Source organism: Alteromonas sp. KUL106, assembly GCF_009811415.1.
Classification (GTDB): Bacteria; Pseudomonadota; Gammaproteobacteria; order Enterobacterales; family Alteromonadaceae; genus Alteromonas.
In genome coordinates, this window is the sequence record NZ_BLIG01000008.1 from 57,672 (window position 1) to 115,342 (window position 57,671).

At 45.7% G+C, this 57,671-nt stretch carries 46 protein-coding genes and 1 pseudogene (2 of these 47 cut by a window edge); 20 read left to right on the top strand and 27 right to left on the bottom strand.

Annotation, left to right across the window (positions count from 1 at the left end; genetic code table 11):
- From GVO63_RS03545 to GVO63_RS03570, 6 genes are all read left to right on the top strand, one after another.
- Positions 1–498, top strand: the 3' portion of a protein-coding gene (locus GVO63_RS03545) for a thermostable hemolysin (protein WP_159578141.1). The gene continues 246 nt to the left of window position 1, outside the view; 498 of the gene's 744 nt are visible here — the last part of the coding sequence; its start codon lies beyond the left edge, outside the window; the stop codon is at positions 496–498.
- The gene (locus GVO63_RS03550; protein WP_159578142.1) at positions 488–2,002 is read left to right on the top strand and encodes an AMP-binding protein; all 1,515 of its coding nucleotides are present in this window, start codon (positions 488–490) and stop codon (positions 2,000–2,002) included. The genes GVO63_RS03545 and GVO63_RS03550 overlap by 11 nt, the downstream gene beginning before the upstream one ends.
- 3 nt (positions 2,003–2,005) lie before the next feature.
- Positions 2,006–2,677: a TenA family transcriptional regulator gene (locus GVO63_RS03555; protein ID WP_159578143.1), complete on the top strand. Its 672-nt coding sequence runs from the start codon at positions 2,006–2,008 to the stop codon at positions 2,675–2,677.
- Between the two features lie 65 nt (positions 2,678–2,742).
- Complete coding sequence (locus tag GVO63_RS03560) at positions 2,743–3,588, top strand: SDR family oxidoreductase (protein ID WP_159578144.1); 846 nt, start codon at positions 2,743–2,745, stop codon at positions 3,586–3,588.
- 15 nt (positions 3,589–3,603) lie between these two features.
- Positions 3,604–4,305, top strand: coding sequence for a tetratricopeptide repeat protein (locus tag GVO63_RS03565; RefSeq protein WP_159578145.1), 702 nt, complete (start codon positions 3,604–3,606; stop codon positions 4,303–4,305).
- Between the two features lie 179 nt (positions 4,306–4,484).
- Complete coding sequence (locus GVO63_RS03570) at positions 4,485–5,651, top strand: hydroxymethylglutaryl-CoA reductase (protein ID WP_159490436.1); 1,167 nt, start codon at positions 4,485–4,487, stop codon at positions 5,649–5,651.
- A gap of 95 nt (positions 5,652–5,746) precedes the next feature.
- On the opposite strand, the gene GVO63_RS03575 is transcribed toward GVO63_RS03570, so the two are convergent.
- The 12 genes from GVO63_RS03575 to djlA all read right to left on the bottom strand — a co-directional run bounded on the left by GVO63_RS03575 (position 5,747) and on the right by djlA (position 18,539).
- The gene (locus tag GVO63_RS03575; RefSeq protein ID WP_159490507.1) at positions 5,747–6,115 is read right to left on the bottom strand and encodes a YbaN family protein; all 369 of its coding nucleotides are present in this window, start codon (positions 6,113–6,115) and stop codon (positions 5,747–5,749) included.
- 288 nt (positions 6,116–6,403) lie between these two features.
- Positions 6,404–7,354, bottom strand: a complete 951-nt coding sequence (gene mazG, locus GVO63_RS03580; protein ID WP_159578146.1) for a nucleoside triphosphate pyrophosphohydrolase — start codon at positions 7,352–7,354, stop codon at positions 6,404–6,406.
- Positions 7,332–9,515 carry a GTP diphosphokinase gene (gene relA, locus GVO63_RS03585; RefSeq protein WP_159578147.1) on the bottom strand — a complete coding sequence of 728 codons (2,184 nt, stop codon included), beginning with the start codon at positions 9,513–9,515 and terminating at the stop codon, positions 7,332–7,334. Before relA ends, mazG begins: the two co-directional genes overlap by 23 nt.
- 12 nt (positions 9,516–9,527) lie before the next feature.
- The gene (gene rlmD, locus GVO63_RS03590) at positions 9,528–10,970 is read right to left on the bottom strand and encodes a 23S rRNA (uracil(1939)-C(5))-methyltransferase RlmD (protein ID WP_159578148.1); all 1,443 of its coding nucleotides are present in this window, start codon (positions 10,968–10,970) and stop codon (positions 9,528–9,530) included.
- Between the two features lie 158 nt (positions 10,971–11,128).
- Positions 11,129–11,509 (bottom strand): holo-ACP synthase, encoded by a 381-nt coding sequence (gene acpS, locus GVO63_RS03595; protein WP_159578149.1) that lies wholly within the window; start codon positions 11,507–11,509, stop codon positions 11,129–11,131.
- 27 nt (positions 11,510–11,536) lie between these two features.
- Positions 11,537–12,274 carry a pyridoxine 5'-phosphate synthase gene (pdxJ, locus tag GVO63_RS03600; protein ID WP_159578150.1) on the bottom strand — a complete coding sequence of 246 codons (738 nt, stop codon included), beginning with the start codon at positions 12,272–12,274 and terminating at the stop codon, positions 11,537–11,539.
- Between the two features lie 239 nt (positions 12,275–12,513).
- Entirely contained in the window at positions 12,514–13,227 is a 714-nt protein-coding gene (gene recO / locus GVO63_RS03605) for a DNA repair protein RecO (RefSeq protein WP_159490424.1), read from the bottom strand.
- A 64-nt stretch (positions 13,228–13,291) separates the two neighbouring features.
- Positions 13,292–13,573, bottom strand: a complete 282-nt coding sequence (locus GVO63_RS03610; protein ID WP_159578151.1) for a hypothetical protein — start codon at positions 13,571–13,573, stop codon at positions 13,292–13,294.
- Positions 13,574–13,638: 65 nt separating this feature from the next.
- Positions 13,639–15,360: a single-stranded-DNA-specific exonuclease RecJ gene (gene recJ, locus GVO63_RS03615; protein ID WP_159578152.1), complete on the bottom strand. Its 1,722-nt coding sequence runs from the start codon at positions 15,358–15,360 to the stop codon at positions 13,639–13,641.
- Between the two features lie 278 nt (positions 15,361–15,638).
- Positions 15,639–16,361 (bottom strand): bifunctional protein-disulfide isomerase/oxidoreductase DsbC, encoded by a 723-nt coding sequence (dsbC, locus tag GVO63_RS03620; RefSeq protein ID WP_159578153.1) that lies wholly within the window; start codon positions 16,359–16,361, stop codon positions 15,639–15,641.
- A 381-nt stretch (positions 16,362–16,742) separates the two neighbouring features.
- A complete protein-coding gene (gene xerD, locus GVO63_RS03625) occupies positions 16,743–17,669 on the bottom strand; it encodes a site-specific tyrosine recombinase XerD (RefSeq protein ID WP_159490418.1) in 927 nt (308 codons plus the stop codon).
- Positions 17,670–18,539, bottom strand: coding sequence for a co-chaperone DjlA (djlA, locus tag GVO63_RS03630; protein WP_159578154.1), 870 nt, complete (start codon positions 18,537–18,539; stop codon positions 17,670–17,672).
- A 534-nt stretch (positions 18,540–19,073) separates the two neighbouring features.
- Between djlA and GVO63_RS03635 the strand changes: the two genes are divergently transcribed.
- The 8 genes from GVO63_RS03635 (at position 19,074) to GVO63_RS03670 (ending at position 29,738) form a co-directional block, all read left to right on the top strand.
- The gene (locus tag GVO63_RS03635) at positions 19,074–21,326 is read left to right on the top strand and encodes an LPS-assembly protein LptD (RefSeq protein ID WP_159578155.1); all 2,253 of its coding nucleotides are present in this window, start codon (positions 19,074–19,076) and stop codon (positions 21,324–21,326) included.
- Between the two features lie 59 nt (positions 21,327–21,385).
- A complete protein-coding gene (surA, locus tag GVO63_RS03640; RefSeq protein WP_159490412.1) occupies positions 21,386–22,669 on the top strand; it encodes a peptidylprolyl isomerase SurA in 1,284 nt (427 codons plus the stop codon).
- 13 nt (positions 22,670–22,682) lie between these two features.
- Positions 22,683–23,669 carry a 4-hydroxythreonine-4-phosphate dehydrogenase PdxA gene (gene pdxA / locus GVO63_RS03645; RefSeq protein WP_159490410.1) on the top strand — a complete coding sequence of 329 codons (987 nt, stop codon included), beginning with the start codon at positions 22,683–22,685 and terminating at the stop codon, positions 23,667–23,669.
- Positions 23,666–24,493 (top strand): 16S rRNA (adenine(1518)-N(6)/adenine(1519)-N(6))-dimethyltransferase RsmA, encoded by an 828-nt coding sequence (gene rsmA / locus GVO63_RS03650; RefSeq protein WP_159578156.1) that lies wholly within the window; start codon positions 23,666–23,668, stop codon positions 24,491–24,493. The genes pdxA and rsmA overlap by 4 nt, the downstream gene beginning before the upstream one ends.
- Before the next feature lie 8 nt (positions 24,494–24,501).
- A complete protein-coding gene (gene apaG / locus GVO63_RS03655) occupies positions 24,502–24,876 on the top strand; it encodes a Co2+/Mg2+ efflux protein ApaG (protein WP_159490406.1) in 375 nt (124 codons plus the stop codon).
- A gap of 7 nt (positions 24,877–24,883) precedes the next feature.
- Positions 24,884–25,711 carry a symmetrical bis(5'-nucleosyl)-tetraphosphatase gene (locus GVO63_RS03660; protein WP_159578157.1) on the top strand — a complete coding sequence of 276 codons (828 nt, stop codon included), beginning with the start codon at positions 24,884–24,886 and terminating at the stop codon, positions 25,709–25,711.
- Between the two features lie 278 nt (positions 25,712–25,989).
- Positions 25,990–28,014 (top strand): methyl-accepting chemotaxis protein, encoded by a 2,025-nt coding sequence (locus GVO63_RS03665; protein ID WP_159578158.1) that lies wholly within the window; start codon positions 25,990–25,992, stop codon positions 28,012–28,014.
- A gap of 125 nt (positions 28,015–28,139) precedes the next feature.
- Entirely contained in the window at positions 28,140–29,738 is a 1,599-nt protein-coding gene (locus tag GVO63_RS03670) for a diguanylate cyclase (RefSeq protein WP_159578159.1), read from the top strand.
- A 71-nt stretch (positions 29,739–29,809) separates the two neighbouring features.
- On the opposite strand, the gene lysC is transcribed toward GVO63_RS03670, so the two are convergent.
- The 7 genes from lysC to GVO63_RS03705 all read right to left on the bottom strand — a co-directional run bounded on the left by lysC (position 29,810) and on the right by GVO63_RS03705 (position 39,149).
- The gene (gene lysC / locus GVO63_RS03675) at positions 29,810–31,159 is read right to left on the bottom strand and encodes a lysine-sensitive aspartokinase 3 (protein WP_159490398.1); all 1,350 of its coding nucleotides are present in this window, start codon (positions 31,157–31,159) and stop codon (positions 29,810–29,812) included.
- 59 nt (positions 31,160–31,218) lie between these two features.
- Complete coding sequence (locus tag GVO63_RS03680; protein WP_159578160.1) at positions 31,219–31,668, bottom strand: DUF192 domain-containing protein; 450 nt, start codon at positions 31,666–31,668, stop codon at positions 31,219–31,221.
- 71 nt (positions 31,669–31,739) lie between these two features.
- Complete coding sequence (gene acnB / locus GVO63_RS03685; protein WP_159578161.1) at positions 31,740–34,352, bottom strand: bifunctional aconitate hydratase 2/2-methylisocitrate dehydratase; 2,613 nt, start codon at positions 34,350–34,352, stop codon at positions 31,740–31,742.
- Between the two features lie 361 nt (positions 34,353–34,713).
- Positions 34,714–35,667 carry a DNA ligase gene (locus GVO63_RS03690; protein WP_159578162.1) on the bottom strand — a complete coding sequence of 318 codons (954 nt, stop codon included), beginning with the start codon at positions 35,665–35,667 and terminating at the stop codon, positions 34,714–34,716.
- Positions 35,668–35,803: 136 nt separating this feature from the next.
- A complete protein-coding gene (locus GVO63_RS03695; RefSeq protein ID WP_159578163.1) occupies positions 35,804–36,088 on the bottom strand; it encodes a DNA ligase in 285 nt (94 codons plus the stop codon).
- A 6-nt stretch (positions 36,089–36,094) separates the two neighbouring features.
- Entirely contained in the window at positions 36,095–37,276 is a 1,182-nt protein-coding gene (locus tag GVO63_RS03700) for an alpha/beta hydrolase-fold protein (protein ID WP_159578164.1), read from the bottom strand.
- A gap of 142 nt (positions 37,277–37,418) precedes the next feature.
- On the bottom strand, positions 37,419–39,149 hold the full coding sequence (locus tag GVO63_RS03705; RefSeq protein ID WP_236552047.1) for an ATP-binding protein: 1,731 nt from the start codon (positions 39,147–39,149) through the stop codon (positions 37,419–37,421).
- Between the two features lie 294 nt (positions 39,150–39,443).
- Between GVO63_RS03705 and GVO63_RS03710 the strand changes: the two genes are divergently transcribed.
- Positions 39,444–40,448, top strand: coding sequence for a 5'-methylthioadenosine/S-adenosylhomocysteine nucleosidase (locus GVO63_RS03710; protein WP_159578165.1), 1,005 nt, complete (start codon positions 39,444–39,446; stop codon positions 40,446–40,448).
- 113 nt (positions 40,449–40,561) lie between these two features.
- On the opposite strand, the gene GVO63_RS03715 is transcribed toward GVO63_RS03710, so the two are convergent.
- The 3 genes and pseudogenes from GVO63_RS03715 to GVO63_RS03725 form a co-directional block, all read right to left on the bottom strand.
- The gene (locus tag GVO63_RS03715; RefSeq protein WP_159578166.1) at positions 40,562–43,372 is read right to left on the bottom strand and encodes a bifunctional aconitate hydratase 2/2-methylisocitrate dehydratase; all 2,811 of its coding nucleotides are present in this window, start codon (positions 43,370–43,372) and stop codon (positions 40,562–40,564) included.
- Between the two features lie 462 nt (positions 43,373–43,834).
- Positions 43,835–44,947: a PQQ-dependent sugar dehydrogenase gene (locus GVO63_RS03720; RefSeq protein ID WP_159578167.1), complete on the bottom strand. Its 1,113-nt coding sequence runs from the start codon at positions 44,945–44,947 to the stop codon at positions 43,835–43,837.
- Positions 44,948–45,095: 148 nt separating this feature from the next.
- Positions 45,096–45,938, bottom strand: a pseudogene (locus GVO63_RS03725) (Na+/H+ antiporter NhaC family protein); the annotation flags it as partial.
- A gap of 315 nt (positions 45,939–46,253) precedes the next feature.
- On the opposite strand from GVO63_RS03725, the gene GVO63_RS03730 reads away from it, so the two are divergent.
- The 5 genes from GVO63_RS03730 to GVO63_RS03750 all read left to right on the top strand — a co-directional run bounded on the left by GVO63_RS03730 (position 46,254) and on the right by GVO63_RS03750 (position 54,099).
- Positions 46,254–46,733, top strand: coding sequence for a hypothetical protein (locus GVO63_RS03730; RefSeq protein WP_201281873.1), 480 nt, complete (start codon positions 46,254–46,256; stop codon positions 46,731–46,733).
- A 106-nt stretch (positions 46,734–46,839) separates the two neighbouring features.
- Positions 46,840–48,408 carry an AMP-binding protein gene (locus tag GVO63_RS03735; protein ID WP_159578168.1) on the top strand — a complete coding sequence of 523 codons (1,569 nt, stop codon included), beginning with the start codon at positions 46,840–46,842 and terminating at the stop codon, positions 48,406–48,408.
- Positions 48,409–48,621: 213 nt separating this feature from the next.
- On the top strand, positions 48,622–49,701 hold the full coding sequence (locus GVO63_RS03740) for an FIST signal transduction protein (RefSeq protein ID WP_236552048.1): 1,080 nt from the start codon (positions 48,622–48,624) through the stop codon (positions 49,699–49,701).
- A complete protein-coding gene (locus GVO63_RS03745; RefSeq protein ID WP_159578170.1) occupies positions 49,698–53,003 on the top strand; it encodes an ATP-binding protein in 3,306 nt (1,101 codons plus the stop codon). Before GVO63_RS03740 ends, GVO63_RS03745 begins: the two co-directional genes overlap by 4 nt.
- Positions 52,990–54,099 carry a two-component system response regulator gene (locus GVO63_RS03750; protein ID WP_159578171.1) on the top strand — a complete coding sequence of 370 codons (1,110 nt, stop codon included), beginning with the start codon at positions 52,990–52,992 and terminating at the stop codon, positions 54,097–54,099. Before GVO63_RS03745 ends, GVO63_RS03750 begins: the two co-directional genes overlap by 14 nt.
- Before the next feature lie 83 nt (positions 54,100–54,182).
- Here the strand turns inward: GVO63_RS03750 and GVO63_RS03755 are convergent, their stop codons facing one another.
- The 5 genes in view from GVO63_RS03755 to GVO63_RS03775 are tightly spaced (at most 31 nt apart) and all read right to left on the bottom strand, a layout consistent with a single transcriptional unit that may run on beyond the window.
- Entirely contained in the window at positions 54,183–55,532 is a 1,350-nt protein-coding gene (locus GVO63_RS03755; protein WP_159578172.1) for a lipopolysaccharide assembly protein LapB, read from the bottom strand.
- A 6-nt stretch (positions 55,533–55,538) separates the two neighbouring features.
- Positions 55,539–56,147, bottom strand: a complete 609-nt coding sequence (locus GVO63_RS03760; RefSeq protein ID WP_159490370.1) for an energy transducer TonB — start codon at positions 56,145–56,147, stop codon at positions 55,539–55,541.
- Between the two features lie 3 nt (positions 56,148–56,150).
- Entirely contained in the window at positions 56,151–56,558 is a 408-nt protein-coding gene (locus tag GVO63_RS03765) for a biopolymer transporter ExbD (protein WP_014948289.1), read from the bottom strand.
- A 31-nt stretch (positions 56,559–56,589) separates the two neighbouring features.
- Positions 56,590–57,108 (bottom strand): MotA/TolQ/ExbB proton channel family protein, encoded by a 519-nt coding sequence (locus GVO63_RS03770; protein ID WP_039219806.1) that lies wholly within the window; start codon positions 57,106–57,108, stop codon positions 56,590–56,592.
- Positions 57,109–57,110: 2 nt separating this feature from the next.
- Positions 57,111–57,671, bottom strand: the 3' portion of a protein-coding gene (locus GVO63_RS03775) for a MotA/TolQ/ExbB proton channel family protein (protein ID WP_159490368.1). Its footprint extends 804 nt past the window's final position; only the last 561 of its 1,365 coding nucleotides appear in the window; its start codon lies beyond the right edge, outside the window; it ends in the stop codon at positions 57,111–57,113.

Sequence of the window (57,671 nt, forward strand, 5' to 3'; positions counted from 1 at the left end):
GCATATGATGGTCAGTATAATTCTCTTTTCATAGAGCAATACCTTAACACTTCGGTAGAAACTGCCCTCACCCTACAAGGGATAACCGTAAACAGAGCGCATATTGCTGAAGTTGGTAACCTTTTTAGCAGTGCATCGCGCTATACCCTCCCCTTGTTATTTGCCCTGTTCTTCGTTTTAAAACGATGTGGCAGCAAATATCTGGTTTTCAGTGCGACCTCACAGCTCACCTCTTTACTCATGGGCGCGGGTATTCAACTCCTCCCCCTTGTTAAAGCCGATGTGTCAAAACTTAAAGGGAATAGCGATGATTGGGGCACCTATTATGACACCGCTCCTCAGGTTACTGCCCTGTCGCTAAATCACGTAACCCAACACATTATTGGCTGCCCTGAACTTAATGCTCATTACCAACGTGCAATTGAGCTTATTTCCGCAAATGTGGATGCGTTAACGCAAAATATCTGCACAAAAAAGGAAACAGCGTATGTTGCTTAATCAGTATATAAATGGGCACGATGATGACGTTGCGCTGAAATGCAAAGACGGTTCAATGACTTACCGCGCCCTTTTGAGCGCCGTCGAGAACCTCGCAAGCTGGATAACAAACCACAATGCCGAGAGGGTGGGCATTGCCTTTGACAATAGTTTTGCATGGGTGATTGCTGATTTAGCCTGCCAACAGGCTGACGTCTGCTGTGTCCCCGTTCCGTTATTTTTTAGCACTTCCCAACAAGAACATGTATTAAATGAGAGCCAGTGTCACTTTTTATTGACCAATCGCGGTGGTGAACTAAGTGAATGGAGTGAGTCACCGACTGTTATTGATAGCGAAAACGACATTGTCGCTCATCCGCTCAAACATGACGCTCGTGTATACACACCTGTAGGTACTAACAAAATAACCTTTACTTCAGGCTCTACGGGCTCACCGAAAGGCGTGTGCCTGTCAACTGAATCGCAATGGAAAGTTGCCCATTCTATTGAGCGCGCTGTTCAACCAGAAATAGTTAACCACCTGTGTTTACTGCCATTGTCTACCCTACTTGAAAATATTGCAGGTGTTTACGCCCCTCTGTACCACGGCGGCACGGTTTATTTAGCCACGGCATCTGAGCGCGGATTTCAAGGAAGCAAACTCGTCAATCCAAACGCTCTGCTGTCACTGATAGACCGCGTTCAACCAACGTCTGTGATCTTGGTGCCCGACTTACTTATGGTGCTAGTACAGGCATGTAATCAGGGCTGGACACCACCTTCATCACTAATGTTCATTGCTGTTGGCGGTGCACATGTAGCGCCCACTTTGCTGGCGCAAGCTCAAGCGAAGGGACTACCAGTATTTGAAGGTTATGGCTTATCTGAAGCGGTATCAGTATCAACATTGAACACGCCCAATTGCAATACGATGGGCAGTGCTGGAAAAACGCTTGGTCATAATCAACTGCACATTGAAGAGGGTGAAATTGTAGTTACAGGCAACCACTTTCTGGGCTATCTGAATCAACCTTCCTCATTTTATCCGACCCAGGTCAGAACCGGCGATTTAGGCTTTTTTTCTGACAACACACTTACGCTGAATGGGCGTATAAAAAACATAATGGTGAACAGCTTTGGCAGAAATGTATCGCCAGAGTGGATTGAATCTTTATTGCTGGGAACAGGACTGTTTAGGCAGGCTTTGGTGTATTGCGAAGCTAAACCCTACTGTGTCGCGCTCCTCGTCCCCGTTTCCAATACTATTTCTAATACACAGGTTCAAAGCACCGTGGCGCTTATCAATAAGCAGTTACCTGACTATGCGCAAGTTGTTAATTTCGCCACCATCGGTCTTTGTACGCCAGAAAACCAACTGCTTACCCCAACGGGAAAACTGAAGCGTGACGCAATAATTGCCCGCTACGCGACTGACTTAGACATGCTCTACCAGGGCCAAGACCAACACCAGTACAGCGTTCAAAGTACAACAGCATTTTCTTCTCAATTTGTTATCAAGGAATAATTTATGAATTTCTATCAGCAACTTCAAAGCAACACCGAACATGCCAGACAGTCATTCTTACAGGCGCCGATTATACAACGCTGCTTTAACGGTGATTTTAGCCTAAACGACTATATTGCCTTTCTTCAACAGGCTTATCATCACGTTAAGTTTACTGTTCCCCTGCTTATGGCTACAGGTGCCAAACTCAACGAAGATAAGGAATGGCTAAGAGAAGCAATTGGTGAATACATTGAAGAAGAAATGGGTCACCAAGAGTGGATCCTTAACGACCTTGCAGCCTGTGGCGTTGATAAAGAACAGGCAAGGAAAAGTCAGCCTGCACCCGCCACCGAATTAATGGTTGCCTATGCTTTTGATGCAATAGCGCGCAAAAGCCCACTCTATTTTTTTGGCATGGTATTCGTTTTAGAGGGCACAAGTATTGCGCTTGCCGACGCGGCTGCAAAACAAATCAAAGACAAGTTATCACTGCCTAAATCAGCGTTTAAATACCTTACCTCTCACGGTGCGCTAGACCAAGAGCACATTGTTTTCTTTGAAGGGCTTATGAACAAAATTACTGACCCCAAAGAGCAGCAAATGATCATTCACAGCGCGAACATGTTTTATCGCTTATACGGAGATATCTTTCGCGAATTAACACCCGAACACGGTTTGGAACAGGTTGCTTGAATTCAAGGGTTTACCTCTGGTGCTTATCCCCCGAGGTAAACTGCTAACACGTTAAGGTAAATACAATGAATATTCAGTGGCGTAATCAAGTGGTACTTCTTACAGGTGCAACTGGCGGTATTGGTCAAGCAATAGCCAAGGCGCTTGATGAAAAAGGCGCGCACATTATCCTAACTGGCAGAAGTAAGGCAAAGCTCGAACAGCTGCAACAAAATTTAACCCTTCATCATACCGCCGTTGTGGCTGACATTACGTCAGATGAAGGCAGAGATAGAGTAGTAAGTGCCTGCCAACGACTTCCTTTAAGTATTCTGGTTAACAATGCTGGCATTACCTATGTGGGCGAGTTTGGGGGCACTCCTATCGAGTCAATTGTGTCGACAAATATGCTGGCTCCGATGCTACTAACCCAACGCCTACTGCCGTTACTCGAACGTAGACCGTCTGCGCACGTCGTGAATGTAGGCTCTGCTTTTGGAAGCATAGGTTTTGCTGCGCACGGAACCTACTGCGCAACTAAATTCGCTTTGAAAGGCTGGACGGAAGCGATGCACAGAGAATTCAGCGATAGCAAAATTAAATTTCACTATCTAGCGCCACGCGCAACGCGTACCGACATAAATGACGAACGCGCTAATGCGCTAAATGAGGCATTGGGCAACCAGACAGACGAGCCTGATGCAGTAGCACAAGCATTCATTAAACAGTTAGAAAACAATTTGCCAAGGGTCGCGCTCGGACGTGCTGAACGCTTTTTTGCCAAGCTTAACGCGCTAGTTCCCAGTGTTGTTGACAATGCGTTGGCAAAGAAACTTCCAACAATTAAACGCTATGCCTTTCAAAAAACGCAATCACAAGACAAACAGACCAGCGCTCAAAACGATACCCGTCTGGGTAACAAGCTGGTTTAACACGAGGACATTATTATGAAGAAATTAACCACGCTTAGCACCACGGTAATTCTAGGACTCGGTCTGGCATTAAGTCACACTGCTATGGCTCAAGCTAACGAAGTCACAGAAAGTACAGCGCCGACATCAGCCTTAAGCGAAACGGCTACCAGCCCTTTAAAGACACTTCAGCATCAGTGGGCACATATTAACTATGAACTTGATGACGCAGAAAAGGAAAAAGCATTCGTCGCCCTTATTAATACCGCTAAATCTTTCGTAAAGGCAGAACCCAATAACCCTGAGTTATTGATTTGGCAAGGCATAATTCAATCCAGTACAGCCGGTTCCAAGGGCGGCCTTGGTGCTCTGGACTACGCAAAGGATGCTCGTAAGAGTTTTGAACAAGCAATGCGATTGGACGAAAACGCCCTTTCTGGTTCAGCCATGACCAGTTTGGGCGTTTTGTATCATAAGCTGCCTGGTTGGCCCATCAGCTTCGGTAATGACAAAAAAGCAGAAAAGCTGCTAAAGCATGCGCTTGAAATAAACCCTGACGGAATAGATCCCAACTATTTCTACGCGGAGTATTTATTCGATAACGGTAAATATGACGAAGCACTGAAATTCGCTAAGAAAGCGCAGAATGCCCCCGCCCGCAGCGATCGACCTATTGCTGACTTAGGTCGCAAAAGGGAAGTCGCTTTACTGGAAGCGAAAATAGCACGTAAAAGCTAACGCGCTTTACAAGACAAGATAAGGAAGACTGGGTGTGCAGCTTCTTCCTTATCGTTACTGCGATGTATACGCCCTCCCGCATTATTTAAAATAGATTCAGGTTATTGGTATGTATAAATTGTATACACTTCTCATCTACCGCTAGCCCTCCTATTATGGAAGAAAAAAGGAGTGGCCTAATGCCAAAAATTCCACGTTCCTCAGACAACGACTACACCCATGATATGAGTCAGTCGCGCCGCGACTTTATAGCACGTGAAACTGGCGTTTCGCTAAACCACTTAGGGCACTACTCCATACCGCCAGACTCTCTGTCGGGCAATATTGAAAATTTTACCGGTGTCGCACAAGTCCCCATTGGATTTGCCGGCCCCATGTTAGTCAACGGAGAGCATGCCAAGGGGGAATTTTACGTTCCCATGGCAACCACAGAAGGCACCTTGACCGCCAGTTACAGCAGGGGCATGCGCCTAACAAGAGAGGCTGGCGGTATAACCACCACGGTTATTGACGACGCCATGCAGCGCGCCCCCATGTTCGCTTTTACCAATGCAAGAGAGGCCTTGGCATTCGGGAAGTGGGTCGAGCAAAATTTCGATGCAATTAAACAAGCCTGTGATAGCACCACCAGCGTTGGAAAGCTCAGAGATATTGAGCAGTATGCTGCCTCTAAGCTGCGCTGGCTTAGATTTAACTTCACCTGCGGCGATGCAGCGGGCCAAAATATGGTTAGCAAAGCAACGAAAGCAGGCTGCGAGTGGATTCAGGCGAATTATTCAGCCCCAATTGACCATTTTGTGCTTGCAGCAAACCTTGATACCGATAAAAAGCACTCTCACTTAAATTCTTTGCGCACACGCGGTAAACGTGTGGTGGCAGAAGTTACCCTGCCTAAGCGGCTAATGACAGACATTATGCATTGCCCGCCAGAAGCCCTGTTTAAGCAGCGCCAATATTCAAATATGGGCGCATTTATGGCTGGAAGCGTGAATAATGGTGCCCATTTTGCCAACGGTATAACGGCAATGTTTATTGCTTGCGGACAAGATGTTGCCAATGTCGCTGAATCGTCAGCTGGTTTTACCTACGCCGAGATTACGCCAAATGGCGACTATTATTTCTCGGTGACCATTCCTTCACTCATTGTTGCCACCTATGGCGGAGGGACGGGGTTAGCCACCCAGAATGAGTGTCTACGTGTACTTGGCTGCACAGAAAAAGGGAGCGTAAATAAGTTTGCTGAAATTGTCGCTGCCACGGTTTTATCAGGCGACCTTTCCCTTAGCTCTGCCGTTGTGGCCGATGAATGGGTAAGCAGTCATGAACGATTAGGAAGAAATCGATAAACCTGATTTAAAAAGGGGGTGGATTCAAACCTTACGCTTTTGCTAAATGAAAGAAAGCCCAGCAAAGATGAAGCCCCTATGCCTGACCAAATTAGCTAGATAACCGGAGCGTTTGGGCGTGTAACCACAAAGTACGCACCTATTCCCATAAATAGGCCAATACCGATGTAAGCGGGAATAGGCATGGATGCTAACAGACACACTAAAATAAAACTTAAAAGCATACTGCAACAGGCAATGCATTTAACTTTTTTCGATATCGCGCCATGCTTGCGCCATGCAACAAGGCTGGGGCCGTATTTGGGATGCTGTATGAGCCAGTTCTCAAGACGTGGCGAGGATTTCGTAAAACAGAAAAGTGCACCTATCAAAAAGACCGTGGTTGGCATGACGGGCAAAAATGCGCCAATTATTCCTAAAAGCGTTAAGACCAATCCCAGCGATAAAAACAGCACATTTTTCATAAAATAATCACGCCCAATTTTATCCAACTCCTTGATAGGTGTTATGACTCAACACCAACTAAACACCTCTCCAACGTGTTTTTTATACCAAGATTTAAGACAGAATGGATCTGAACAGACTTGTCGTAAATCAAACCTACCTTTTAACCATACGCCAAAATGACAAAGTTTCCATCTACATAGGTCTAATTTAGTAGGCTTAACCCAAGTTCTTAAAGCATTGCATCAATGCTTCACGTGTTATCCGGTACACGAAATAACTGGTGAGTTATTGGCGGGACGGGCGAATCACTTAGCACTAGACGACTGTTTAACCTGCTGCCACATCGCTTCCATTTCATCAAGGGTCAATGCCTCGAGCTTCTGGCCCTGCTCAGTCGCCAAGCGTTCTACACCCTTAAAGCGGTGAGCAAACTTGTTACTGGCATTACGAAGCGCAGTATCAGCATCTACTTTACAATGCCTGGCTAAATTCACCATGGCGAAAAGGGCATCGCCAATTTCTTCTTCGATAGCCTGCTGATTGTCGGGCAAATCATCATTTGAAGGCGCTTCATCAGCTCCCACAGCCTTGAGAGCGCGCTGCTTGAAATTCAGCTCTTGCTGAATTTCTTCCACTTCCTCAAGCACTTTGTCGATAACAGGTGCCGAGTCAGGCCAATCAAAACCCACCTTTGCACAGGCTTTCTGCAGTTTTTGCGCATACATGAGTGCCGGCATACCTTTGGGTACACTATCTAGAATACTGGTTTCTGCGGCTTCGTCGTGTTGCTCTAAGCGCTGCTGTTTACGCTGTTTTTCTTGGGCTTTGATGGCTTCCCACTGCGCGTTTAAAGCACTGTCGTTCAATTGGGTACGTTCGACCGTAACGTTTTCATTTGTATCGCCAGCGCCTTCAGATGCAAGCGGATTAGCAAACACATGGGGGTGACGACGCACCAGCTTATCGCTAATGCTTTGCGCCACATCGTCAAAAGAAAAAGCGCTAGATTCACTGGCTATCTGCGCGTAGAACACCACTTGAAACAGCAAATCACCCAACTCGTCTTTGATGTCGTGCATATCACCAGTGGCAATAGCATCAGCCACTTCATAGGCCTCTTCTATGGTATAGCGAGTTAGGCTATCCATAGTTTGTTTCACATCCCACGGACATCCAGATTGCGGGTCGCGCAGCTGCGCCATGATGTCAAGCAGCCGCTGCATTTCACTAAGCCTAGCTTTGTTTGCGTTTTGCATCGGTCACGCCTTTGAGCTGTCGCAATCGGGTCAACACTTTTGACACCGTATCGAGGTCTTGAACCTCTATCGATATAGTAATGAGCGCCGTTTGCCTGTTTTTATCACTTAGGCTGTTCACGCCCAAAAGCGGTACGTTTTCATTCGCCAATACCGTAGTGATATCCCGTAAAAGGCCCGTTCTATCGTGACAGAATATATCGATAGCTGTTTCGAACCCTACTTTGAGCTCTTCTGACCAATTCACTTCTATCTGACGCTCAGGATGCTGAGATAACAAGTGCTGAAGCTGATCGCAATTTTCTTTATGAACGCTTACACCGCGGCCTTGCGTGATATACCCTAAAATAGCTTCGCCCGGCACCGGTTTACAGCAGTTCGCCAGCTGGCTCATTAGATGCCCCACACCTTGTACAACCACCGCATCTTTTTTACCTGAGCCTGCCGCTGTTTTACGCGTTTTGACCTTAGGGCTAATTTCCGGCTCTGGCGCAGGCGGTTCTTGCAAATGATGAATAAAGTTGATCACCTGCATAACGCGCACATCACCAGCACCTACCGCAGTGTACAAGTCATCAAGGGTTTGTAAGTTAAACTTCTCATACGCTTCATTAGGTACTTTGGCGGGCAAGTGAGCGCGCTGGAGTTCGCGCTCTAAAAGCTCTTTACCGGCCGCTAGGTTTTTGTCTCTGTCTTGCTTTTTGAAGAAAGAGTGAATCGTGGCGCGAGCCCGCGAAGAATGGACATAGCCAAGGCCAGGATGCATCCAATCGCGGCTTGGGTTAGGCTCTTTTCCGGTGAGTACTTCTATCTGGTCACCACTTTGCAGTAAATACGTAAACGGTACTATGCGCCCATTCACTTTAGCGCCGATACAGCGGTGACCCACATTACTGTGAATGTAATAGGCAAAATCAAGCGGTGTGGCACCTTGAGGAAGGTCAATAACATCCCCTTTCGGAGTAAACACGTAGACTCTATCGTCGAACACCTGGCTACGCAGCTCTTCAACTATATCACCAGATTCAGCCACTTCTTCTTGCCACGCAAGTATGCGCCGAAGCCAGTTTATGCGCTCGTCATAGCCCGACTGTTTGCCCGTGCTGCCTTCCTTATATTTCCAGTGTGCCGCCACGCCGAGTTCGGCATCCTGATGCATCTTTTGTGTGCGGATCTGAATCTCAACCGACTTCCCTTCAGGCCCCACAATAACCGTGTGAATAGACTGGTAACCGTTAGGTTTAGGGGTCGCGATGTAATCGTCGAACTCGTTTGGCAAGTGCTTGTAGCTGGCGTGAACCGTACCGAGCGCGGCGTAGCAGTCTTGTAATCGCTCCGCGATAATTCGCACCGCGCGTATATCAAAAAGCTGCTCAAACGTGAGGCGTTTTTTCTGCATTTTTTTCCAAATGCTGAAAATATGCTTGGGGCGCCCATAAACGTCAGCGCGAATGTGCTCACTATCAAGTAAGCCTTGCAGATCGTTCACGATAGTCTCAATGTACTCGGCGCGCTCTCGGCGCTTGCCATCAAGCTGTTGTGCTATTTGCTTATAGGTAATAGGGTGTAAATAGCGAAACGCGAGGTCTTCAAGTTCCCATTTTAATTGACCAATGCCCAAGCGATTTGCCAATGGCGCATAGATACTGGCGCACTCACGAGCCACCATAACCCGTGTTTCTTCATCGGCTTTCTTAACCTGTTGTAATGCACAAATACGCTCGGCCATTTTAATAACAACGGCGCGCACGTCTTCTACCATTGCAAGCAGCATCCGGCGTATGCTGTCTATGTGCTGTTCATCTGACTTCTGAGCGAAACCAGAGCCACTGACTTTACGCGCATGTAAGGATTTAATCGCATCCATTCGACGCACGCCAATAACAAGGTCGCGAATTTCACTGCCAAATTCTTCATAAATATCGTTTTCACTTAAAGCGTGCTGTTCGCAATAAGGAAAAACGAGAGCAGCCTGAAGCGTTGCGTCATCCATATTCAGTTGACACAAAATCTCTACCATTTCCTGACCAACCAAAAGTCGCTCTGGAATGGACGACACTGCACTTAGCTTGTCTTTTGTTTCTGCATTTAGGTCAAGACTGTCTAACCACGCTTCGAAGGGTGGGCGGTCGGCTTCGTGGACCTTTCTTGTCGATACCATATCCTTTACTCGTTACTGCTGCTTGCGCACAAACAAGGCCATCATCTCCATGTGATGAGTGAACGGAAACATCTCTGCTATGCCCGCCTTTTCCATTTCATAACCTCCATCAATGAGCACTTTCGCATCTCTTGAAAACGTACTTGGATTGCAAGAAACATACACTATCGTTTTTGGCAGTGCTTTTACAAGCGCATGACAAACTGTCAATGCCCCTTCTCTTGAAGGGTCAAGCAATATCTTATCAAAGCCTTGCTGTAAAGAGGCCTCGACGTTAGCTTTATCGGCCAAGTCTAGATGCAGCCATTCAACGTTATCAATGCCCTGTTGCTGTGCATTTTCTTGCGCGCGACGCACCATCTCAGCCACGCCCTCAACCGCTTGAACCTGCGCTCCTGATTTAGCGATAGGTAATGTAAAGTTACCCAGCCCACTAAACCAATCGGCAATACGCTCATTGGCGCGAGGATCTAGCCAGCGTAATGCTTGGTTGATCATTTTTTCGTTAACGACTTTATTAATTTGAATAAAGTCGTTAGCACTAGGCGATATTGAACAGCCTTCTACGGTGTGCATAACCATAGCACTGCCATAGTCCACACTGCGAATTTGGCCTTGTTTATTCTCAAGCTTCAACTCAATACCACACGCTTTTGCAAGTGCGCCTACCGTATCAATAAGCTCAGATTCAAGGGCTTTGGTGTGTTTAATAACAAGATGTGAGGTATTATCAGCGGCAATCAGACTAATATGCCCAATATGACGGGCTGACTCGAACCCGGTAAGCGTATCTCGCAAAGGGCCGATAATGTGAGATAGCGGGTCGACCAATATTGGGCATGTCTCTACATTAACCACTCTACTGCTATTAGCCTCACGAAATCCTAACTTTATGTGATCAGGGTCACGCGCGTCGATGGCAAGTCGAGCTTTCCTGCGATATTGAGGACGAGGCCCAACAAGAGGCGCTTGCCAAACATTGGGCTTCATGGCCAGTTGACGTTCCATCATTACTTTGAGCGCGTTGTCTCGTTGCTCTAGGGCAGTATCAGGGTTTATGTGCTGTAGCTGACACCCTCCACATTCATTAAACACGGGGCAAAACGGTGCTTGTCTTTCGTCGCTCGCGGAGTGGATGTATGTCGCTTTAGCGTTAATGACTTTCTTTTTGCTAGATAACACCTCTATATCGCAGGTTTCCCCCACAAGCGCGCCTTCAACAAACACCATAGGATTACCGCGCACCACGCCATGTCCCATCCAATCTAAATCTTCGATGGTAACCGTACTAGATTTTTGGCTTTCACCATTGTCTGATGTTTTTTTGCTTTTCCCAAAACGCAGCCCGGCAACCTGTGCGTTAGCACCAGCATTCCCTTTTATTCGAGCACTGCGCTGAGTATGAGACGTTTTGCCTTTTTGTTTAGTACGAGATTGTTTAAAAAGGTTTGCCAAGTGTGACTCCGGTTCCCTGCTTATCGTGGTTCGATGTGGGTAGAAATTCCTATATCCGCAATCAGAGCAATACCCAAGCCTTCTCAAAGGGGGGCCCATCTGCCTATTGCGAGTGTGTATATTCTTATTTAATTCGCGAGAAAGACCACGATGTTCGTCTACGTAGATTCCAGTATAACGGTGGCAACGGCATAATGCTGCTCATCGGAAATACTTACCACGCTTCGTGTTATGCCACGGGCCTGACACATCATGGCAAACTCACCCGAAAAATGGAGCTCTGGCGCACCTAAGTCGTTATTGCGTACTTCTATATGCTGCCAACTTATCCCGTTTCCTATCCCGGTACCAAGGGCTTTTACCGCCGCCTCCTTGGCGGCAAAACGCTTGGCTAAAAAGCGTATGGGCATAGTGTGTTCGCTGAACTGCTGCCATTCGGCAGGCGTGAGTATTCGCTTTGCCAAGCGTTCATTCGCACCATGCCCTTTCCCAAGACGGGCAATCTCTACAATGTCAGTTCCTAGCCCCGCAATCGCCACGTGACATACACCCTTTTGAATCTAATGTTAAATACCCGCGCGTGCTTCGAGCATAAGCTTACGCATATCAGCGACAGCGGTATGAAGCCCATCAAAGGCAGCGCGTGCAATAATAGCATGACCAATGTTAAGTTCTATTAGCTGAGGTATAGCCGCAATAGGCTTAACGTTGTGATAGTGAAGGCCGTGGCCTGCATTCACTTTAAGCCCCAAGCTATCGGCATACTCTATACCTTCAACTAAGCGCGCTAGCTCTTTGTGCTGCTCTTCTTCGCTGGTAGCTTCTGCGTACTGGCCGGTATGAATTTCGATATAAGGGGCATTACATGCCACTGCCGCATCTATCTGCGCTTTGTCCGCATCAATGAACAACGACACCAAAATGTTCGCATTAGCGAGCCGTTCACAGGCCGCTTTGATGTTGTCAAAATTGCCAGCCACATCAAGACCACCTTCGGTGGTCAGCTCTTCACGCTTTTCCGGTACTAGGCAGCAAAAAACAGGCTTCACTTCTTCTGCAATAGTCAGCATTTCTTCAGTCACCGCCATCTCCAGATTGAGTCTGGTATTAATGGTTTGCGCTAGAATGCGTACATCGCGGTCTTTAATGTGTCGGCGATCTTCACGCAAATGAACCGTTATGCCGTCTGCCCCCGCGCGCTCAGCGATATCCGCTGCGTGCACTGGGTCTGGGTAATGGGTACCGCGCGCATTGCGAAGCGTTGCGATATGGTCGATGTTAACGCCTAATAAAATCGTGCTCATTTCATCACCTAGCCTGTAAGAGCGAAAGAAAAGGCTTGCTCTTCATGTTAAATACGTTGCTTAAAGGGCGTAATACCCTCGTTAGGAAAAACGCAATTGTAGCAAACTTTTTTATGGAGCGTGCTGTTTAAGCGATTGAGTTAAGAGAAAATAATTTAAAGCAGTTAGCGTTAGTAATGCTTATTGCTAAACCGCTTAGCGCTGTCAATTATGTGGTGCAGGATAGATGATCAAAAGCGTTAACGTGATTTAGGCATAAAGAGTTCACGGCTTTTAAGTGGCTTATCACCGATCAGCGGTTTAAGTAAGTCTCGACAAAGCACCTTAGCCACCTTTTTGCTCAGCGGAGTAAACTCGCCTTGCGACAAACTAAGCAGGGCTTGTCCGGGAAAACCTCGCATGCCGCGGGGACCCGCCATATCATCGGGCAGTCGAACAAAGCCCGCGTCAATCTGAAAATGATAGCTACCGGTGCCTTCAATGGGCATCTCGTATTCTACATCTGTAGTAAAGTCGGGCAACAACCCCATTTCATCAAGCAGTGCGAATTCGAACTGACGTAAGGTCACTTCTATGTCGCTCTCATCACGAAGAGATATCAGCGCATTTTCATAGGCGTGGTGAACACCATCGCTGGCAAGCCCAGCCGGCATAACGCGATTGGTTAGCTCGTTAACATACATGGCGCAAAATAACGCCGTGCCCGTGAGGTTGATGGACGGGGAGACACTTTCTACGTGACGTAAACTTTTTAACTCTGACTTTCCACTTAACTGAAGGCGAAGATGTTGGAAAGGCTGGAGCAGACTTTTTTTGTCTGATTTACTGTTTTTTACGCCTTTTGCCACCGCGCTAACGCGCCCTTCTTCAAGGGTGAAAAAGTCAACAATATAGCTGGTCTCCCTGTAAGGGCGTCTATGCAGCACATAGGCATTTAACCACTCGTTATTCATTGTTGTTCACTTATATATTTATCACTATATTGATGGCGGCTTAAAGGCTGTAGCTATGTGGATGCTAGCTGCGCTTAATTCTTACCACTTTCATGGTTTCAAACTCAATGCCCGCGACATCTTCGACGTAGCGATAATAGGTCACGTTCACTCGCGCACCTTTTAAACTTTGATATTGCTGCTTACGCCGATAGATAAAGGGCACATCAATACCTTCCAGCATAATAGTGTGGCGTATCCAGTCGCTGTCTTTCTCTTCTCGCTGAACGTGGGAGATGACTTTAACATTGTCGGTTTGATTAAGCTGACTATGCTTTTCCACCAGCTTTTGTCTTTCGCTTTTCACCCTCGCCCCCTTATTTATTTGCTTTTTATCTTACTCGCTTTTTTCCGCATGCGAGCTTGTCTGTGCTAACGCGCTTCTATCTGCTCAACAATAAGCTGCACCGTCTCTTGCCCTCTAAACACATTAATATCTAGTCGATAGGCAATATGTACACGCTTGACCATGGCATTGGGCCATGTTTGTAAATCAACGTTGAACGCAATGGCATCGACTTCATTGGCGCCGTCGCTCTTTAACACCATTTTAAGATGTTTTTGACCAACTAAGCGCTGGTCAAGCAAAGAAAATTCGCCATCAAATAACGGAGACTCAAAGCCCTGGCCAAACGGACCAGCCTGTCGCAGTAAATGCGCAAAGGGCAAGCTCAGTTCCTCTGACGAAAGGTCACCATCGGAAAGCAGCGCATGGTTGCCATCGAGCTTTTCCATATGGGTTCGCGCCACATCAACAAAAGCACGTTCAAAGTCTTTAAGCTTAGCGACAGGCAGGCTTAATCCAGCGGCCATGGCGTGCCCGCCAAATTTCTCGATAACCCCTGGATAACGAGTATTAACTTCGTCAAGCACATCGCGAATATGGACACCGGGAATAGAGCGCGCAGAGCCTTTAATAATGGCATCGTCTTGGTGGGCAAACGCGATAACGGGCTTTAGATACTTCTCTTTGAGCCGTCCTGCCACAATTCCAATAACACCTTGGTGGAAGTCTTCACGGTACACCACCAGTGCGCTAGGCATATCTCCTTCATCCAGCGCCATCTGCTCTAGCACAGTTTCCGCTTGCGCTTTCATGCCAGTTTCAATTTCGCGGCGTTCTTTATTGAGGGCGTCGAGCTCCGCAGCAATCATTCGCGCTTGAATAGTTTCATCTTCTAGTAAACAAGCAATGCCTTGCGACATGTCATCTAATCGGCCTGCAGCATTAAGCCTTGGCCCTACCACAAAGCCTAGGTCCGTTGAGGTAAGGTGAGCGCAATCGCGATTGGCCACTTCAACTAGAGCTTTAATTCCAGGTCGGCATTTACCTGCCCGAATACGCTGAAGACCTTGATGAACCAAAATTCGGTTATTTTTATCCAGAACGACAACATCGGCCACAGTACCAACAGCAACAATATCAAGCAGCGAGGCTAAGTTTGGTGGCGCAATACCTACCCTCTCGAAATACCCTTGCTGTTGCAACTCAGCTTTAAGCGCAAGCATGATATAGAAGGCAACGCCTACCCCGGCTAAATTTTTGGAAGGAAAGTCACAGCCAGGTTGGTTAGGGTTAACTATCGCATCGGCAGGCGGCAGTGCATGTCCTGGCAAATGGTGATCGGTAACAACAACTTGCATTCCCAAGGATTTTGCGTGGGTCACACCGTCAACACAGGATATGCCGTTATCTACCGTTACAATAATCTCTGCCCCCTGTTTAGCAGCCTCATCAACGATAGGTACGCTGAGACCATACCCAAAGTCGAATCGGTTAGGTACAAGAAAATCAACGTTGTAATAACCCATAGCACGTAGGGCCAATATACATACTGATGTACTGGTTGCCCCGTCGGCATCAAAATCACCCACGATGATGATGCGTCTATTGTGCGTAACAGCATTGGCAAGAATACTGGCGGCCTGCGGCATCCCTTTCAATACATTGAAGTGGGTTAGCCCTTTAAGGCTATTTTCCAGATCATCTATATTCGCAATATTGCGACCGCGATAAATTCTATCGATAACAGGGTGTAATTCGGAACTTAACGAGGCGCCGGAAACCTCGCGGCGAACAATAGGCAAAATCATGAGATACCACTAAACCAATACTGTAACTGCAGCTGTCGATGTCAATCTACACGGGGCTAATCTACACAGGGCCAATTTAAACTGACCTAGGTTCAATAGGCCCAAGCTTACTGCACGAATTTAAATCTGCCGCTCTTTGTGAGTATGTAGCGTACAAACTGCAAAGTGAAACTATACGAAAAAACGTAAAAAAATAGCGAGACGAATCATACCGCAGAAAACAAAAAAACGCACAGAACGTGCGTTTTTTCATATAAATAACGATAACGTCTCAATCACTACTCTATGTCTTCTAATGCCTTTGCAAGAAGTGCTGCTGGCTGGTAACCCGGAATAAGTGAGCCGTCTGGCAAAACAATATTTGGCGTGCCGTTCACCCCGAGCTTTTGACCCAACATATACTGCTCGGCCACTTTATTTTTGCAGCTTGCGCTGGCCACATCACTACCCGCTTTGGCCTTTGTCAACGCTTTTTGTGGGTCTTTCGCACACCATACCGACACCATATCTTCATAGTTCTGGCTATTTAAACCAGAACGCGGAAACGCAAGATAATGCACGGTAATGCCCGCATTATTAAGCTCATCAATTTCGTTATGGAACTTGCGGCAGTACCCGCATGTAATGTCGGTGAAAACGCTTATTTCATGCTTTTCGTTTTTGGCTTTAAATGTAATTGACGACGATGCCATCGAAGCTACGCCTTCTTTGCGCATACCAGAGAGCGCCAGTTCAGTTTCGTTACGCATTTCTTCATCAATATTAAACACACGGGCCTGAAGTAAATATTGCCCGTTCTCACTGACGTAAAAGAGACCCCGGTTCGTCGATACCTGAACCAATCCAGACACTGGGGAGTCGGCAATGGTTTCAACATCTAACCCCAGCATTGATGTCAATTTGTCGCGGATAGCGGCTTCATCAGCAGCCTGCGCGCTCATGCCCAACAGTGAACCTGCCGCTAATACGCTGGCTAACACTACTTTTTTTACTGCTTTCACTCGATACTCTCCATTGTGCCATCTTAGCGCGTTGTGCTTTTTGGCCTAGAATGCAGCTGCTCACATCTATGCCCCATGGCTTATGGCAACCGCTAAAAATTTTACACTTATCATTTCAGACCGCGAAACGTAGCAAAAAATTGCATATCGAACGCAAGTTTTCCACTTCCCTCGCCTCATTTAACGTCGAAATAATAGCACGCTGTTTTAGCTCTTCTGTGTTAAGTGAGTATTACAGCACTATTTATCGTCGTTTTCTTTCAGTGTAATGAAACTCAGGTATCCTATCACAGACCTTTTCGTTAAATACATGTCAGCGCTGAGTCTCATCGTATGCAAGGCCCATTTTATAGCATTCTTCTTTAACTGGCTTTTTGGTAATTAGCCTCGAGGATGATGACTGTGGATTAGCGTTTGCAGGCGCTCTGTCGCGACATGGGTATAAATCTGCGTCGTTGATAAATCGCTGTGACCCAAGAGCATTTGTACTACACGCAAATCCGCACCATGATTTAGAAGGTGTGTAGCGAAAGCATGGCGCAGTGTATGGGGTGATAAATGCTGTTCAATGCCCGCTTTAACCGCATAGTACTTAATGCGATGCCAAAACGTTTGGCGCGTCATTTTCTGTCCACGCTTACTTAAAAAGACCACATCGGATGTTTTACTGGCAAGAATAGGTCGCGCGGTTTTGATGTAGGTAAGCAGCCACTCTATAGCCTCTTCACCTAGCGGTACTAAACGCTCTTTATTACCTTTACCTACCACTCTTACCACACCTTGTTGAAGGCTAATTTGGTCCATCGTCAACCCGATGAGCTCGCTGACACGCAGACCTGTTGCATATAACACTTCAAGCATGCTTTTATCTCGACACTCAATGGGATCGTCGGTTAAAGGCGCATTAAGTAAATCTTCAACTTGCTGCTCGCTTAGCGAAGAAGGTAAAGCTTTTGGCGTTTTGGGGTTAGACAGCGCGGAAACCGGGCTGTCTACACGAACTTGCTTACTGATTAGAAAAACAAAAAAGGCTCGAATGGCACTGAGCGCCCGTTGTGTACTGCGAGTAGAAAGTCCTTTGTCATGACGATAAGCTAAGTAATCTTGAAGCTGTTCGGTGGTAAGCACCGCAATGTCTTTAACGCCTACATTATTGCTAAAAATGGCAAGCTTCGTGAGGTCAGTCCGATAGCTTTGCTGGGTATGCTCTGATAACCCTTTTTCAAGCCACAGCATTTCAATAAACCCATCAATGTGCGCTTGGCTCGCCGCCGGCACATAGGTTAGCTGACGTTCCTTTTTCGTCATTTAAAATCCACGCTTTTGCTTAATCAACTCATAAGCTGACTGAATATCTTGTGCTTTTTTCTTAGCAATTTCCATGGCTTGCTCAGGTAAGCCTTTAGACACTAACTTATCTGGGTGATGTTCGGCCATGCGCTTTCTATATGCGCGTTTAATCGTTTTCTCATCGTCAGACGACGACACACCTAATATTTGATAAGCATCATCTACACTTTGCTGCTCTGAATACGTTGATTGCTGCCCACTTGCCCCCTGTTGACGGCGACCTGTACCTCCGTGAGTGCGCTGACCACCCCGTTGTCTAAAGCGAATTTCAGCTTCATACATTGAAATGAGATAGTCCAAATCCCGGCGCCTAAATCCAAGGGGTTTAGCGACCTTTTCAAGTACATTGTACTCTTCTTGAGAAAGCTGGCCGTCGGCAAATGCAGCTTGAATCAGTATTTCCAAAAAAACCTGGAGAATATCTCTTCTTCCATGGCTGGCGTCGTAAAAGCCTTTTAACGTTTCAACTAAAGGAAAATCTCGTGCTTTCCCTTCTCTAAACGCATCTTGCGCTTCCCGTCGCGCGTCACCGGTCAAGCGCATCTCATCCATCAGCGCCGTCGCGATTTGGATTTCACGGTCTGTCACTTTGCCATCAGATTTAGCAAGATGACCGAGCGCGCTAAACAAACTGTGAAAGAAAATAGCTTGCTGTTTAAGACTATTTGGATCAGTAAAAAAGCGTCCAAACCCACCTAGTTGATTGAAGTCTTGTCGGTAGGCTTTATCAAAAAAGTGTCCAATAATCAGCCCGAATATAGCGCCAGCGATATGTTTGAAAAACATAAAGCCGAACAAAGCGCCAAGGATTTTTCCCCACATTGACATCGCGTCATACTCCGTTAGTGCACGAACCGAAAAAGAAAAGCATTTATGCCTGAACACACCGTGCACAGCGTGAAAAGGACTGCATCATATCAAATTCACAAGTTAGTTAACCAGCGCATGGGAAGTTTATACCCATCCGCATAGATCATTTTAAATCTCGCTGAGGGGGTAATTATCTATGCGGACTGGTATTACTCTACATTTCTCTATCTCAGGCCAATTAGGTTAAATGATTGCGCTTATTTCGCCACTGCAAAACCTAGGGAAGCACAGATATTTGCTTCGTTCTTTGAGATTATAAACGTATAAAAGTGCATTTTTTTGTTTGAATGGTTGGTAATTGTGCCAGAAGTGCTTAGAATTGGGCGCTTAAATAAAAAGTAATCGCAAGTGATAACCACGTTCATCTAAGCTCTGGTTGATACTGGAATCTATCACTGGTTTTTTAAAACGTTATGTCGAACTAACCAAGACGCACATCGTCTTACTTGGGTTTAAAAGCAACATACAACAAAACAGGCCACCCATTAACGCATGAAAAACACCTGCGCCATGCTTGTTTCCGCGACTCTCTTGCCTACTGTCGCGTTTGCACAGGAAACGACAGCTCCAAATACTAAACCCTTATCAGATGCCGCTCCAATGGCGTTTTGCACTGTAGAGCCCGTTACCTTTAACAGTAAGGCGTTAATGCCTAAAGGCCATGTAAAAGTAGAAGCTAACCGCACAGAGATTATTCGAGATACCGTAGCCTTGTTTTCTGGAAATGTAGATATCACTTCAGATACTGCGGTGATCAGCGCCTCGCAAGCCCAAGTGAATGGCAGTGGTCGCGACCTCATTGCAAAAGGCGACGTAACTTATCAAGACGCGCAGCTGAAGGTGGAAAGCGATGCGGTAACCCTTCGCTCCGAAGAAGAACGTTTAGAAATGCAAAATACCCGCTACCAACTGACGGGCTTTGTAGGGCAAGGCGCAGCCAAAGACATCGTGTTAGACACCGATTCAGGTATTATGCTTAAAGAAGTGAGCTTTACTACCTGTCCAGAGGGTGAAGAAGATTGGCTGATACGCGCCAGCGAGATAAGCTTAGAGAAAGGCACCGTATGGGGACAGGCCAAGCATACTCGCTTCTATATTGCAGACGTACCTGTGTTTTACTTACCCTATTTTGCTTTCCCAGTAAGTAATGAGAGGCAAACTGGCCTGTTATTTCCTGAACTAACCAGTTCGAGCAGAACGGGGGTTGACTACACCCAACCTTTTTATTGGAATATTGCCCCAAATTACGACATGACGATATCGCCGCGTTTAATGTCACTGCGCGGCCTGCAGCTAAACACCGAGTTTCGTTATTTAACCGAACGTAGTGAAGGTAAAGCTTACGTAGAATATTTACCGGGTGATTCTGACATTGAAGGCAACCCCGACCGCTATTTCTATCGTTTAGAACATCAAGGCTTGATCGCTGACAATTGGTTACTCAACATAGATTTTAATGGTTTGAGTGATGACAACTACCTCGTGGATTTGGGCTCAGATTATTACAGCCGCGCAGACACACACCTCTATCGTAGCGTTGGGCTGAGTTATTACTCACCAAATTTATCTGTCAACATGCAGATAAAAGACTTCGAGGTATTGGGTAATACTCAAGACAGCTATCGCGCCGTGCCAGAAATAAAAGTGAATTACAGTAAGTCGCTGGGCGAGTATTTTGAATTTGATTTAGACTCTGAAGTCGCGCATTTTGACAATACGTTAGAGACTGCGCCAACTGCTACTCGTTTTCATATTGCTCCTACACTCGCCATACCTCTGCGCGCAGCTTGGGGCGAACTTGTGGCTGAAACCACGCTATTTCAAACGGTGTACAAGCAAGACAATGTAGAAGGCACTAACTTAAAAGAGGATGTCGAGCGCACCCTTGGTCAAGCACGTCTTTACGGCGCGCTGTATTTTGAGAGAGATACATCGTGGTTCAGCGACGACATGTCAATGACGTTGGAACCGAAAGTTCAGTATTTATATACATCTTATCAAGACCAAACTGCCATTGGTTTTTACGACTCTACCCCCCTATTAACCGATGTTGAAGGGTTGTTTCGGGGCCAAGAATTCACCGGGCTTGACAGAATTAGTGACAACAATCAAATAACCCTTGGCGCAACCACACGCATGCTTGATAAAAACAATCGGGAACAATTCGTTCTTAGTGTGGGTCAGATATTCTACCTTGAAGATAACAAAGTCATTGCAGCAACCAAAAACCAAGATCGTTCTGCACTTGCCGCCGAAGTGGACTGGCGTTTTAACAACAACTGGTTCTTCCATTCTGATGTGCAAGTAACGACTGACACCGACAAAGTTGATTTAAGCAGCGTGGGTATTGAATACCGTAAAGATGATGCGCGCTTTGTTCAATTAAGCCACCGTTATGTTCGCGATCTCAGTGGTGAGACAATCGACCAAATTGGAATTTCGGCAAGCTGGCCTATTTCTGAAAATTGGCAGTGGGTCGGGCGTACGTATCGAGACCTTGAGCGCCATCGAAGTGTTGAAACCTATGCGGGTATTCAGTACGAGTCATGCTGTTGGGCAATACGACTTGTTGCTCAGCGTAGCTTAAATAATCGTTACAATGACGCGGGCCAGCAGACTACAGACGACTTTGACTCTGGCGTATCGCTACAATTTATTTTCAAAGGCATTGGTTCGTCGGGAACCCGGCGAAACATGCTACAAGACGGTATGTTTGGCTATCGTCAGCCTTATAGTTTAAATTAACCCGCAGTTGAGCGCGTTACTGCGCTTAAATGCAATTAACCAATAATAAAAGAGTGTGTATGAAGTTCATTATCCGTGCATTGATGTTAGGTGCCCTACTCTCGTTTAACAGTGTTGCGCAAGAGGTTATACTTGACCGTGTTGCTGTCATTGTTGACCAAGGCGTTGTTCTTGAAAGCGAAATTGACGCCCTTGTCCAAGAAGTTAAACGCAACGCAGAAGCCAATGATCAACAACTTCCTTCAGACAGAGCGCTACGTACACAGGCTATTGAGCGTTTGATCACGAAGAGCCTCCAGCTTCAAATGGCGGAGAGAATGGGGATTCGTATCAGCGACCCTCAGCTTGAACAGACCATTGGTAATATCGCGGCTAACCAAAATGCGACCATTGAACAACTTCGCGCCCAATTAGCGGCTGAAGGCATTGCCTACGATGATTACCGCGAAGACATTCGAGAAGAAATTATTATGGGTGAAGTTCGCCGTGCTAACGTACGTCGACGTGTTTATATTACCCCACAGGAAATTGATACGCTGATTGACTTGATGGAGCAACAGGGTGCAACACAGGCGGAATACCGTTTAGGTCATATTCTTATCGGGTTTCCACCTGAACCAACAGATGAAGACATCCAAGCAGCACGTGAGCGCGCTGATAAAGTGATATCCTTGTTAGACTCTGGTTCTGATTTTGCTAAAATTGCTATTGCTTCATCGTCGGGCAACGAAGCGCTGGAAGGTGGCGATATGGGCTGGCTTAACATTAATGCGATGCCAACCCTGTTTGCCGAAGCCATTCAAGATAAAGATAAAGATGCACTTGTAGGCCCAATTCGAAGCGGCGCTGGCTTCCATATTTTGAAAGTACTTGATACTCGCGGAATTGAAAAAGTAACAGTTGAAGAAGTAAATTCTCGTCATATTCTTATTAAACCATCTATTATTCTTAGTGAAGATAAAGCAAAAGCAATGCTTTCTCGCTTTAAAGAAGAAGTGAAAAACGGTGAGTCTGACTTCGCCGAATTGGCAAAAGAATATTCGGAAGATCCTGGCTCAGCGCTGCGCGGTGGTGAGTTAGGCTGGTCAGATCCTGAGAACTACACACCCGCGTTTAAAGAAGCATTAGCTCAACTAGAGCCGGGAGAGTTTAGCGACCCTGTTCGCTCAACGTTCGGCTGGCACTTGATTCAGCTTATCGACCGCCGTATGGATGACGCCACCGATAAGCGTAAAGAAGACAAAGCCTACCAGCTTATCTTCAACCGTAAATTTTCAGAGGAAACCGAAAACTGGTTACGTGAGATGCGCGATGCTGCTTACGTAGAAGTTGTCGACTCGTAACAATAAGTTATTCATGACTACACCAATAAAAATAGCAATAACGCCGGGAGAACCGGCCGGTATCGGGCCAGATTTAATCATTAAACTGGCCCAAGAAACATGGCAAGCGCAGCTTGTCGTGTTCGCTGATGGCGATATGCTTAAGGCAAGAGCAAGCGCGTTGGGCTTGCCTCTTACGCTTATCGATTACGACGCCAATAACCCGCACATTCAGCCTGCGGGTTCCTTGTACATAAAACAAATCGATAAATCAGTGGAAGTTGTACCAGGCACGCTGGACAGCGAGAACGGTTTGTACGTGGTAGAAACCCTGCGTCAAGCGTGTCAGGCAAATATGGATGGCGATTTTGACGCGGTCGTTACCGGTCCCGTTCACAAAGGTATCATTAATAAGGCAGGCGTATCGTTTAGCGGCCATACAGAGTTCTTTGCCTATCAATCGAATACCATTGATGTTGTGATGCTACTTGCTACTGAAGGGTTAAATGTAGCGCTCGCCACTACGCATATTCCTCTAGAGTACGTGGCAAAAGCCATAACTCGAGATCGTCTTTATAAAGTCATCCATATCATTAATACTGACTTAAAGCTTAAATTTGGCATCAAAGAACCCCACATTTACGTATGCGGACTGAATCCTCATGCTGGAGAAGATGGCCATATCGGCACTGAGGAAATACATACCATTATTCCAGCGCTCGATGAGCTTAGAGAAGAGGGGCTACGTATAACGGGGCCTTTACCCGCTGATACCATCTTTCAACCAAAATACCTAGAACATGCCGACGTGGTGCTTGCTATGTATCATGACCAAGGCCTGCCCGTGCTGAAATACAAAGGGTTTGGCGCGTCTGTGAACATCACGCTAGGATTACCTTTCATTCGCACTTCGGTCGACCACGGTACTGCCTTAGATTTAGCAGCTACGGGCGAAGCCGACGCTGGCAGTTTTAGAAAAGCATTGGAAAAAGCCATTGAGCTTGCATATCATCAACAATGAGTAAAACACATTTAGGCCATACGGCCAGAAAGCGATTTGGACAGAACTTCTTACACGATGAATACGTGATAGGAAAAATTGTCGCTGCAATCGCACCAAAAAACGAACAAAACCTAGTAGAAATAGGGCCTGGTTTAGGCGCGCTCACGGACCCCGTGTGTGAAGAAGTCGACGCGCTCACGGTAATTGAGTTGGATCGTGATTTAGCCAAGCGTTTACGCCATCATCCATTCAACGGTGATAAACTCACGGTTATTGAACAAGATGCGATGACGATGGACTTTGGCGCTCTGGCAAAAGAAATGCCAGTGAAAGACAAAAAACTTCGCGTGTTTGGCAACCTGCCGTACAACATTTCAACGCCGCTAATGTTCCACCTCTTTGACCACGCTCATTGCATTGAAGACATGCACTTTATGCTACAAAAAGAGGTAGTTAATCGTTTGGCGGCAGGGCCTGGCTCGAAAAATTACGGCAGGCTTTCAGTGATGGCTCAATTCTATTGTCACGTTATTCCAGTGCTGAACGTGCCGCCTGGCGCCTTCAATCCACCACCAAAAGTCGACTCGGCAGTAGTGAAGCTAGTGCCACACCAGGCACCACCTGTTGACGTCGACTCTGTGAACACGCTTGAACGTGTTTGTGCGCAGGCCTTCAACCAACGTCGAAAAACCATCCGTAATTCACTTAAAGATTGTTTAAGTGAAGATGAAATTCGTGAACTCGGTCTCGACCCCACGTGTCGCGCTGAAGTTCTATCACTCAACGATTTTGCAACACTGGCAAATGCAGTGACGGCAAAAGAGAGTCAACAAGAGCAATAATCCCATTCATGGATGTACTTGATATTAAGGTGCGGGTAAAAACCCGCCACCTCCCAGAACACCTTCCCTCAGACTCAAAGCAGTTTGCTTTTGCCTATCATATTACTATTGAAAACAATAGCGACAAAACGGTACAACTCATTAACCGCTATTGGAAAATAACTGACGCAAATGGCAAGACGTCGGAGGTGCAAGGCGCTGGCGTTGTGGGTAAACAACCTATCATGAAAGCGGGTGAGCGATTTGAATACACCAGCGGCGCAGTCATTGACACCCCCGTGGGGAATATGGAAGGCTATTACGAGATGGAATTGGAAGACGGTGAACGTTTTCGGGTGCCTATCGATATATTTCGCTTAGCCGTTCCCAGCATTCTTCATTAAGGGTTTTATGTCTCAAGGTAACACATATGTCATTGGCGATATTCAAGGCTGCTATGACGGTCTTCGCCGCGTTTTAGATAAAGTAAAATTTGATGACGTAAACGATACACTGTTTGCTGTAGGTGACTTAGTTGCACGCGGGGAAGACTCTCTTCGCACCCTTCGTTTTTTGAAATCTCTCGGAAAAAATTTTCATAGCGTGCTGGGGAATCACGATTTACACCTTCTGGCAGTCGTTAACGGAATTCGCAAAGCCAAAAAATCAGACAAGTTAGCGTCACTGCTTAACGCCTCAGATTTAAACGATCTAGTTGACTGGCTTCGCCAGTTTCCACTGGCAATGAAAATAGACGACCACTCCGTCATGATCCATGCAGGACTTTATCCTAAATGGTCTATTGACCAAAGCGTATCACTGAGCGATGAAGTCAGTACCATCTTAAAGTCCGATAGCTATGCAGACTTTCTTTCTAGCATGTATGGGAATAAACCGAATAGCTGGTCAGACAGCTTAGAAGGTGAAGAGCGTCTTCGCTTCATTGTAAATGCTTGCACCCGAATGCGCTTTGTTTACGCTGATGGCAGACTTGACTTCGACAACAAATCCCACCCTAGCGCTGTGTCTCATAGCACAAGCAGCTTAATCATGCCTTGGTTTGCGCAAAAAAATGCGCAGCTTGCATCTCAACAAAGAGTTATCTTTGGACATTGGGCCGCACTTTCAGGTCAAACTAATAGCGAACAATTTATAGGGCTAGACACCGGATATGTATGGGGTCAAAGCATGACGTTGCTTAACCTGAGTAACGCATCGCTCACAAAAATAAACGCATAAAACATCTCTCGCTCACTTAAGGGCTTAAGCGTTAAGGTATTTTCAGCGCCCAACTGGTATTACCAGTGGCATTTTACCGATAATTTCTATACTAAGTTGCTAAATAAAATAAACATTAAGTTATTGTAGCCGATACAATTACGTCAGTTGATAACGATAGTGTTTCATCTTCTTCTCGGCGAGAGATCAAAATCGCGCACTTATAGCGCTATATTTTGTTGGCTGAGACGGGTAATATCGTTAAGGATAAAAATAAAAACACTCATCCAGGAGTTCCGATGAAAATAACGGTAGCCACACGCGTAATCGGGGGATTTGTCGCGATTAGCGCACTTCTAATCGTCATCAGTGTTGTTTCACTTTATAACCTGAATTCAATAGGCTCTGCTACTGAAGAAGTTAACGATGTTGCTTTACCCACCGTAGCAGGCAGTAATGCGCTCAAAGCAAGTTTCCTCAACATGGGCCGCCTTACTTTTGAAAGTTATATTGAAGAGAATTTAAGTGAATTGAAAGACAAGCGAACTTCTTTCAACGCAGCCAAAGATAACTTCGAAAGTGAGTATAAAAAGCTCGCACAAGCCGTTAACGACGAGCCAGAACTCAAAAATACACTTAGCTCAGTCCGTGAGTCTTACGAAAGCTATATCACGAACGTTGAGGCTATGTATAAAAATCACCAGATGTACCTGGATTTGCGCAACAGCATTCAAGACAGACTCGGTGATGCAGAAGACAATGCTGACGATGCATCGACGTATCTTTTAGACTTTTCGGACCTAGATAGTGTTCAGCGAGACCCCAACCTTCGCCGAGCTTCTGAGGTAGGAGGCCAACTTGAGACCTCGTTACTTTCTTTGCTAACCGTATCGTATGAATATATCAAAACTCAGACTATTGTTCGTTCACAAACCTTAGGTAATGAAGTAGACCTTGTTGTCGAAAAAGTCGTTACCCAGCTGAGCGAAATGATGCAGACCGCTGGCGGGCGCGACGATTCGGGCACACTGGATGACATTAACGACTTAGTCAATAATGCAATTAATGCTATCAAAGCAAATGACGGCGTAATTCAGCTCCACGTTGACCGATTAGAGCGTAGGAACGACGCTGAAAAAGCGTTGAACGCATCAGACGAAAACATTGCACAAGGTGTTGTAGCGCTGGAAAACCTGCTTACGCTTGCAGATAAAAAAGCTTCCCATGTAGAAAGCCAAGTAAATAGCGCGATTACAACGGGTAATACCGTTGTTATTGTCGTGGTACTAATTTCTATCGCCGTTGCTGCAATTATCGGTTTCGCGACAGTGCGTGCGATTACACGCCCACTTTATCGCGTAAATGAACTACTTACCGTTGCTTCATCGGGCGACCTTACACATCGTTTAGATGATTCAGCGCAAGACGAGTTTGGCCTTTTGGCGCGAAACTGTAATACGCTAATTGGCAATCTCAAAGAGCTGATTACCGCGATAAACGTGCGCGCAGAACAACTTGCTGCGGCGTCAGAGCAAACCTCTGCGGTAACGGCACAAACAACGCACTCTATCCAGGATCAAAAATCTCAAATAGGCCAAGTCGCAACGGCTACAACAGAAATGCACTCAACGTCACAGCTGGTTGTGCAGAATGCTGAAGATACCCTTAGCCAAATTCGCCATGCTGACGCAGAAGCGGAAAACGTGCGCAAGATCTCGCTTGAAAACAAGAACACCATTGAAGTGCTATCTCGCGATGTGCAAGAAGCGGCTGACGTTATTAATAAACTTCATCAAGACAGTGCGAGCATTGGCGGCATCCTTGACGTTATTCGCGGTGTTGCTGACCAAACCAACTTACTGGCATTAAACGCGGCCATTGAAGCTGCTCGCGCCGGTGAGCAAGGGCGAGGCTTTGCAGTGGTTGCGGACGAAGTTAGAACGCTTGCTAGCCGCACACAGCAGTCGACACAAGAAATCAATGCGATGATTGAAGTGCTTCAAGCAGGCGCAGAGAAAGCGGTATCAGTGATGAATCAGGGTAAAGAGCAAACCGCAGCTTGTGTTGCGCAAACTGAAAAAGCCACACAGGCACTGGATATCATTACCGATGCGGTTCATAAAGCCCATGACGTAAGCTCTCAAATTGAGCAGTCTGCACGTGAACAGAATACGGTATCGCAAGAAATCAGCGAAAAACTCGAAACCATCGTGGGTATCGCTGAAGAAACCACCGCAGGTGCACAGCAAACCTCAGAGTCTAGCCACGAAGTAGCGCGACTAGCCGAGGAGCTACAGCAGTCTATCAGACAATTTAAAGTTTAATTTTTTGCCTTTTAAGGCAAATGAGTTATATGACAAACGCCAGCTTCGCTGGCGTTTTTTATTTCTACGGCAAATTACAACATATAGACTATACTCTTGGCTTTTAGTAAGTATTGGTTCTAGTTTTGCTTTTTAAAACACTTCGATCCCAGCTTATCGTAGCGGTTACCCTTGTCGTTACAACTGTCGTTTTGGTTCAGTTGTGTATTCGCGCCTTTGTCATATCCCCTCAAATAAAAAGTTTGGCTAACGAAAGCTTAAAATTCGAGTTATTGCGCCTTGCCTCTGAAGTTAATCAAGAACTCCGAGCTTTAGAAAATCTCGTTTATGATAATGCGGTGTGGGATGAGACATACAAGGCAGTATCAGAGCGCAATACCGCTTGGTTTGAAAAAACCTATTTTTTACCTTTAAGCTATTCGACATTGGGGATTACGGGCTGGTATTTTTTTGACGCTAAATCGCAATTAGTGGCAGGCGATTACAAGCGTGTCGGTACCAATGCTATAAATATTGAAAAGCAAATAGTGCAAAGTGGTGCCCTAGTAACGCCTTACCTGTTGACTGAAGAACTCGCAAAAACGCACTTTGCAATCATTGAAAATGCGCCTGTAGCACTAGTTGCGAGCCCAATATTGCCCTCTAACGAAGAAGGCGAAAGCAACGGCACTGCCATTATCATCCAAGATATTAATGATGCGTTTATACAAAGGATTACGCCCAATCTTAACGGCGATATATTGCTTCATCCATTGTCAACGCTATCAAAGACGCAGTTAGCCGCGAGTGTAAAATACGGTGAATTGGGTGATCAAACCAGCACAGTAAAATTGAGAGAAAGCGACACGGCACGCCTTTACATTCTGTTTACTGACACTAGCGACAACCCACTTTTTGCACTCTCGATTAAACGTCCCTCGTCACCTGAAAATGACTCGATATTTGAAGGGAGTTTGCTTGCTGGTGTGCTCTTCTCCGTAATAGCACTCATCGTCTTTTATGGATTTCTCAATAGAAAACTCATTGCCCCTTTTTATCAACTATTAAGGTTCGTAGAGCACGCGCAAGATGAAAAAGACTTCTCACTGAGGTGTGAACTCGACGGTAGTAACGAAGTTTTTCAGCTAAGTCACCGACTCAATCAACTATTCAAAACCATTGAAGAGCAGCAATCTAATTTAAGTGAGAAAAATGCAGTATTAGAAAACCTAAGCAGAACTGATGCCTTAACAGGGTTATCAAATCGAAGATACTTTGATGAGTGGATGGCTCAACTTTCAAGTACTCAGAAAACCACCCACTCATCTATCAGTTTACTTATTATCGATATCGACCATTTCAAAAAATTTAACGATTTTTATGGGCATGCTAAAGGCGATGAGGCACTGACGTTAGTTGCTCAATGTATAAAGCAATCGGTTCATGAGGCGACTGACAAACCCTTTAGGTATGGTGGAGAAGAATTTGCCGTTGTACTGCAACAGACCAGCCTAGAAGAAGCAAAGAAAGTCGCTGACAATATCCGCTCTCACGTAGAGCAAAGGTGTTACGAGCACGCCAAATCACCAACCAGCACGTTTGTAACAGTATCTATCGGTGTGGCGTGTAAAGAACAAGGAGTAAATTTAGACAGCCAGTCTTTGTTTCAGAAAGCGGATGAGGCTTTATACAATGCCAAAAGACTGGGCCGCAATGTAGTATCGAGTATTTCTGATACCAATTAGATAAAAAACGACTGCGAAAAGCAGTCGTTTTTAAATTTATGTAGCGCTGAGTATTTCAGTATGTGCTGTTATTACTCAAATAGCGCGGAGTGGAGCTTGCGAACGATTACATCACTGTCAGTCTCGTTCACCAAGAACGATAGGTTGTGCGGGTTCGCGCCAAAACAAATCATACGCAGGTTAAAATCTGACACCGCAGCCAATATCTTGCTTGAAACACCAACGGCGGTTTGCATATTATTACCTACAACAGTAACTAGGTCGTAGCCTTTTTCCACTTTCACATCACAGATAGTTTCGAGCTCCGCAATGGTTTCCTTGTTCAAACGCTGAGCGACCGAATTTGCTGGGTTATCAAGAGTAAAAGATACCGAAATTTCGGACGTTGTGACTAAATCAACACTTAACTTGTGCTTAGCAATGATGGCAAATACCTGCTGCAAAAACCCCTGAGCATACATCATCTTCGGCGTTTTCACTGTTACCATCACCTGCTCTTTACGGCGAGTAATAGCGCGATAAGGTGGTTCATGCTCACAATCACGTACAATCCACGTACCGCCCTTTTCGGGCTCTTTACTAGAACCTACAAACACCTTAATGTCTTTACGCAGCGCAGGTTCCATGGTTGCAGGGTGAAGCACCTTCGCACCAAAGGTTGCCATTTCTGCCGCTTCCTCAAAGCTGAGTTCAGGTAAAGGATGTGCTGCAGGTGTAATACGCGGGTCAGTTGTATATACCCCAGTTACATCAGTCCAAATTTCACAGGATTCTGCATCAAGTGCCTCTGCAAGAAGCGCGGCTGTAAAGTCTGAGCCGCCACGACCTAGCGTTGTTGTGCGACCTTCTTCATCTGCGCCAACAAAACCTTGGGTAACCACGATTGCATTTTCAATTTCAGGTGCAAGCAATTGTTTAGATAACTTTTCGATCTCTTCAATTTGTGGCGCCCCTTCACCAAACTCACTGTCAGTGCGCAACACTTTGCGTACGTCGAAGTTCATGGTCTTCAGGCCCTGCTCTGCGAGCACTGAGGCGAACAACAACGACGACATTCGCTCGCCCATAGAGAGCAGCTGGTCTTTTAAATCATCACGGTGAAGGATCTCTTCGTGAAACGCTAAGCTTCGCATTTCATCTAACAAGTCGTTGAGTTTCGGCTCTACCGCATCTTTATCTTCCAACTTGTTAAGAATGGCAAGCTCGATATTGATGATTGCTTGGCAGGTCTCTTCAATTTGCTGTTGCGTCATCGGTGTATGCGCTAGGCTAACGAGGTGATTAGTTACCCCGGCAGCCGCACTCACTACCACAATGCGCGTTTTGTCATTACCGGCAACAATTCGAGCGCAATTCTGCATTACTTCGTAATTCGCAACGCTAGTTCCACCGAACTTAGCTATCGATAAGGCATTTGTCACTATATTTAACTCCAGAATAAAACTAGCTTTCGCTAGCAGCAACCGCGCGTTCTGCGCGGTTAATCAATCGTTATTTGGTCGCCCACTTTTATATTATTCTCGGCAAACCACCCTTGGTTCATTTCCAACGCGTAAAGTACCTCTTTCGATGATCCGACCGACTCCAAACTATGCGGAGTGAGAGGTTTTATATCCGTTATTACGCCTTTTCTGTCAATAAATGCTACGTCTAGAGGAACAAAGGTATTTTTCATCCACATGCCCGCAATTCTTGGGCTAGAAAATTTAAAAAACATACCACAGTCTTCACACAAGGCTTTGCGAAACATGAGCCCCTGTGCACGTTGTTCAAAAGTGTTGGCATATTCAACTTCATAGTGCTTGCCGCCAATCTTCAGCGTAATCGATTCAAACTCCACTGAATTCAAAGACGATGCAGGATCAACCTGCGCTTTTGCACACCCTAAGGTTAATACAAGTGCAGCAACAATAAAGAAAGATTTTCCCATTAGACATTCCTTTTCGCCATAAAAAAGCCGGTCACCACTAAGGCAACCGGCTTTGTAGTTTATACACTATTTTAAGCAACATTCAATGTTGGAATAATGCGTGCCTTCGCTTCTTCTTCAGCCTTTTTAAAACTCGGCATTTTGTCGAAGTTTAAGTAGCGGAAAACTTCGCTGGACATGGCATTAATTTTACTTGCGTATTCCATGTATTCTTCGGCGGTTGGTATGCGACCAACGATTGCACCCACAGCGGCAAGCTCTGCTGATGTCAGATACACATTCGCGCCATCACCCAGGCGGTTAGGGAAGTTACGTGTGGACGTTGAAAGTACGGTTGTCCCTGCATCAACCCGTGCTTGGTTACCCATACACAACGAGCAGCCCGGCATTTCTGTGCGCACACCAACACGGCCATAGATATTATAATAGCCCTCTTCCATTAGCTGAGCTTTATCCATCTTAGTCGGTGGCGACATCCATAAACGGGTAGGTAGCGTTTTGTTATACTGTTCTAGGAGTTTACCGGCAGCGCGGAAATGACCAATGTTGGTCATACATGAACCAATGAACACCTCGTCTACCTTATCACCTGCAACATCCGATAGGGTTTTCGCGTCATCCGGATCATTAGGGCAACACACAATAGGCTCTTTAATGTCGTTAAGGTCAATTTCAATTACCTCAGCGTACTCAGCATCTGCGTCGGCGCGCATTAATTCTGGGTTAGCAAGCCATTCCTCCATTTTTTGCGCCCGGCGTTCTAGCGTACGTGGGTCGCCATAGCCTTCGTTGATCATCCAGCGAAGCATGGTAATGTTTGAACGCAGGTATTCAGCAATCGATGCTTCAGAAAGGTTGATAGTACAACCTGCAGCTGAACGTTCCGCCGACGCATCCGATAACTCGAACGCCTGTTCTACGGTTAGGTTCTCTAGCCCTTCGATTTCAAGAATACGGCCAGAGAAGGCATTGATCTTGCCTTTTTTCTCTACCGTCAACAGACCTTGCTTAATGGCGTACAGCGGAATAGCGTGCACAAGATCACGCAGCGTTATACCCGGCTGCATTTCGCCTTTAAATCGCACCAATACTGACTCGGGCATATCTAGCGGCATAACGCCGGTCGCCGCAGCAAACGCAACTAGACCTGAACCCGCAGGAAATGAAATACCTAACGGGAAACGGGTGTGAGAATCGCCACCTGTCCCTACTGTATCAGGGAGTAACATGCGGTTTAACCAGCTATGGATAATGCCGTCGCCCGGACGAAGCGATACACCACCGCGATTCATTATAAAATCAGGTAACGTGTGCTGTGTTTCAATATCCACCGGCTTCGGATAAGCCGCGGTGTGACAGAATGACTGCATGGTCAAATCAGCCGTAAAGCCAAGACACGCTAAATCTTTCAGTTCATCACGGGTCATAGGGCCTGTGGTATCTTGCGAACCTACGGTTGTCATTTTAGGCTCGCAGTACGTACCGGGGCGAATGCCTTCGACACCACAGGCTTTGCCTACCATTTTCTGCGCTAGCGAGAAGCCCGCGCCGCTGTCTTTGGGTTGTTCGGGTTTTCTGAACAAGTCCGTCGGGCCTAAACCGAGTGTCTCGCGCGCTTTCTCAGTCAGAGCGCGACCGATAATCAGGTTGATGCGCCCACCTGCGCGAACCTCATCCAAAATCACCTTTGATTTATAGCTGTATTCTGCGAGAAGCTCACCGGTTTCATGATTAGTGATTTTTCCTTCAAATGGGTAGATGTCTATCACATCACCCATGTTCATTTTCTCCACATCAGCTTCAAACACCAACGCACCCGCGTCTTCCATCGTATTAAAGAAGATAGGCGCGACTTTTGAACCGATGCACACACCACCGCCACGCTTATTGGGCACACCCGGTAAGTCCTCGCCAAAGAACCACAACACTGAGTTCGTTGCTGACTTACGTGAGGAACCTGTGCCGACTACATCGCCGACGAAAGCAACGGGATAGCCCTTACTTTTGATGTCTTCTATTTGTGCCATCGGACCTTTAACGCCAGGCTCTTCAGGCTCTAGACCTTCGCGCGGCATTTTATAAGCTGCAAGGGCGTGCAAGGGGATATCTGGGCGAGACCATGCGTCAGGAGCAGGCGACAAGTCATCAGTATTGGTTTCGCCTGTAACCTTGAATACGGTGTAAGTAATTTTATCATCCATTACCTTGCGTGACGTGAACCACTCACCCTCTGCCCACGATTTAATGATGTCAGTGGCGTACTCGTTACCGGCTTTATGCTTTTCTTCCACATCGTGATACGCATCAAACATCAAAAGTGTGTGTTTCAGCTCTTTGGCAGCCAATGGCGCGAGGTCTTCATCGTCAAGTAGCTCTACTAACGTTGCAATGTTATAACCGCCGTGCATATTGCCTAACAGTTCTACGGCTTTTTCCTTTGAAATCAGCTCACAGCTATCTTCACCTTTTGCGATAGCACTTAAAAAGCCGGCTTTAACGTAAGCCGCTTCATCAACCCCAGGCGGCACTCGCTCTGAAAGAAGCGCTAATAGAAAATCCCCTTCCCCGTCTGGCGGGTTCTTTAACAAATCAATCAGGCCAGCTACCTGTTCAGCGTTAAGAGGTTTAGGGGGAATATTTTGAGCGGCACGTTCTTCAACGTGTTTTCGGTAGTCTTGTAACACAATCTCTTCCTCTAAGTTAGCTTGCGCAATAGGAGTAAAGGGTCTTGTACGCACTTGACGCAAGGTGTGTTTAATAAAGCGTTAACAGTATAACTTACGGGCTCATTTTTTGAATTTTAAGCCCTTTGAATTTACTGATAATCGCTATTCAGAACATTATTTTTGAACGAAATATGCGATTAAACAAAATATAAAGCAACGAAATTAAGTGTTAACGCATGAATCATTTATAGGGTTACATAAGCTGAAGACAAGGGGGGTAGCTTTACGTGACACTTACTCAATTGGAAAGAACCGTAAACGATAGACAACAGCGACGAGGGACGGCTGAGTGGGACTGCGTAGCAAATTACGCAAAATACTATTTTGATAAATCAGATTGTGGTCTAGTACGAAGGTAGCTTGCAAACCTTGGTTTGCCGTTTTTCGTCACACCGTAAAACTTGAATGTCACCCAACTACCAATAGCAGGAGGTGATTGCCGGTCTTTTTCCGAAAAGCCCGTTCCTAATTTAAACTGAATGCCGTCTTGCGTTTCCACTAGAAGCGAGCCCATCAGCCTCTTAAAGCGCCCCTTGCCGGGTAGGTGTGCCAGTACTCTCGCTTCTGCATCTTCAAATTGTTTTACTTTGAGTAATTTGTCACTGCGCCCTGCTATGTATAGCGCGTGTTCATGATGAAGCATTAACCCTTCCCCGCCTTCTCTCGTAACTTGCTTCAACTTTTCTTTAAGGGCATCAAGAGACGTAACCCTAAATTGAGAGACAACGGCAAACGTTGGACTGGGGGTAGCTTCACCTAGACTGTTAAGCATGTTGAGTCGACTCTCAAAAGGCACACCCGCTATAGGCATATCAAAGGCCATAAATCGCAATGCAGACCAGCGATTGCAAGACACAGAATTTGCAGCTAGGCTGTGGTCAGCTTCAACGTCAGTACTTAACAGAGCACGAGGCTGGGTATGCGGCTCAACATGAGGCAGCTTTGAAAGCACAATGGAAGCGGTAAGCTCAAACTTTCCTCTTCCTATCCAAAGTTCCCCGTCAATGGTTGCTTTTGGCCAGTGAGCGGTGAAACACATTGGTGCGAAAATTTTGTTTCCATTACGGGTACGTAACTCGGTACCGTTCCACCTTGCACGAATACCGTCTAGCTTCTCACTCACCCAATAATCCGCCACGTTAAAATCAGTGTGGCTATGATTATATTGCTTGGCAAGCTGAACCCCTTCAACAATATCAAACTTGTTCTGTGCACAAACGTGAGTAAATGCAGTGATTAAAAACACACAGACAGCTGCCAGAAAATAACGCATTAGCTCGTTCCTTGAGTTACTAAATACAGCCCGTTCAAGCCATTAGAAAGAGACTAAAACGACAAAGGCAGAGTAAATTACTCTGCCTTCGGTCTTTGTGTAACTGTACGTAGGAAGGTTTTTTCGTATCGCAGCCTTAGTCAGTAATAATATCAATTACAGAGATCAGCACATCCTCAGCAAAAGCTTCTCCTACCGTTCTTTCTTTATCGCGTCGCAATCGGTAAGTTTCTAAGCAGGCATTAAGCTGCGCATCAGCAGTGTTCACTCCGTGAACATCTGTACTATTTGCTTGCTCAATACAGTGATCGGTTTGCCCTGTTGTAACGGTACTGCACCCACTCATTCCCACGGTAATACCAGCCATAACAACGACAGTGGCGATCCAGTTTAAATGTGTGAACTTAATTTTGTTGTTCAAGTTAGCTTATTCCTTTAATAAAGACTGCAAACGCTTTTGTCTATCTGTAAAAACTTGGTAACCATCGTGCTGCGGAGTCGAAAGCTCCAAAGCCTTGTTTACACTCTCAAGTGCTTTTTTATACTCACCCATTTGTTCGTAGCCATACGCTATGCCGTTATACGGATCCGGCATTTCGGGGTACTTAGCTATATCGTGCTTAAACAACTCAATAGCCTTGTCGTAATTTTGCGAACGAACATAGTGATAACCTAATTCTCGAATTACCCATTCAGGCGCCTCTAATTTTTCCCCACGTTGCTTTGAAACGCGATCGTAATATTTGGCAATGCTTTGAATATCGCCATCGAACTGTTCAGGTCTTAAATAAGCTGACAAAAACAGGTTATGATAAGCACTAAAAATAGACGCTGCCGTAACCAAGTTGTGCTGAACACCAGCATAGGCATCATTTACCCACCTCAAACCAGCAGGTTGGTTTGCCCGCATACCTAAAATCATATTATCATAGTAGGGTCGCATTGGCGCCGGTTCGTTGCCTATAGACGTATAGATATAATGATCCAATTGGCTGGTAGATTTAAAAAATGCAACCGTATTTTTTGCCGGCGCGCCATAGTTCCACCACACTGCAGGGCTATAGGCAATCACAGCCTTAAAGAGCTCAGGATTTTGAGTGAGCGCATACAACCCGAATACACCACCAGCGGATCCCCCGGCTATCACCCGAAAATCATGCACCCGGTATTTATTCTCGACCATTGGGATAAGTTCAGTGGTTATAAAAGACAAAAAGTTTGCCCCGCCACCGCCATAACCTACTGGCCCGTATGGGTCTTCATTTGCCATAGGGAAAAGATCTCGAAAACGGTCCGTATTTTCAATGGCGACTATAATTACTTCTGGCGCAGCATTTTCAGATTGAAGTGATTCAAGTACCGCATTCATTAAAGGTAGATTAACCGCACCATCTAACCGATAAATGACGGGAAATTTCTTTTCAGGGTTTTCGGCGTAGCTTTTGGGAAGCTGAACTACCACTTCTCGTTGCTCGTTTAGCACCTTGGATTGAAGTTTCTCTATATTAAGTGTGTACCCCTGACTGTCGTTGCGTGTTTCGCTGTTAACTGAGAGGCTCGGCAGAGCAAGGATAAATATGGCAGTAATAATACGTATAGGTGACTTCAAATTTAAATCCTTTTATAAGATGCTTTGTTTTTCGGTACTTTTATTTTGGACGTACTAGCTTTAAAAATTTACGCGATTAGGCTAAGGGCGTTTTTATTTCTATTTGTTCTATTGCAGGAGTTTATTTGGTTTATCAACAACTTCAGCTCCCAGCATCCACGTTACTCTGTATGTTCTCCTTTGGCAATACAGGGCCTTCTTTAGGTGTTTCTCTGCCCAAGTATTTGGTCAGCATAGCGTATAATTCTATTTTGTTGACTGGTTTTGTAAGGTACCCATTCATACCAGACGCTAACGCTTTATCTATTTCTTCTACAACCACTGCGGCCGTGAATGCGATAATAGGAATAGTGATGTTAGCTTGTCGCAACGCCAAAGCGGCTTCAGAACCATTCATTTCGGGCATGTGTAAATCCATAAGGATAAGGTCGAAATGCTGCTTTTGTGCAATTTCTACTGCCTCATTGCCGTTATTAGCAATCGTTACTTTTAGCCCTGTGTCTTCTAACAAGGATTTTGCTACTACCTGATTAATGTCGTTATCTTCGGCCACCAAAACGGTAAGATTTGAGAATAACGGCGTTTTGTCTTTTTCTTGAACGTCATTTGCACTATCTGCAATCTCAAACGGTAGCTCAAAGTAAAATTCGCTCCCCTCTCCCACTGCGCTTTTTAGATAAACAGCGCCGCCCATTGCTTCAACTAGGCTTTTCACTATTTGTAACCCCAGCCCTGTTCCACCGTGTACTCGATTGATACTGCTATTCGCTTGAGTAAACGCATCAAAAACACGCGTTTGATCGACAAGATCGATACCCTCTCCCGTATCGGTTATAGTAAATCTGACGAATTGATGTGTCGGAGATGTTTCTCTCTTCTCCAGAACAAGCGTCACACTCCCCTGCTGCGTGAACTTTATTGCATTGCTTATTAGATTATTAAGCACTTGAGAGAGGCGCGTTGCGTCACCTACCACCCAAGTATTCAATGTCTTATCTACATTGATTCTTAGTGAAATCCCTTTGTTCTGCGCCAATTGCGCATAGAAAGCTACACAATCTTTGGATGTCGCTTTTAAGTCGAAGGGCATAATTTCTAACGCAAGTTTTCCCGCATTCAGTTTGGAAAGATCTAATATGTCGTTCAAAATGCGATTGAGCGATAGACCAGAACGCTGAATTTTCTCTAAATTAGGACGCGCGCTTTCCGTGATCTTATGGGAAAGCAACACGTCGGTGAGCCCTAAAATACCGTTTAGAGGCGTGCGAATTTCATGTGACATTGTGGCTAAAAATTGAGATTGTGCCGCCGAAGCCTGCTTCTCACTTTCAAGGGCTCTATTTAATTCTAGTGTTTTCTTTTTACTTTCTATAATGGCTTTTTCTAATTGGCTTGCTAATGCGTAAATAAGTAGCGACACGATCAAATTTGTCACACAAAGCCTGAGCCACAATCCTTTGTCGTAATTGCCGTCATACAGTGGGACGAGAAATGTGCAACTCGCGAGTACCACCATCGCACTTATTCGCCAGCCATTGGAAAGCAACAATATGGGAAGTATGGTGGCGATAGGAACGAGTGTAGCTGGCATAAGCCCGTTACTTATCACCAGATAAGGAGCCACTGGAATCGTGAGTAAAGCCCACAACTTAGCTAAGACCTCTCTGCAGTGTCTTAACGTAACCCCCGCAACAGCAATCGCACACCAAGAAAGACTAAAAAACGACGCCACGTAAACATTTTTGGGTTGAGTAAAAGCGATAACTGCCAAGATCAATAACGAAAAAACCAACAGAATTTTAAACCCTGCAATTCTCAAGGCCATTGTCACTTCGCCAAATGATTCGGGCTTTGTAGTGTTCTGCTTCGACATTGGGCGTCTATGATAATAAATAGCTGATAACCCAGTATAAGTTCGAAAACGCAACTCTGCATAAAAATAATGTAGACAGCGTAATATGATTAGCAAAAAGCGCGACTCCGGCTACGCTATTGACCGGATTTTAAGGCACAATATGTTGGTTGCGTATTGGCTCGAACTTTGCGAGTACTTTGCGAGAGCTTTGCTAAATACAACCATAGCCACAGCATTCTGCTGGTTTAAAACAAGTTTTCTACCCATTTAATGCACCACATAGGTGCGCCAAATAGATTAAATAAGGTCACTATGCGCTTAAGTAGTTTTGTTTTTTTCGTGTGTATATCCCTGTCATCACTCGCCAATGATGACACCCGCCAATACGGCCCAAAAGATTTTTCAGATGTTCCCAATAAGTGGACTGCGGTGGTTGCTGCCTATGAACCCGAGATTGAAGCTATTGACGCCGCCTTTGCGACGATGGACGATGCTCAAATTACACAAACTCTCTATATCAAAGGAGTTAAGTATCAACTAGGCACCTACAAAGGCGAGCCCATCGTCGTGTTTAGTACCGGCGTCAGTATCACTAATGCGGCAATGACGGTGCAGATGGCCTTGGACTATTTCCCTATTGATAAGCTGGTGATGATGGGGATTGCAGGTGCAATTAATCCTAAATACACGCCTGGGGATATTGCCGTGCCTGAGCGCTGGTACTTCCACGATGAATCTGTCTATATCAACCCGAAAAAGGATGATGCGAGCACCTACGAGCTTCCGGACTACTACACCAAACAGCTCGAGTACTATAAAGCGCGACGGGAGACGGATAAGCACTCGCCTAACTATAAAAATATTGGGTTTATTCACCCTACCGAAGTAGCGGTAGTGAAAGAAGGTTGGGATACCCGCAGAAGAATGCCATATTTCACCGCCGATAAAACGTTATTGGAAATGGCAAAGCGCGCGATCACAAAAATCCCGCCTATTACTATGCCATCTGGTAAAGAAATACTGGTTGATATAGGTGGAAATGGAGTAACGGGCTCAGTATTCGTGGACAATGCTAAATACCGCGAGTGGCTGCGTGACGTATACACTGCCGATGTAGCAGAGATGGAATCGGCAACCGTCGCACAGGTAAGCTTTGTTAACGATGTAGATTGGTTGATTATTCGCTCAATAAGCGATCTAGCAGGTGGCCAGCACGGCAAGAATGTAGAGAATGTCTTTGACGCAATAGCCTCTGGGACCGGCACCAAATTACTACTTGGTATACTCGATGAGCTCGTAACAACCGAGCCTCAGTAACCCCAAATGGGTCAATGTACTCTGACCCTCATCTTCCTCAACCTCATTATTATAGATAAAAAAAGCCCCAACCAAGGTTGGGGCTTTCTAATGTTTTATTAAGCGTTAAATGCTTATACGCGCTTAACCGCTACGTCAGCTTCAAACTTAGGCTTAACAGCTAAGTCTTCAGAAGGTGGCGCAAACTTAGTTAGGTCAATACCTGCAACCGCTTGCTTGTACTCTTCAGTTGTTGGGAAGCGACCAAGAACCGTTGAAAGTACAACTAGCGGCGTAGAGCCAAGTAGTGATTCACCTTTCTTCTCATCAGAGTCAGCAACAACACGGCCTTGGAAAAGACGTGTAGAGGTAGCAATTACGGTGTCGCCTGGCTCCGCTTTTTCTTGGTTACCCATACACAGGTTACATCCAGGACGTTCTAGGTAAAGAATGTTGTCGTACTTAGTACGCGCTGCTTCTTTAGGCTTAGCATCGTCGAACTCAAAGCCCGCGTACTTCTGAAGAATTTCCCAATCACCTTCTGCTTTAAGCTCATCAACGATGTTGTATGTAGGTGGCGCAACAACAAGCGGCGCTTTGAACTCTACAGAGCCGTTAAGCTTCTCTAGGTTACGCAGCATTTGTGCGATAATTTGCATGTCACCTTTGTGCACCATACAAGAACCTACGAAACCTAGGTCTACTGGCTTGCCATCGTAGTAAGAAACCGGACGAATAACATCGTGAGTATAACGCTTAGACACGTCATCGTTGTTTACGTCTGGGTCAGCAATCATTGGCTCGTCGATTTGGTCTAGGTCAACCACCACTTCAGCGTAGTATTTTGCATTGTCATCTGGTGCAAGTGCTGGCTCTTCACCAGACTTGATTTCAGCGATACGCTTGTCAGCAAGGTCAATCAGGCCTTGAAGCATATTAGCTTCGTTGTCCATGCCCTTGTCGATCATGATTTGAATGCGGCTCTTCGCCAGTTCAAGTGAGGCAATCATGGTCTCATTATCAGAGATACAGATAGACGCCTTCGCTTTCATTTCAGCAGTCCAGTCGGTAAATGTAAACGCCTGGTCAGCTAATAGCGTACCAATTTGTACTTCAATAACGCGACCTTGGAACACGTTTTCACCCGCGAATTGCTTAAGCATTTGGGCTTGCGTAGCATGAACCACATCACGGAAGTCCATGTGCTCTTTCATGCTGCCTTTAAAGGTCACTTTCACAGACTCTGGAATTGGCATTGCCGCTTCACCTGTAGCAAGTGCCAGCGCAACCGTACCTGAGTCGGCACCGAACGCAACACCTTTAGACATACGCGTATGCGAGTCACCACCAATGATGATTGCACGGTCATCTACCGTGATGTCGTTAAGCACTTTGTGAATGACGTCAGTCATTGAGTGATAAACGCCTTTCGGATCACGGGCTGTGATTACACCGAAGTTGTTCATGAATGACATAAGCTTAGGAATGTTAGCTTGTGCTTTCTTATCCCATACCGATGCCGTATGACAACCCGACTGATATGCACCGTCCACAAGTGGAGAAATAGTCGATGCAGCCATTGACTCTAGCTCTTGGCACGTCATTGGGCCCGTTGTATCCTGAGAACCTACGATATTAACTCTTACGCGAACATCAGAACCTGCGTGCAATGGTGCTGTAGACTTAACGCCAACCGCGTTACGGTTAAAGATTTTCTCTACTGCAGTTAAGCCTTGGCCTTCGTGTGATACTTCTTTAGACGGAGCATAAACTGCTGGCGCTTCAATACCTAACGTACGCGCTGCGAGAGACTGAAGCTGCTTACCAAATACTACCGCGTAAGAACCACCCGCTTTCATGAACTCCATTTTCTGAGGAGTAAATGATGCAGATACGTCAGCTAGCTCTTCTGAACCGTTGTAAAGCTTCTTCGCTTTGGTATCGATAGTTAGTACGGTACCGGTCGCTACAGAGTAAGCTTCTTCTAATACTGGGTCACCGTTTGCATCGCGAACAATTTCACCATTTTCGTCAGTTTTCTTAACCCAGTTTTTAAGGTCAAGACCGATACCACCAGTTACATCTACGGTAGTAAGGAAGATTGGAGCAATACCGTTGGTACCCGCAACAATTGGCGCTTTATTTACAAACGGAATGTAAGGGCTTGTTGGCTCTCCTGCCCATAGTGCAACGTTGTTCACACCAGACATACGAGAAGAACCTACGCCCATTGTGCCTTTTTCAGCAATAAGCATAACTTTTGCGTTAGGATGCTTTTTACCTAACTCGACAATTTCTTGCTGTGCTTCAGGGGTTATCATGCATTTACCGTGAAGCTCACGGTCAGCACGAGAATGCGCTTGGTTACCTGGAGAAAGAAGGTCAGTAGAGATATCACCTTCTGCAGCGATATAAGTAACCACTTCAATTTTCTCTGGTACGTCAGGAAGCTTGGTAAAGAACTCCGCTTTCGCATAGCTTTCTAACACGTCTTTAGCAATGGCATTACCTGCCTTGTACGCGGTCTCAAGACGCTCTGTATCCGCTTCGTACAGATACACCTGCGTTTTCAGTACTTCAGCAGCAGGCTTAGCAACCGCTTCATCGTCAGAAAGTGCAAGGTCAAGCAATGCTTCTACCGATGGACCACCTTTCATGTGTGAAAGAAGCTCAAGTGCAAACTCAGGCGTAATTTCTTCTACTTGTTCTTCGCCAAGTACAATTTCTTTTAAGAATTGCGCTTTAACAACAGCAGCAGGCGTCGTTCCTGGCAGCGTGTTATAGATAAAGAATTTTAGAGAGTCTTCGCGGTGCTCATTAGTTGTATCTTTGATTTGAGCAATAATTTCAGACAGCAGATCTGCACTGTCAATAGGCTTAGGGTTAAGACCTAATTCCGTTTTACGGGTTTCGATCTCTGCCAGATATTCTGAATACAAACTCATAGTGTTCTCTCGGTCTTAGTTTTACTTGAGCGTAGTGTTAAGTCGGTCTTAGCTATACGCATATAAAAATGAAGGATATTTTAACCGATTTTCACGGTTTACGTAATGTTTGCATGAAAAGAGATAAGGTCCATGCTTGGCGTTATTTTATTAAAAACGATGCATCAGCCGCTTATCTACTAAAACGTTTTTATGAAAAAAAGCCGACAGATTATAAATTTAATGCTTAATTTTCATAACGTTAAAAGAACAGGCGCTACCATCACTTCAACATTACTGTTAATCATTTAAAGATAGGCACAATAAATAACCGTGTTACATTTATGCCAGACATTAATAGTATTTATGGTACTACCAGTACAAATAACAGGCAAAAATAAAATCAAATGGGACTTATTGGTCTGACCTTTCGGTTCGCCGTTCTCACGTTTGAAAGCATCTCACGCTCTTATCCGTCGGTCACTACATGGCAGAAATTTTGAAAATTTTCGCCTCTTCGCCATCAGTTAAAACCCAGATATTACCTTGTTCATCAACCTCAACATCTCGCAATCGTGTCTTTAACTGATCGATAATAGGTGTAGCCTCCCATCCGCTATCCGTTTCATATACAGCGAACAACTGCTGTGCTTTAAGCGAAGTCACTAGAAGGGTGTTTTCTAAAGATGCAAATGCAGTGTGCTGGTATACCGCCATGGAAGAAGGCGCTATTGAGGGCGTCCAGTCTATAAGAGGGTTTTGCATACCCTTATATTGAGTGAAAGGTGAAATTCGGGCACCTGAATAGTCTCGCCCTTTTGTTGCTACCGGCCAGCCATAGTTGTTGCCGTTGACGATGAGATTCAACTCGTCTCCACCATCAGGGCCGTGCTCATGCTGATAAATGTTTCCATTCCACTGCACCAGTCCCTGAGGATTGCGATGACCTAAGCTATAGACATACGGCGCTTCGGTGAACGCTGGCTTTGGCAGTGGCTGTCCATCTAATGTAAAACCAACAATTTTACCTAGCTGCGAGGAAATAACCTGTGCTTGCTCACGATAGTCAAAACCGTCTCCGGTGGTAACAAGGTACCCTCCCTCGGGCAAGCTGAGTAATTTACCGCCGTAGTGTACCGGCGTGTCTTTGCCGTCGCTCACTTCAAAAACAGGTTTGAGATCAGATATCCCTTCCCTCGCAGAAAATTTTGCAGATACAACCGCCAGACGATTATCAACAGCTGTCCCCTTTGAGTAAGATATCAGGAGTTGACCGGAAGCGCTCTGTTGAACACTTGGACTTTCGTTAAACCCACTGATAACCAGGATATCAAGCACACCACCCTGCCCCTCGCTGTAAAGCTCTGGCAAAGACAAGGAAAATTGTTTTTGCATTTTTTCGCCAGTGACAAGAGTAATCACACCTTCCTTGTGCGAAATTAAAAGCGCGTTATTGGGCAGCAGAGTCATCGATTTAGGAAAAGCCAGCCCGCCTGTATGCTCCCGCAGTATGTAATCATCCACTTTCGCGACACAACACGTGATGCTGAAAACAAACAGTGAGACAAACACAAAAGCACGCTTAACATTCTTCATTTACGGAAAGCCCAGGAAAGTGGAGCCAAGAAAGCTCAAACATAAACGAGGTTTTTTATAAGAAACGCTGAAAAACCCCGTCCAACGACTAGCACTACCAATCTACGTTAACCGTTATGAGTCTTGCAAGCTTTTGGTGGCCACCGACTCAATTAACAACCGGCGTTCCATCGTCATTAAACTTCGCAATTTCGGCGCCTGATGACTTCCACTCCTCACGCTCTTTCTCTGTTGCTTTAGGCGAAAACCAGCCAACAAATGCGTAAAAAATGCCGATAAGAGGCGCTGTCCAGCAGGCGAAAGCCAGCGGAATGTATAACAAGTTTTCTAGGTTGCCTCCCGAAATTCCCAGACCCAGTGCCGATATAACGAAAGCACCGCCGGCGTTCCAGGGAATAAGGGGTGACATTAACGTTCCGCCTTCTTCGATTCCTCGGGATAAGTTAAGGGTTGAGTATCCCATGCCGCGATACACCGGAGAATACATTCGCCCTGGTAATGCAACCGACAAGTAGGGATCGCCAGCCACTAGATTAGTTGAAAACGCCGTTCCTACAGCAGCAACCTGCGTACTTGCAAACGTTTTAGCTTTACTTTTTATCGCGTTGATAATACTTCTTAAACAGCCCGTAGTCTCAAGCGCTCCCCCAAATGCTAGTGCAATGAGCACCAACGAGATAGTCCACATCATTGATTGCACGCCTCCCCGGTTGAGCAAGGTGTCAATCTCGACAATATTTGTCTGAATTGCATACCCGTTGTTGGCGTAGTCAAATACTGCCTGAAGACTTTGCCCTTGCATGAGCATCGCAAACGCGCCGCCTACTACTACACCTGCAAATAATGAAGGCAGTGGTGAAAATTTCTTAAGCGCCAAACCCATTACGACAAGCGCAGGAACTAGCGCCCAACCAGAAATAGTAAAGTTCGATTCTAACGCCGTCGTAATCGCCTCTATTTTTACAAAAGACACACTTTGCGCATCGATCACAAGCCAAACCAAACTGATGGCAGGCGGTTTGCACTACATTGATATAAATACCTTTTTTTAAAATTCTCGATATAACCTCAACCCGGTGAGACCGCGTGACATAGTAGTCAAGCAAATGGGTTTTCATGGAAGTATCAATTGGACTGACGTGCAAATCTTAAATCGTGAATGGAGTTGATGCATGAGCTCAATGGATTGTTGTCTGCAAATAAACGTACTATGTTGTGTTATGTTCTGTCGCTTAACAAACTGTGCTGACGAGATTTACGTTAATCTTTACACTCAATATTGGTCGGGAGTTCTCGAGCTAACACAATGAAAAAATTCATACGGCACGCTTTTCTTGTTTTCATACCAGCATGGGCGGTAGGCTTTGTGCTGGCCAGCATTTTCCACACTACTGCCGTGTTAACAGCGCTTACCGAAATCGACGTTTCTTTGAACGTAAACGATTGGTTTTTCATGATAGGGCAAGATTTATTAGGACTTCTTCCAACCTACGGTGCCATTGTCGCGGTAACACTAGCCCTTGCATTTGTCATTACTCAATACGCCGTTAGCCGTCTTGGCAAAAAGGGCATTGAAAATTTTTCATTCCTAACCCGTTTAATCGTGTTCTCAGCAGCTGGGGCCGTTTCATTTTGGGTAATGCTAATAGCAATGCAGCCTATACTGAACGTTACGCTCATCGCTGGTGCTCGTTCACTGTTTGGCGTTTTAGCGCAGTGTTCAGCGGGACTCGTTGCAGGCAGCACTTTCACCTACTTAAGTAATAAATTTTCCGTAGAAAAATAATTAAAAATTATAGTGCCAAATAAATTAACACAGATGTAAATAAAAAGTTAAGTTTGGTACTGTATAAATAACGTTGATTAACCATGCCCTACTAGGAACAAGCATTATGATAACTTATCCTGATAACGTGACTTGTCTCGCCGACTACATTGAAAATGTATTGAAAACATTTGCTGACAGGCCTGCTTATACCGCTCTCGGGCAAACGCTTACGTTTTCTGAAATAGACAGCAAATCATCTGCCCTCGCCCGCTACTTTGTTCATGAAGCTAAGCTGACACCGGGCACTAAAGTCGCCATTCAACTTCCTAACCTCATTCAAAACCCAATTGCTGTTTACGCTGCGTTGCGCGCTGGTTTAGTTGTCGTCAATACAAACCCGCTCTATACAGAACGGGAAATGAAGCATCAGTTCACTGACAGTGGTGCGAAAGCCTTGGTTATTCTCGGCGATTTACTTCCCAAATTTACGAATATACAAAGTGAAACAGGCATTAGTACTGTCATTACCACATCAGCCACTGAGCTTTTAAACCCAAGTACAGCACCCGCGCTCGACGGCACGGTATCGCTCAGTAAGGCGATAGAAATAGGGAGTGAGTTACCGCCGTTTACACGCCCTACAATGGCGTTGGATGAACTTGCCATGCTGCAATATACAGGCGGTACCACAGGCGTATCGAAAGGAGCCGCGTTAAGTCATAAGAATGTACTGGCTAACTGTATTCAGATGCTAGAGCGTATAGGAGAAGGCTTTAAAGACGGTGAGGAAGTGTTAGTGTGCCCGTTACCGCTTTATCACATCTATGCCTTTACGGTGGGAATGATGGCGCTTTTTGCTAAAGGCACGCAGATTATTCTTATTCCGAATCCGCGAGATATTGACGGATTTATCCAGACACTTAAACCACACAAAATTTCTGCTTTCATGGGAATTAACACGTTATTTGTGGGTCTTGGACGCCACCCCGAGTTTTCAAAGTTAGACTTCTCTAGACTTCACCTTACCATGTCTGGGGGAACAGCGTTGACACAAGCCGCTGTATCTATATGGAGGGATGTTACAGGCAATACCATTACCGAAGGGTATGGACTTTCTGAAACGGCCCCTGTGGTGTCATTTAATATTCCAGGGAAAGAGGAAATTGGTACCGTTGGTCATGAGCTTGACGACACCGAGGTGGCACTATTAGATAGCTCCGACACCCCGGTGGCAGAGGGGGAGTCTGGACAAATCGCCGTACGCGGTCCTCAAGTGATGATGGGATATTGGAATCGTGATGACGAAACCGCCAAAGTGATGACCAAAGAGGGCTTCTTTAAAACCGGTGATATTGGCATTCGCACTGAATCAGGCGCGATAAAAATTGTCGACCGGTTGAAAGACATGATTATTGTGTCTGGCTTCAACGTTTACCCGAATGAGATAGAAGATGTGTTGACGTCGCACCCAAGCGTAATGGAGGCAGCGGTTGTTGGTAAACCGGATGACAAAACGGGCGAGAGGGTCTGTGCCTTCATCACCGTATCGGCCGAAGTTTCAACTGACGATATTATCGCGCACTGTAAAAAACAACTTACTAATTACAAGATCCCCAAGTCAATTACCGTACTTGAAGAATTACCGAAATCAACCGTAGGAAAAATTCTTCGTAGAGAACTACGCAGCGCATAGTTTAAAAGCAGCCGTTTTAAGCACATCTTAAACGGCTGTTTTTCTCTAAAAAATCAATCTTTACTACGAAAGAATAACGCCCAAAAATTGTAAAACGGCGCGGATATTACTATAAATTACAGACACGTAATTTATATCTCACCCCCAATGCTTTCAAAGACGTCTTTTTTTACCAGCTTAGAAGAGTTACAGTCCGAGGCTGAGGCGTTGAGAGTGTTTTCACCATCATTGATTATCGCGTTCGCTTCACCCGCGTTCTTTGTTGACCCTGCATTTCATAAAACCCTAATTGAAATCTGCGACGACTGTGTCGGATGCAGCACGGCCGGCGAAATTTCGGGAAACCGAGTATTTGAAAATGGTATATCGCTTGTGGCAATACGTTTTAGTACTCAAGCACACATTAAGATTCATCATACCCCTTTGCCCAACATGCAGGAATCCTTCAACGCAGGAGAGTCGTTGGCTAGCAACATCAACACTGAAGGATTGAAAGGCATTTACTTACTGGCGCCCGGTGTTGACATCAATGGCTCGGCGTTACTGGAGGGGTTGGCAACACACTTATCAAATGACGTTGGAATCAGCGGAGGACTTGCCGGAGACTACGGGGCGTTTGAACAAACCTATGTAATGCACCCGGATGGCGTTGATAGCAGAAGCATTACTGCGGTCGCTTTCTATGGTGAGCATTTATCCTTTGAACATAGTGCTCACGGTGGTTGGCGTTCGTTTGGCCCTGCGAGAGCAGTAACGTCATCGACAGCAAATCAACTCTTTGCGTTAGATGGGAGACCTGCCCTTGATATCTATAAAGACTATTTGGGTGAGTATGCTAACGACCTGCCCGCAAGTGGGCTTTTATTTCCGTTTGAAGTTCTCAACGAAGAAGGCAAGCCTACACAGATTATTCGAACAATACTTGGCGTTGACGAGGCTTCTAAAAGCTTAACCTTGGCGGGAGAAGTGAAGACAAGTCAGTATTTACGCTTGATGCATGCGTCGAAGGACGATCTTATTAATGGTGCCCACAAGGCCATAAGCGGTATCACGAATAAAAATCTGAACCTTGATTCTGATAGTTTGGCCCTTGTCACCAGTTGTGTCGGGCGCAAGCTCGTTATGGGTGACCGTATAGAAGAAGAAATTGAAGAAATTGATCAACAATTTAAGGGGAAAGTCTGTATTGCGGGCTTTTACTCCTATGGCGAAATTAGCCCCTTCCTAAACAAAACGCAGTGTGAACTGCACAATCAAACCTTAACGATCATGTTATTAAGAGAAGCACATTGAGCCCACTACTAGAGCGTCAAATACGCCGAGCATTTAACCTTGACGACACTTTGTCACTCGACAGCTGGTTAAATGAACTCAATAAAGATGACGATCATAGCCAAAGCGAAACAGAGAGAGAGCTTCGACAAGGACTCGCTTCGTTAATTCCAAGAATTGAGGAATCTTACGCGTTTTTTGAAAGGGATATAACGTTAAAGGATAGAAGTTTACGCATTAGTTCAGAAGAATTAATGACAGTAAACGACAAAGTTCGTAAGGAGTATGCCGAGCAAAAAGCAGTAATCGAGACCCTGCGACGAGCCGTAAACCAGCTACTCGAGGAACGAAACAAGCCGCTCATCGATGAAAACTTTACCAACCTTTCTGACCTTTCCGCGCTGACTTACGAGCTTATCTATGAGCAACAAAACGAGAATAATGAACTGCTGCTTCAGCGCAAAGCTATGGATAAGCATGGCATCGTAGCGACAATAGACCTGAATGGGATTTTATTGTCAGCAAATGATAAATGCTGTCAGCTTTCCGGCTACTCTCGCGCCGAACTAATAGGAAAAAGTACATCCATCTTTCGCATTCAAAACATTGCTATTTCAGAGCAAACCAGAATATTAAAAACATTGATAAAAGGTGAAATTTGGCAGGGTGAACTAAACAGCTTTACTAAGACGAATGAACCATGGACCGTATTTGCGACCGTCGTCCCTATCGTTGAATACAACAAACGCGTTAACCGTCTCGTGGTTATCTGCACTGATATGTCGGAGCAAATGCGTCTGTCTCGCAAACTAAAAGAAGACCGCGCGTTCTACCAAAGTATCACCAGCAGTATTGGGGAAGGTGTTTATGCTGTCAATGGTGAAGGAAAAGCCCAGTTTCTCAACCCCGCCGCTTCACAACTATTAGGTTGGACTATTGAAGAGCTTGAAGGCCGACGTTTTCACGATACCGTTCATTATCAAAAGGGCGATGGAACGCTGCTCACCCGAGAGGAATGTCCTGTTAACTTGACCATCAAAGCAGGCAAATCATACGCGTCCTATGAGGACTTTTTCACTGACAAACGTGGACGTTTGTTCCCTATTTCTATTGTCGCTGTTCCGCTACTTGACGATGATGGTAAGCCAGACGGCCATGTAGGCGTTTTCAACGATATAAGTCATCAAAAGGCCATTGAGCAAAAATTACAGCAGGCCTACAACAACGCCCAAAGTGCCAACAAGGCGAAGAGCGATTTTCTCGCCACAATGAGTCACGAAATTAGAACCCCAATGAATGCCATTATTGGCCTTACTCATTTAGCGTTGGAAACGGAGGACGAAGACCAGCGCCTGCAATACCTTGAGAAAGTGCAGCGAAGCTCTAATGCACTGCTCGATTTAGTGAACAGTATTTTGGATTTTTCAAAGGTAGAAGCTAACAGAGTAGATATCCTAAACGAACATTTCACGCTGACGAAGACAATCGACAAACTTGCCCAAGTTTTTCAAGTCAAAGCGCAGCAGAAAGATCTCCAACTGCTTTTTGATATACGCTACAACACAAATACCCCATGCCGAGGCGATAGCGAAAAAATCTATCAGGTTTTGCTAAACCTTTTGGGTAATGCGATTAAATTCACAGAAAGTGGATATGTGCTGCTCAAAGTAAGTCAACGGGGGAATAAACTGCACTTCAGCGTAAGTGACACCGGCATGGGGATTAGTGACACCGGTAAATCCAAACTCTTCAACGCATTTGTCCAGGCAGATGCTTCCATCTCGCGAAAATTTGGCGGCACTGGATTAGGTCTTGCGATCTGTAAGCGCCTTGTTGAGCTAATGGGAGGTAAGCTTACCCTGAAGAGCAAGGTCAATGAAGGCAGCTGTTTCGCTTTCTCACTTCCGGTTTGTGTCGACGACCTTCTCCCTGCACGCCCTTTTTTACCTGTATCGCTACCCTCAGAGGTGCTCTGTATTCAAACCCATGAAAGCGTGGCGAGAGGATGTCGCGTTCTTACGCAAACGCTGCAAAGGCTCGGTATCAACTGCCAGGTCGTTGATTCAAGCCATGCGTATAATAGCTCGCTCAAACACCAAGCCATTGCATTTCTTAGTAAAGATGAAGCTAGTTGGAAAACCTTGGCAAACCGATTTCAGAATAATCAAGTTAACCCAATAAACTTCAATGTACTGATAAGCCCGCTTAGCAAAGCTGACGTGCAGAAACGCCTCGGAAAAAAAGCCTACAATGAGATAAGGGTGATTGAACTTCCTTTTTCTGACAAAGAGCTGATTTCTGCATTGTCTCCACTTCAAGCGCCATCAAATAAAGATGTGACGGACAAACTTGAGAGTAAAAAGTGGCGAAGTCGGCGACTATCGAATAAGTGTATATTGGTAGTTGATGACGATCTTATAAGCCTTGAAATAAGTCAGCAGATTCTTGTTGATCTCGGCATGAAGGTTATGACAGCTAATACCGGTGAACATGCACTTGCCCTTTGCGACTCCAACGGGTTTGACGCGATCTTACTCGATTGCCACTTACCTGGTATATCGGGTTATGATGTCGCGGAAAAACTCGTCAACAGAGACGGCTGGCTGACCCCCATCATCGCATTGAGTGCAGATGAGACAAATGAAGCATCAGAAAAAGCCTTGACCTCAGGTATGTGTTATCACTTGGTAAAGCCCGCTACCGCGGATGAGATAGTCCACACTATCGACTCTCACATCCATGCGGGTTATGTTGATGTCGAGGAGCCCGACCACCCTGATGTCTTTACTGCCTCCCTGGTGTCTTTCTACGCGACTTACAGCCAGCGCAGCGTCATGACAGAGCTACTCAGCATCATAAACTCACCATCAAGTACAAGCGAACTATTGAACGCATTACTCGAAGATGCCCATAGAATTGGGGCGACTACCCTAGAGCGCTGTTTAGAGGTTTTATTTGTGTCTATTCAAAGACCCGAAACTATCATTGCGAAACATGTTGCTGATTTGTCTTATGAGTTGGATGCAACACTACGTCTGATTGCTCATACCATTAATAAAAGCGTAGACATTGAAAATACTCACAATGAGACACAGGTTGACAACCGCACATTACTTGCTGCGTTGAAGCAAGCCAAAAGCGCCCTTGAAACCTATGATGCAAAAGCACTAAAGCATATATCCTTGGTCGCCTCTCAATATAGTGATTCGGCCCATTCACACACGATAACCCACTTAAAGCAGCTCACATCTATATATGATTTCGAGCAAGCTTTAGTTGTAATAGAAACACTTATTAATGAAATTACCAATGAAAGTGCCTAACGACGTTGAACATAGGTTTAACATTCTTGTTGTTGACGATGAGCCTGCGAATATTGATATATTGCTAGGAATACTTAGCCCTTTTTATCACGTAAAAGTAGCGCCCTCAGGACCTATTGCCCTAAAAATTGCAAGACAGCATACACCCGACCTTATTTTACTCGATATCATGATGCCGGATATGGACGGTTTTGAGGTATGTGAACGACTCAAATCCGACCCGATACTGAGCCAGATCCCTGTCATTTTTGTTACGGCGTTAACCCAAGGCGAAAGTGAAGAAAAAGGATTTGAGCTAGGTGCGGTAGACTATATTACCAAGCCTGTCTCCCCTAGCATAACGCTAGCGCGTGTGAAGACTCATATCACTCTTGCCCATCAAATGCAGACCGTGGAAAACCTGGTCATCGCGCGAACGGAGGAGCTGAGTAAAAGTCAACAAAGCGCGATCACTATGCTGGCGGCTGCAGGTCACTATAATGATACAGACACGGGACATCATATCTGGCGCATGGCTGCCTACAGCAAGTGCTTAGCTACAGCATCCGGTTGGTCGTATGACGATGCATGCTTACTTGCACAAGCCGCCCCTATGCACGACACGGGGAAAATTGGTATACCCGATTCCATTTTAAAAGCGCCACGCAGACTAACAAACAGTGAAATGGAAGTGATGCAATCCCATGCACAAATAGGACATAAAATTTTATCTCGATGTGATACGCCGCTGTTTAACCTTGCAGCAGAGATTGCACTATGTCACCACGAGAAATGGAATGGTTCAGGCTATCCACAAAGACTAGCAGGGGAAGACATTCCTGAGAGCGCTCGCATTGTGGCAATAGCTGATGTATTCGACGCTCTGACGATGAAACGCCCTTACAAAAAAGCCTGGAGCGATGACGACGCTTTCAAATATTTACTTGAAGGAGCAGGTAAACATTTCGACCCAAGGCTAGTCGAATGTTTTCTATCTATCAAAGAAGAAATTATCGAAACGAAGCACTACTGGAATGAATTGGAAGCAGAAGGAAAAGTGGTGTCAGTAAACGATTTACTCCCTCAGAGTTTGGAACTTACGCACCCCAAACAGTAAACCCGGTTTGATTAATACCAATCCGCATAAAAAAAGGGTCGACGTCGACCCTTTGCATTTACATGTTTATTGGCTAAGTGGGTTTAGCTCGCGCCTAACTCCGCAGCAATGGCATCAGCCTGGCGTTTTTCGCCCTGCACAAACTGCTTCCACTGTTGAGCCATAGCGCGGCTTTTTTGATGCTTTTCCGCCTCGGCTAACTGGTTGAGCGCAAGTGCATATTGCTTCTTGTTATAAAGCGCCATGCCTTTAATCAAGTATACCAAGCCAGGGTTTCTTAATTCGCCTTTTTCAACCGCACGGTCTGCCGCTGCGATTGCATCGTCGAAACGCTCTTCGTTGAGAAGAATTTGAGCAAGTTGCGCATCCAACTCACCGTCTTCCGAAAGCTCTGCTGCCTGCATCATTACCGGAATAGCCTTATCTTGCTCTTTGGCAAGCGACCAGCTTTGGCCTAAGAACTTGAGGTTGCGCAAGTTTTTCTCAAGCACACCGTCGTTCATGGCCTGCTCCATCAACTTGGCACCTTTGTAGGGCACGCGATGATAGTAATAAAGCTGCGCCATATTAAACACATCAGCTGAGGTATTCACGAAGCCGCGCTGATAAGCGGTTTCCATAATAGCCAACTGCTTGCGCTCTTCACCTAGCTCACCGTACATACCAGCAAGCTGGATCCAATACTTAGGTTCGTCAAACAACTTCACCATTTTTATAAGAACGTCTTTAACCTTTTCAGGCTGTTTTAGCTCATAAAAAATAGCACGTTGAAGTATTAACCAACCTTCGTCAGGGATCATGCCTTCCGCTTCATGATCGGCCACTGCTTCTGAAATCCACATTGAGGCCTGTTCATATTGCTTATTTTGATAATAAGCCTGAGCTTTGATCACTTTATTCTTAACAGGTACTGGGCCAGCATTAAGACTTTCCCAACGCTCTAAGTATTTAATGGTGTCTTCGTAATTACCCTGCATAAGGTTAAGCTGCGCTAAGCTGAAAAGTGTGGTCATTTCAAACTTTTCAGGAATAGGCTGCTGCTCTACCACTTTGGCAAACGATTCCAGCGCTTTTGCATAGTCTTCGTTGTTGTAGTAAATGAAACCGAAAAAGTTGTACATCATGGCTTTTTCGTAGGCGTTCATAGAGTAAGACTTATCTTCCACTTCTTTCAAAATGGAAATAGCTTCTTCTACATCGCCAGCTTCATCTGCTGCCGTTTGTGCACGGGCTAGCTGCTCGTAAACTTTGCCGCGAAGCGTAGGAACCCGACGGGTTGGCTTATCGCTAGCTTTTATCTCTTGTCCATCTTGCTGCTCAGCCTCTTGCGCTACAGCGTTAGAAGCAATGAACGTTGCAGGTACAGATACCGTGGCCGATGCAAATGCAAACGCCAGTGCACTAAGCAATGTATTCGTCTGTTTTCTCATCATGTTCTGTTACCCGTCAATTTGGAACGTTATACGGTTTTGTACCCCAGACACTTCTGTCGCTTCGCCATTGACCACTCGAGGTTTATATTTGAACTTCATTGCCGCATCAATGGCCGCTTGTTCAAAAATACCTGACGGATTAGCTTCAACAACAATTGGGTCGCGTACAGCACCTTGCTTAGTTACTGTAAATTCAACAATAACGAAACCTTCAATACCCCGCTGAAGTGCGCGTCTCGGATAAACCGGCGCAACTTTAACGATAGGTAAATATTCACCATCACCAGATTCAAGGGCCAAGCCGCCTTCCAGCGAAATGTCGTCACCTACGTCAGCACCAAAGTCCATCGACGTCCCTTCCGCATCTGGAGAAGGTGAGTCCATTTGAGGCTGCTCCATTTGCGGCGGTGGCTCTTCAGGCTTAGGTGGCTTCTTCGGCTTACGATCTTTTTTCTCAACCTGTTCATCCTGCTTAACCCTTACGAAGTCAAGCACGCTTCCCTTAGGCGGCTCAGTTAGTGCGCTGCCACCCATCTTGATAAGCGATTGCATCAAGAAGAACAGGCCTAACGTGATCGCAAGGGATAGTACAAATGCGATTAAATATCGTGGCATGATTTATTGCTCTTGGGCTGCAATCGAAACATCGTAAACGCCAGCGGCACGCGACGCGTCCATCACCTTTATCAGTGTTTCTGTTGTGGCTTTTTTGTCAGCCTGAATTACAACAGAACCCTGTGGGTTTTCTGCGCGAAGACGCTCAATGTTCGCTTGTACTGCGCGAACGTCGATACGTCGTTTGTTAATCCAAATTTCGCCTTTATCTGAAATAGCGATAAGGATATTAGCGCGGTCCTTTTTCACAGCAGTTGCTGCTTCTGGACGGTTAACATCAATACCCGCTTCTTTCACAAATGACGCAGTCACAATGAAGAAGATCAACATGATAAAAACAACGTCCAGCATGGGCGTCATGTCGATGGCTGCTTCTTCTTCATCGACTAAGTTTTGAAAGTGCTGCTTCATAATAAATACCTTACCTTAATGCCTTAGGGCATTAACGTTGAATAATCAATGCATCCTCAAGATGCGTGCGTTCTGATTTCACCATACGAGTTAACCAGGTAGCGGCGAATACGCCTGAAAGTGCGCCAACCATGCCCGCCATTGTGGGAATAGTGGCTTTCGATACACCTGAGGCCATTGAACGAGCGTTACCTGAGCCCGCAATTGCCATTACATCGAACACTTCAATCATACCGGTAACCGTTCCCATCAAGCCTAGTAGCGGACAAAGCGCAACCAGTGACTGGATAATTGGGATGCTGCCGTTTAGGCGCATGGTTAACTGTGAAATTGTTTTCTGACGAACTTGCTCTGCGAACCAAGAAGAGCGATCGGCACGTGCTGTCCACATGGCTATCGCGTCTTTCTTGGCTTGCTTGTGCCAAACCATCAGATACATCGCACGCTCGAGGATCAAAAGCCACATAACGAATATCAGCAGACCGATGACCAGGAGAACCTGGCCACCTGTTTCTGTGAAATCGCGAATTGCTTCTAGAAACTCGATCATGATTAGCCTCGCTCAGCGCGCTCTGCAATTACGCCAGACGCCTGTTCTTGTAGGATGTACACAATGTTCTTAGAACGTGTGTTAAGCATTGCATAAAGCAGTGTCATTGGAATCGCTACAACTAGACCGAGCACTGTTGTTACAAGTGCTGTTGAAATACCACCCGCCATCAGTTTAGGGTCACCCGTACCAAACAAGGTAATAGCCTGGAAGGTGTTAATCATACCGGTTACCGTACCTAGTAGACCCATAAGCGGCGCTACAACAGAGATAATCTTAATGATAGTTAGGTTACGACCTAGCTTAGGCACTTCGCCCAGAATTGCTTCTGTAAGGTGAAGTTCAAGTGCTTCAACGTCTGCGTCTGGGTGCTCGTCACGTACTTTAAGTACACGGCCAAGCGGGTTGTTTGTATTTACTTCTTTGCTCTTAAGCTGTTTGTTCACTTTCATGCGGATAAGCGACAGGGTTACAAGGCGCTCTAAGGCAAGTAGAAGACCGAACGCACCAACGATAAGAATGATGTAACCGACTACACCGCCCTGCTCTACACGCTCCTGAAG

Excerpts from the sequence above, each read along its gene's own strand:
- relA (WP_159578147.1), bottom strand. The coding sequence starts at position 9,515 with ATGGTATCGACAAGAAAGGTCCACGAAGCCGACCGCCCACCCTTCGAA.
- GVO63_RS03570 (WP_159490436.1), top strand. The coding sequence starts at position 4,485 with ATGCCAAAAATTCCACGTTCCTCAGACAACGACTACACCCATGATATG.
- GVO63_RS03565 (WP_159578145.1), top strand. The coding sequence starts at position 3,604 with ATGAAGAAATTAACCACGCTTAGCACCACGGTAATTCTAGGACTCGGT.
- rsmA (WP_159578156.1), top strand. The coding sequence starts at position 23,666 with ATGAGTAAAACACATTTAGGCCATACGGCCAGAAAGCGATTTGGACAG.
- GVO63_RS03690 (WP_159578162.1), bottom strand. The coding sequence starts at position 35,667 with ATGCGTTATTTTCTGGCAGCTGTCTGTGTGTTTTTAATCACTGCATTT.
- GVO63_RS03680 (WP_159578160.1), bottom strand. The coding sequence starts at position 31,668 with ATGGGAAAATCTTTCTTTATTGTTGCTGCACTTGTATTAACCTTAGGG.
- djlA (WP_159578154.1), bottom strand. The coding sequence starts at position 18,539 with ATGTCAATGTGGGGAAAAATCCTTGGCGCTTTGTTCGGCTTTATGTTT.
- GVO63_RS03550 (WP_159578142.1), top strand. The coding sequence starts at position 488 with ATGTTGCTTAATCAGTATATAAATGGGCACGATGATGACGTTGCGCTG.
- GVO63_RS03660 (WP_159578157.1), top strand. The coding sequence starts at position 24,884 with ATGTCTCAAGGTAACACATATGTCATTGGCGATATTCAAGGCTGCTAT.
- GVO63_RS03720 (WP_159578167.1), bottom strand. The coding sequence starts at position 44,947 with ATGAAGAATGTTAAGCGTGCTTTTGTGTTTGTCTCACTGTTTGTTTTC.
- mazG (WP_159578146.1), bottom strand. The coding sequence starts at position 7,354 with ATGCAAAACGCAAACAAAGCTAGGCTTAGTGAAATGCAGCGGCTGCTT.
- GVO63_RS03635 (WP_159578155.1), top strand. The coding sequence starts at position 19,074 with ATGAAAAACACCTGCGCCATGCTTGTTTCCGCGACTCTCTTGCCTACT.
- xerD (WP_159490418.1), bottom strand. The coding sequence starts at position 17,669 with ATGACGAAAAAGGAACGTCAGCTAACCTATGTGCCGGCGGCGAGCCAA.
- GVO63_RS03705 (WP_236552047.1), bottom strand. The coding sequence starts at position 39,149 with ATGTCGAAGCAGAACACTACAAAGCCCGAATCATTTGGCGAAGTGACA.
- GVO63_RS03710 (WP_159578165.1), top strand. The coding sequence starts at position 39,444 with ATGCGCTTAAGTAGTTTTGTTTTTTTCGTGTGTATATCCCTGTCATCA.
- pdxJ (WP_159578150.1), bottom strand. The coding sequence starts at position 12,274 with ATGAGCACGATTTTATTAGGCGTTAACATCGACCATATCGCAACGCTT.
- GVO63_RS03575 (WP_159490507.1), bottom strand. The coding sequence starts at position 6,115 with ATGAAAAATGTGCTGTTTTTATCGCTGGGATTGGTCTTAACGCTTTTA.
- GVO63_RS03760 (WP_159490370.1), bottom strand. The coding sequence starts at position 56,147 with ATGCCACGATATTTAATCGCATTTGTACTATCCCTTGCGATCACGTTA.
- pdxA (WP_159490410.1), top strand. The coding sequence starts at position 22,683 with ATGACTACACCAATAAAAATAGCAATAACGCCGGGAGAACCGGCCGGT.
- recO (WP_159490424.1), bottom strand. The coding sequence starts at position 13,227 with ATGAATAACGAGTGGTTAAATGCCTATGTGCTGCATAGACGCCCTTAC.
- GVO63_RS03770 (WP_039219806.1), bottom strand. The coding sequence starts at position 57,108 with ATGATCGAGTTTCTAGAAGCAATTCGCGATTTCACAGAAACAGGTGGC.
- apaG (WP_159490406.1), top strand. The coding sequence starts at position 24,502 with ATGGATGTACTTGATATTAAGGTGCGGGTAAAAACCCGCCACCTCCCA.
- GVO63_RS03560 (WP_159578144.1), top strand. The coding sequence starts at position 2,743 with ATGAATATTCAGTGGCGTAATCAAGTGGTACTTCTTACAGGTGCAACT.
- GVO63_RS03755 (WP_159578172.1), bottom strand. The coding sequence starts at position 55,532 with ATGATGAGAAAACAGACGAATACATTGCTTAGTGCACTGGCGTTTGCA.
- GVO63_RS03715 (WP_159578166.1), bottom strand. The coding sequence starts at position 43,372 with ATGAGTTTGTATTCAGAATATCTGGCAGAGATCGAAACCCGTAAAACG.
- GVO63_RS03765 (WP_014948289.1), bottom strand. The coding sequence starts at position 56,558 with ATGAAGCAGCACTTTCAAAACTTAGTCGATGAAGAAGAAGCAGCCATC.
- GVO63_RS03730 (WP_201281873.1), top strand. The coding sequence starts at position 46,254 with ATGAAAAAATTCATACGGCACGCTTTTCTTGTTTTCATACCAGCATGG.
- GVO63_RS03750 (WP_159578171.1), top strand. The coding sequence starts at position 52,990 with ATGAAAGTGCCTAACGACGTTGAACATAGGTTTAACATTCTTGTTGTT.
- GVO63_RS03555 (WP_159578143.1), top strand. The coding sequence starts at position 2,006 with ATGAATTTCTATCAGCAACTTCAAAGCAACACCGAACATGCCAGACAG.
- surA (WP_159490412.1), top strand. The coding sequence starts at position 21,386 with ATGAAGTTCATTATCCGTGCATTGATGTTAGGTGCCCTACTCTCGTTT.
- GVO63_RS03665 (WP_159578158.1), top strand. The coding sequence starts at position 25,990 with ATGAAAATAACGGTAGCCACACGCGTAATCGGGGGATTTGTCGCGATT.
- recJ (WP_159578152.1), bottom strand. The coding sequence starts at position 15,360 with ATGATTTTGCCTATTGTTCGCCGCGAGGTTTCCGGCGCCTCGTTAAGT.
- GVO63_RS03735 (WP_159578168.1), top strand. The coding sequence starts at position 46,840 with ATGATAACTTATCCTGATAACGTGACTTGTCTCGCCGACTACATTGAA.